The sequence below is a fragment of the Deltaproteobacteria bacterium genome (genome assembly GCA_020845895.1).
Lineage (GTDB): Bacteria > Lernaellota > Lernaellaia > JACKCT01 > JACKCT01 > JADLEX01.
The window spans coordinates 1-57,671 of the sequence record JADLEX010000086.1; the positions used below are offsets into that span (position 1 = coordinate 1).

The 57,671-nt window shown below is 64.6% G+C and carries 45 protein-coding genes and 1 tRNA gene (1 of these 46 running past the window's edge); 25 read left to right on the forward strand and 21 right to left on the reverse strand.

Annotation, left to right across the window (positions count from 1 at the left end; translation table 11 throughout):
• Positions 1–136: 136 nt before the first annotated feature.
• From IT350_11400 to acs, 4 genes are all read right to left on the reverse strand, one after another.
• Entirely contained in the window at positions 137–1,891 is a 1,755-nt protein-coding gene (locus IT350_11400) for a diguanylate cyclase (protein MCC6158647.1), read from the reverse strand.
• 126 nt (positions 1,892–2,017) lie between these two features.
• The gene (locus IT350_11405; GenBank protein ID MCC6158648.1) at positions 2,018–4,687 is read right to left on the reverse strand and encodes an alpha-galactosidase; all 2,670 of its coding nucleotides are present in this window, start codon (positions 4,685–4,687) and stop codon (positions 2,018–2,020) included.
• Between the two features lie 28 nt (positions 4,688–4,715).
• Positions 4,716–7,058, reverse strand: coding sequence for a hypothetical protein (locus IT350_11410; GenBank protein ID MCC6158649.1), 2,343 nt, complete (start codon positions 7,056–7,058; stop codon positions 4,716–4,718).
• A gap of 173 nt (positions 7,059–7,231) precedes the next feature.
• Complete coding sequence (gene acs / locus IT350_11415; protein MCC6158650.1) at positions 7,232–9,175, reverse strand: acetate--CoA ligase; 1,944 nt, start codon at positions 9,173–9,175, stop codon at positions 7,232–7,234.
• A gap of 510 nt (positions 9,176–9,685) precedes the next feature.
• On the opposite strand from acs, the gene IT350_11420 reads away from it, so the two are divergent.
• On the forward strand, positions 9,686–10,003 hold the full coding sequence (locus tag IT350_11420; GenBank protein MCC6158651.1) for an AbrB/MazE/SpoVT family DNA-binding domain-containing protein: 318 nt from the start codon (positions 9,686–9,688) through the stop codon (positions 10,001–10,003).
• On the forward strand, positions 10,000–10,260 hold the full coding sequence (locus IT350_11425) for a hypothetical protein (protein MCC6158652.1): 261 nt from the start codon (positions 10,000–10,002) through the stop codon (positions 10,258–10,260). Before IT350_11420 ends, IT350_11425 begins: the two co-directional genes overlap by 4 nt.
• 43 nt (positions 10,261–10,303) lie before the next feature.
• On the opposite strand, the gene glpK is transcribed toward IT350_11425, so the two are convergent.
• Entirely contained in the window at positions 10,304–11,779 is a 1,476-nt protein-coding gene (gene glpK, locus IT350_11430) for a glycerol kinase GlpK (GenBank protein ID MCC6158653.1), read from the reverse strand.
• Between the two features lie 390 nt (positions 11,780–12,169).
• Between glpK and IT350_11435 the strand changes: the two genes are divergently transcribed.
• A complete protein-coding gene (locus tag IT350_11435) occupies positions 12,170–13,315 on the forward strand; it encodes a hypothetical protein (protein ID MCC6158654.1) in 1,146 nt (381 codons plus the stop codon).
• A 159-nt stretch (positions 13,316–13,474) separates the two neighbouring features.
• Positions 13,475–14,686, forward strand: coding sequence for an endonuclease/exonuclease/phosphatase family protein (locus IT350_11440; GenBank protein MCC6158655.1), 1,212 nt, complete (start codon positions 13,475–13,477; stop codon positions 14,684–14,686).
• A gap of 49 nt (positions 14,687–14,735) precedes the next feature.
• Here IT350_11440 and IT350_11445 read toward each other — a convergent pair whose 3' ends face one another.
• The 4 genes from IT350_11445 to IT350_11460 form a co-directional block, all read right to left on the reverse strand.
• Positions 14,736–15,164 (reverse strand): MarR family transcriptional regulator, encoded by a 429-nt coding sequence (locus tag IT350_11445; protein MCC6158656.1) that lies wholly within the window; start codon positions 15,162–15,164, stop codon positions 14,736–14,738.
• A 150-nt stretch (positions 15,165–15,314) separates the two neighbouring features.
• On the reverse strand, positions 15,315–17,078 hold the full coding sequence (locus IT350_11450; protein MCC6158657.1) for a protease complex subunit PrcB family protein: 1,764 nt from the start codon (positions 17,076–17,078) through the stop codon (positions 15,315–15,317).
• A gap of 12 nt (positions 17,079–17,090) precedes the next feature.
• Positions 17,091–17,711 carry a sigma-70 family RNA polymerase sigma factor gene (locus IT350_11455; GenBank protein ID MCC6158658.1) on the reverse strand — a complete coding sequence of 207 codons (621 nt, stop codon included), beginning with the start codon at positions 17,709–17,711 and terminating at the stop codon, positions 17,091–17,093.
• 144 nt (positions 17,712–17,855) lie between these two features.
• Positions 17,856–18,803 (reverse strand): hypothetical protein, encoded by a 948-nt coding sequence (locus IT350_11460; GenBank protein ID MCC6158659.1) that lies wholly within the window; start codon positions 18,801–18,803, stop codon positions 17,856–17,858.
• A 336-nt stretch (positions 18,804–19,139) separates the two neighbouring features.
• Here IT350_11460 and IT350_11465 point away from each other — a divergent pair, with 336 nt between their 5' ends.
• The 4 genes from IT350_11465 to IT350_11480 all read left to right on the forward strand — a co-directional run bounded on the left by IT350_11465 (position 19,140) and on the right by IT350_11480 (position 23,002).
• Positions 19,140–20,600 (forward strand): putative DNA binding domain-containing protein, encoded by a 1,461-nt coding sequence (locus IT350_11465; protein MCC6158660.1) that lies wholly within the window; start codon positions 19,140–19,142, stop codon positions 20,598–20,600.
• Positions 20,601–20,757: 157 nt separating this feature from the next.
• The gene (locus IT350_11470) at positions 20,758–21,285 is read left to right on the forward strand and encodes a hypothetical protein (protein ID MCC6158661.1); all 528 of its coding nucleotides are present in this window, start codon (positions 20,758–20,760) and stop codon (positions 21,283–21,285) included.
• On the forward strand, positions 21,282–22,193 hold the full coding sequence (locus IT350_11475; GenBank protein ID MCC6158662.1) for a polyprenyl synthetase family protein: 912 nt from the start codon (positions 21,282–21,284) through the stop codon (positions 22,191–22,193). The genes IT350_11470 and IT350_11475 overlap by 4 nt, the downstream gene beginning before the upstream one ends.
• A 191-nt stretch (positions 22,194–22,384) precedes the next feature.
• Positions 22,385–23,002 (forward strand): superoxide dismutase, encoded by a 618-nt coding sequence (locus tag IT350_11480; GenBank protein ID MCC6158663.1) that lies wholly within the window; start codon positions 22,385–22,387, stop codon positions 23,000–23,002.
• Positions 23,003–23,157: 155 nt separating this feature from the next.
• On the opposite strand, the gene IT350_11485 is transcribed toward IT350_11480, so the two are convergent.
• Positions 23,158–25,137 carry a PAS domain-containing protein gene (locus tag IT350_11485; protein ID MCC6158664.1) on the reverse strand — a complete coding sequence of 660 codons (1,980 nt, stop codon included), beginning with the start codon at positions 25,135–25,137 and terminating at the stop codon, positions 23,158–23,160.
• A gap of 216 nt (positions 25,138–25,353) precedes the next feature.
• Between IT350_11485 and IT350_11490 the strand changes: the two genes are divergently transcribed.
• Positions 25,354–26,691, forward strand: a complete 1,338-nt coding sequence (locus IT350_11490; GenBank protein ID MCC6158665.1) for a glycoside hydrolase family 1 protein — start codon at positions 25,354–25,356, stop codon at positions 26,689–26,691.
• Here the strand turns inward: IT350_11490 and IT350_11495 are convergent.
• A complete protein-coding gene (locus IT350_11495) occupies positions 26,688–27,377 on the reverse strand; it encodes a CDP-alcohol phosphatidyltransferase family protein (protein ID MCC6158666.1) in 690 nt (229 codons plus the stop codon). The genes IT350_11490 and IT350_11495 overlap by 4 nt on opposite strands.
• Positions 27,378–27,555: 178 nt before the next feature.
• Between IT350_11495 and IT350_11500 the strand changes: the two genes are divergently transcribed.
• The 4 genes from IT350_11500 to IT350_11515 all read left to right on the forward strand — a co-directional run bounded on the left by IT350_11500 (position 27,556) and on the right by IT350_11515 (position 31,418).
• The gene (locus IT350_11500) at positions 27,556–27,795 is read left to right on the forward strand and encodes a hypothetical protein (protein ID MCC6158667.1); all 240 of its coding nucleotides are present in this window, start codon (positions 27,556–27,558) and stop codon (positions 27,793–27,795) included.
• A gap of 135 nt (positions 27,796–27,930) precedes the next feature.
• Positions 27,931–29,013, forward strand: coding sequence for a haloacid dehalogenase-like hydrolase (locus tag IT350_11505; protein MCC6158668.1), 1,083 nt, complete (start codon positions 27,931–27,933; stop codon positions 29,011–29,013).
• A 543-nt stretch (positions 29,014–29,556) separates the two neighbouring features.
• A complete protein-coding gene (locus tag IT350_11510; GenBank protein ID MCC6158669.1) occupies positions 29,557–30,036 on the forward strand; it encodes a hypothetical protein in 480 nt (159 codons plus the stop codon).
• Positions 30,037–30,101: 65 nt separating this feature from the next.
• Complete coding sequence (locus IT350_11515; protein MCC6158670.1) at positions 30,102–31,418, forward strand: PQQ-dependent sugar dehydrogenase; 1,317 nt, start codon at positions 30,102–30,104, stop codon at positions 31,416–31,418.
• An 84-nt stretch (positions 31,419–31,502) separates the two neighbouring features.
• Here the strand turns inward: IT350_11515 and IT350_11520 are convergent, their stop codons facing one another.
• Positions 31,503–31,943 carry a hypothetical protein gene (locus IT350_11520; protein MCC6158671.1) on the reverse strand — a complete coding sequence of 147 codons (441 nt, stop codon included), beginning with the start codon at positions 31,941–31,943 and terminating at the stop codon, positions 31,503–31,505.
• Positions 31,944–32,198: 255 nt separating this feature from the next.
• On the opposite strand from IT350_11520, the gene IT350_11525 reads away from it, so the two are divergent.
• The 3 genes from IT350_11525 to IT350_11535 all read left to right on the forward strand — a co-directional run bounded on the left by IT350_11525 (position 32,199) and on the right by IT350_11535 (position 36,082).
• Positions 32,199–33,488 (forward strand): adenylosuccinate synthase, encoded by a 1,290-nt coding sequence (locus tag IT350_11525; GenBank protein MCC6158672.1) that lies wholly within the window; start codon positions 32,199–32,201, stop codon positions 33,486–33,488.
• Positions 33,489–33,608: 120 nt separating this feature from the next.
• A complete protein-coding gene (locus IT350_11530) occupies positions 33,609–35,387 on the forward strand; it encodes a sodium:proton antiporter (protein ID MCC6158673.1) in 1,779 nt (592 codons plus the stop codon).
• 107 nt (positions 35,388–35,494) lie between these two features.
• Positions 35,495–36,082, forward strand: a complete 588-nt coding sequence (locus IT350_11535) for a nitroreductase family protein (protein ID MCC6158674.1) — start codon at positions 35,495–35,497, stop codon at positions 36,080–36,082.
• Between the two features lie 27 nt (positions 36,083–36,109).
• Here IT350_11535 and IT350_11540 read toward each other — a convergent pair whose 3' ends face one another.
• Positions 36,110–37,585, reverse strand: coding sequence for a cellulase family glycosylhydrolase (locus IT350_11540; protein ID MCC6158675.1), 1,476 nt, complete (start codon positions 37,583–37,585; stop codon positions 36,110–36,112).
• Between the two features lie 204 nt (positions 37,586–37,789).
• Between IT350_11540 and IT350_11545 the strand changes: the two genes are divergently transcribed.
• The gene (locus tag IT350_11545) at positions 37,790–38,275 is read left to right on the forward strand and encodes a hypothetical protein (protein MCC6158676.1); all 486 of its coding nucleotides are present in this window, start codon (positions 37,790–37,792) and stop codon (positions 38,273–38,275) included.
• Between the two features lie 56 nt (positions 38,276–38,331).
• On the opposite strand, the gene vsr is transcribed toward IT350_11545, so the two are convergent.
• The 5 genes from vsr to IT350_11570 form a co-directional block, all read right to left on the reverse strand.
• Complete coding sequence (gene vsr, locus IT350_11550; GenBank protein ID MCC6158677.1) at positions 38,332–38,757, reverse strand: DNA mismatch endonuclease Vsr; 426 nt, start codon at positions 38,755–38,757, stop codon at positions 38,332–38,334.
• The gene (locus IT350_11555; GenBank protein ID MCC6158678.1) at positions 38,757–39,326 is read right to left on the reverse strand and encodes an HNH endonuclease; all 570 of its coding nucleotides are present in this window, start codon (positions 39,324–39,326) and stop codon (positions 38,757–38,759) included. Before IT350_11555 ends, vsr begins: the two co-directional genes overlap by 1 nt.
• Complete coding sequence (locus IT350_11560) at positions 39,260–40,000, reverse strand: DNA cytosine methyltransferase (protein ID MCC6158679.1); 741 nt, start codon at positions 39,998–40,000, stop codon at positions 39,260–39,262. Before IT350_11560 ends, IT350_11555 begins: the two co-directional genes overlap by 67 nt.
• Before the next feature lie 451 nt (positions 40,001–40,451).
• Complete coding sequence (locus IT350_11565) at positions 40,452–42,428, reverse strand: ATP-dependent DNA helicase (protein MCC6158680.1); 1,977 nt, start codon at positions 42,426–42,428, stop codon at positions 40,452–40,454.
• A 158-nt stretch (positions 42,429–42,586) separates the two neighbouring features.
• Complete coding sequence (locus IT350_11570; protein MCC6158681.1) at positions 42,587–43,222, reverse strand: hypothetical protein; 636 nt, start codon at positions 43,220–43,222, stop codon at positions 42,587–42,589.
• Between the two features lie 288 nt (positions 43,223–43,510).
• Here IT350_11570 and IT350_11575 point away from each other — a divergent pair, with 288 nt between their 5' ends.
• Positions 43,511–44,911, forward strand: a complete 1,401-nt coding sequence (locus tag IT350_11575) for a sigma-54-dependent Fis family transcriptional regulator (GenBank protein MCC6158682.1) — start codon at positions 43,511–43,513, stop codon at positions 44,909–44,911.
• A gap of 26 nt (positions 44,912–44,937) precedes the next feature.
• On the opposite strand, the gene IT350_11580 is transcribed toward IT350_11575, so the two are convergent.
• Both IT350_11580 and IT350_11585 read right to left on the reverse strand, forming a co-directional pair.
• Complete coding sequence (locus tag IT350_11580) at positions 44,938–47,691, reverse strand: hypothetical protein (GenBank protein ID MCC6158683.1); 2,754 nt, start codon at positions 47,689–47,691, stop codon at positions 44,938–44,940.
• Between the two features lie 188 nt (positions 47,692–47,879).
• Positions 47,880–48,707, reverse strand: coding sequence for an undecaprenyl-diphosphate phosphatase (locus IT350_11585; GenBank protein MCC6158684.1), 828 nt, complete (start codon positions 48,705–48,707; stop codon positions 47,880–47,882).
• Between the two features lie 175 nt (positions 48,708–48,882).
• On the opposite strand from IT350_11585, the gene IT350_11590 reads away from it, so the two are divergent.
• The 6 genes from IT350_11590 (at position 48,883) to IT350_11615 (ending at position 54,964) form a co-directional block, all read left to right on the forward strand.
• Positions 48,883–50,250: a hypothetical protein gene (locus IT350_11590; GenBank protein MCC6158685.1), complete on the forward strand. Its 1,368-nt coding sequence runs from the start codon at positions 48,883–48,885 to the stop codon at positions 50,248–50,250.
• 71 nt (positions 50,251–50,321) lie between these two features.
• Positions 50,322–50,395 (forward strand) — tRNA-Pro (locus IT350_11595).
• Positions 50,396–50,421: 26 nt separating this feature from the next.
• Positions 50,422–51,258, forward strand: a complete 837-nt coding sequence (locus tag IT350_11600; GenBank protein ID MCC6158686.1) for a sugar phosphate isomerase/epimerase — start codon at positions 50,422–50,424, stop codon at positions 51,256–51,258.
• 162 nt (positions 51,259–51,420) lie between these two features.
• A complete protein-coding gene (locus IT350_11605) occupies positions 51,421–52,359 on the forward strand; it encodes a glycosyltransferase (protein ID MCC6158687.1) in 939 nt (312 codons plus the stop codon).
• Entirely contained in the window at positions 52,356–53,108 is a 753-nt protein-coding gene (locus tag IT350_11610) for a class I SAM-dependent methyltransferase (protein MCC6158688.1), read from the forward strand. The genes IT350_11605 and IT350_11610 overlap by 4 nt, the downstream gene beginning before the upstream one ends.
• Positions 53,105–54,964, forward strand: coding sequence for a hypothetical protein (locus tag IT350_11615; GenBank protein MCC6158689.1), 1,860 nt, complete (start codon positions 53,105–53,107; stop codon positions 54,962–54,964). Before IT350_11610 ends, IT350_11615 begins: the two co-directional genes overlap by 4 nt.
• Before the next feature lie 16 nt (positions 54,965–54,980).
• On the opposite strand, the gene mtnA is transcribed toward IT350_11615, so the two are convergent.
• Positions 54,981–56,033 carry an S-methyl-5-thioribose-1-phosphate isomerase gene (mtnA, locus tag IT350_11620; GenBank protein ID MCC6158690.1) on the reverse strand — a complete coding sequence of 351 codons (1,053 nt, stop codon included), beginning with the start codon at positions 56,031–56,033 and terminating at the stop codon, positions 54,981–54,983.
• Between the two features lie 253 nt (positions 56,034–56,286).
• Between mtnA and IT350_11625 the strand changes: the two genes are divergently transcribed.
• On the forward strand, positions 56,287–57,671 hold the 5' portion of the coding sequence (locus tag IT350_11625) for a hypothetical protein (GenBank protein ID MCC6158691.1). The gene runs 349 nt beyond the window's last position; the window shows 1,385 of its 1,734 coding nt (coding positions 1–1,385); its start codon is at positions 56,287–56,289; its stop codon lies beyond the right edge, outside the window.

The window sequence follows — 57,671 nt, forward strand, 5'->3', positions numbered from 1 at the left end:
ATCCGCGCCGCCTGCGCGATGGATCGTTGTCATTCGCGTTGCCTTCCTGTGATTCGCCCGAATCGAGCCGGTATTTTAGGCGCATTCGCCCCCGGTGCGAAAGCCACCGCCCAATGGTCCGGACCGCGTGCCCGGCTCACGCGTGGTGAACGTCCCCGGCGAGGATCCGCGCGGCCACGTCCTCATCGTTGAACAGGTCCAGAAAAATGACCGCGAGGGCCGGATCGAACTGCGCCCCCGACTGCGTGCGGATCTCGGCCATCGCCTCTGCGAAAGAGAGCGGGGACCGATAGGGGCGTACGCTCGTCATGGCGTCGAATGCGTCGGCGATGCGGAGGATGCGGCACTCCAGCGGGATCGCCTCTCCGCGCAGTCCGAGCGGATACCCGCTACCGTCCCAATTTTCGTGGTGATGGAGAATGAGCCGGGCGACCCGGGCCAGGTCGTGTGATCTGGCCGCGATTCGGTGCCCGATCTCGGCGTGGGCGCGAATCGCCGACAACTCCTGTTCGGAGAGCGGCCCCCGTTTGTGCAGGATCTTGCCGTGCACGCCGACCTTGCCCAGATCGTGCAGCCGGGCGAGCAGGACGAGGTTCTTTCGCTGCGCGTCGGGAAGGTGCAGGCGTTCCGACATGGCTTCGGAGATTCGCGCAACCCGTTCGAGATGCCCCTGGCTGCCGAAATCGTGGGCGTCCAGCGCGGCAACCAGCGTTTCGATGTGGCTCATCGAACTGCCGTTGCGGATCAGCTTGTCGTGATACATGTCGTCGTCGGCGCACTGAAAAATCTCGAAGACGTTCATGCCGGGATTTTGATCCGAGCACGCGAGACCGATCGAAAACCCGAGCCCCAACATGGCCGGCCCGTGTTCCGCGACCGATGCCGACTCGGTGATGCGATCCCGCAGCGCCTCGGCGTCTTCGAGCTTCGTGTGCAACGCGACCACGCAGAACTCGTCGCCGCCGGTGCGAAACAGACTGGTGTTCGGGGGCAGGATGCGTCCGATCGCGTCCGCCGCCGTGACCAGCAGATTGTCGCCCATGGCGTGGCCCATGGTGTCGTTGATGAGCTTGAGGCGATTCACGTCGAGGACGAGGATGCTGACGGGCGCGTAACGGTCAAAATCGCGTTCCACGACGATCAGGTGTTCGGTGAACGCCGCCCGGTTGAACAGCCCCGTCAGACTGTCGTGAAGCGAAAGGTGGCGATAGCGCTCCTCGCTGGCGCGCAGCTCGCTTTCGGCCTTTTTGCGTTCGGTGACGTCGATCTCGAGTCCGTCCCAACACGTGGCCCCGTCGCTCATCCACCGGGGCTTCGAAGCGAACAACGACCAGCCGATCTCGCCCGACGGTCGGCGAATCCGCACCTCGGTCTGAAAAATGCTGAACGCTTCGAGGGCGAGTTCCTCCTCGGCGATCACGCGGTCGCGGTCGTCCTCCACCACGGTCCCGTAAATCCGGGCCGCATCCGACATCGCCTCCTCGGCCGTGCATCCGTGCAGCCGTTCGACCGCACCGCTGAGAAACGTGAAACGTCGCGTGCCGTCCGATTCGCGGATGATTTGATAGATCATCCCGACCGGCAGGTTGTTCGCGATCAGAAGCAGACGCTTTTCGCTCTCGCGCAGCGAAGCCTCGACGCGGCGCCGCTCCCGGATCTCGTAGCGCAACTTCCGCGTAAGTTCCCGCGGATCGGCGCTGTTGCGGCGGCCGCCCTTCGCCCTAGCGGATTCGATGAACGCGCGCAGATCCTCGCGGCGAAACCGCCAGTCCTTCCCGACCTTGAACGAGGGAATCGCGCCCCGCCTGGCCAATCGGCGGACGGTTTCGACGTGCGCGCGCAGATAAGCCGCGGCCTCGACGGCGTTCAGAATTTGGGAGGAACGGGGCAATCCCGCCTCGTCACACGCTCGGCATAAAAGGAATAACCCACATGACGCAATGTTGAGTTTAGTGGAGTTTGCACACGGGAGCAATCCGCGCGCCGGCTTCCCGCTTCGCCGGAACCGATGGCCGACTCAGAACCCCAGCGTCCATGAAATTTCGCGGAACGGATCTCCCGGCGCGGGTGGCGCGTCTTCCTCGATCGCGAAAAACACGTCGAGCACCTGCCCGCCGGTCGCGGGCGTGAGCGCCGTGGATTCGTCCACGACCGAGATCCCCGCGGGCGCGTCGAAGTCGATGTCGTCGAACGCAAATCCGTCGGGCACGAAAAACGCCAGATGAAACGCGAACGGCGCGAAGGCCGTGCCCACCGACGCTTCCTGCGTGCCGGTGAGGGTTTGCGCGCCGTCGTCCCACTCCACGTCGCGCACGACCTTGACGCCGCCGAGCACGTGGCGGTTCGTGCCCAGAAACTGCGGATGATCCGCGACGGGGCGCAGCGCCACCACGCGCGGCGTGTGCGCGGGCACCTCCAGCGCGAGTTCGCCGCTCACCGTTCCGAGGTATTGCTCGGTCCAGAATTCGTAGGCGTGATATTCGGCATCCTCGTCGAGCCCGGCGCGCGCGAAATCGATGCCGATCACGTGATCGTCGTCGGGCGTCTCGGGAAACATCGGCGAGGTCAGGTCGCGATTCGAGCCCCAGTTGAGCAACCCGATCACGTGATAGGGCTCGGAGAAATCGGGCACGGGCAGCGAGAGGACTTCGGGAAAATCGCGTTCGAACATATCGAGGGGTCGGCATGCCTGACCGTAGACGGGCATGATGCGCCGGTAGCCGTCCACCCATTCGGGCAAAAGATCCACCAGCCGGTCGCCGATCTTCACCAGCCCGCCCTGCAGCGCCACCGCCGACGCGAAGGTGAGCGACTCGCTCTTCGTGAGCGGCTGGATATTCGTGTCCTCGTGCGCGCGGAAAAAGATGAGGTCCGGGTGATTCACCCACACGCGATTGTGGAACCAGTACTTGCGCACCGAGTCGCGGTACATGGGCTTGAGGCCCTGATTGTCGACAGGGCTCTCGGGATGCTCGCCGTCCCACGAGGGCATGGTGTCGAGGGTGAGACGGATCGAATCGACGAGCCCCACGTTCCAGCCCGTGATCGCGACGTTGAGCAGGAACACGTCCGGCCCCAGCGTGTCGCGCATGATCTTTACGCCCTCGCGGTAGAATTCGCCGCGCGTGGTGTTGGGCTCGTACCACCCCGCGCTCATCGGCGCGCGGTAGGCGAAATCGAGCTTGACCCACTGCACGCCCCAGTCGAGGAATTTTTCCATCAACTGGGCCAGATGCGCCTGCACCTCGGGATTCGTCATGTCGAGGCTCGGCGGATCGACACCGAGCAGTCCGAACAGCCACGGCCCCACGAACCAGTCCGGGTGATCGGCGTAAATCTGCGCGTCGGTGCGCGCGTTGAACGCCTCGACCCAAAGACCCGTCTGAAACCCGAGGCTGTTCGCGCGCGCCAGCAGCCACTCGATGCCGTTCTGATCGCCGTGATCGGGGAAGCGGTCTTCGTACGGCGTCCAGTCGCCGACGAGCGCGTAACCGTCGTCGATCTGGAAATAGTTCATGCCCCAGCGGCGCAGTTCGCGGTCGGCGAAATCCATGTTGTCGACGATGATCGTCTCGTTGATGTTGGTGCCGTAGCCGCCCGACGATCCGCTGCCGCTCCACGAGTTCCAGCCCGCGGGCACGCCAATCTCCGGATGCCGCTCGGTCCAGAGCGTGATGTGGTTCCACGCCTTGAGCCGATCGGCGTAAAGCTCCAGCGCGTCGAAGGGCGTCGCCTGCCCGAAGTCGATGATGAGCGTCTCGGCGGCCAGGTCATCGCCCGGCGCGAGCGTCTTGGCGAAATCGTATTCGCTCGTCGCGTGGAAAACCTGCCCCGGTCCGCCCGCCGAGCGCGGCCCCATGAAAACGACCGGGTAGCCGACCTCGAACGAGAGATACCCCGCGAGCATATTGTCGCCGGTCACCGGGTTGTGGATGAGCGCGCTCCAGTTCGCGAGCGCGGGGGTCGTGCCGGGAAAGATCGGCGTGATGAACTCGAGAAACGTCAGCGTACCGTTGCCCAAGAAACGCAGGTCGCGATCCTCGCCGAACATCAACCTCCCCGCCGGCGGACCCGCGAGCACCACGTACATCGAGCCGACCTTCAGATCGTCACCGGTGGTGTTGGCGACGCGCATATCGGCGAGCACGGCGCTCTGGTTGTCGAGCAGGGCGAACGAGACGACGAGTTCCGGCTCGCCCGCGCGCGGCGCCGCAAAGGTGAGGGCGATTTGCATGCCGTCGCCGAGCGCGCAGGTGTAGTCGCCGGAAGTCCAGTTCGCGAGCGTCATCGCGCCGGTCCGCCATTTGTGCGCGGGGGCCATGACGTTCGACTGCGCGAGCGACTCGGCGCGGTCGATCACCACCACGCCGTCGCCGTCAAGCACGGAATAACGGCCCACCGAACGGTGATAACGCACCGACACGAGGTTGTTCGCGATCACGAGATCGTCGCCGCTCTCGTAAACGATCACGTCGCCGGTCTGCGCGTCGTCGTCAGCATCGTCGTCGGGTAGCGGCGGGAACGTGTCGTCATCGCCCGCCGAATCGTCGTCGTCGGAGTCGTCGTCCGCCGTGTCGTCGTCGACCGGACTGGTGTCGTCGTTGTCATCATCGTCGCCGCATCCGCACGCCGCAAACGCGAGAGCCATCGCCGCCGCGAAAATCCACACGCCGATCCGTGCTTTCATCGCACCGCTCCCCCGCTTCAAGAAAATTTCAGATCACGCACCCCTGCGCCGCGTCCATGTAGCCCTGATCGTCGGCATCGAGCGTGCCGCCTTGATCGAGATCCGCGCCGTCGCACCAGGCGTTGCCCGCGGAGCACGACGCGCCCTCGCCGAAGTCGGTCCACGCCTGCGTGAAGAGGACCGAGTCCGTCGCGTCCACGCCGCCGCTGTCGTCGAGATCCGGCGGCGCGCAGCCGAGCCGCGCCCACGCGCAGTCGAGTGTTATGGGATTATCCACGCACAGCGTCGCCTCGAACCACACGCTCGTCGGCGCGAGCCCGAACGCCACGTGGCGAGCGTTTTCCGTCGGCATCCAGTTGTCGTCGGGACCGATGCACTCGTAGCCGTCGCCCGCGCGGCGAACGGGATAGGTGTATCCGAACCGATCGCGGTAGCGTTGCACACGCCACGGTGCGCGGTCGGTAATCGCCACCAGCCGCGCCTCGATCTGCGCGGCGATTTCGTCGTCGGTGAGCAGCGCCCACGCGGCCGTGTCCGCGAGATTCAGAAGCCCCTCGACGCCGCCGAGAGCCGCGTTGCCCCGCGAGAATCCCTCGAAATATTCCAGCGGGGAATCGATGCCGAACATCCGCGCGTAAAGCGCGCCGTTGTAGAGCAAGTCGTTCGTGGCGGTGATGAGTTCCCGCACGCGCTCGTCGTCGGGGCCGGCGGACGATTTCGCCACAACACCGTACACGAGGCGCGCGAGGATCTTTTCGATCTCCACGAAGTTGCCGAGCGTTTGACGCGCGTGGTCGTAGAGTTCGTCGTCGCCCACGGCGCGGGCGTAGGCGCACAGGTTGACCGCGCCGAGCATGAGCTCGGAAAAGTCGTCCATCATGCCGCCGAGCAGTTCGGGGAACAGGTCGGGCGCGAGCGTCGCGATCAGATCCGCCGCGTCCCACAGCGGAATGCCGAAAATCTCGGCGTCCACCAGATCGCCCCATGTCAGCCCGACAAACGCGTCGTCGATGCCGTTGCACTGATGCAGGGGCAGCGGCGGGCTGATGCCGAGCAGGTCGAAAAGCTGTCGCAGCAGCGAGGTTTCGATCGCGCCGGGCAGCGGCGTTGTCGGCACCGGCCACGACAGGCCGTCGGTCGAAATCGCGTGCGCCACGTAAGCCATCTGGCACGACGCGAGGCTGCCCAGATCCTGCCACTCCACCTCGCCGTCCGGGTTCATCGCGCCCGCGGGCGTGAGCGTGTCGTAGTCGTGCCATTCGTCCACGGTCACGAGCACGTTGTCGTGGGCCACGACGTTGTCGCCGACGCGCCGCGCCGCTTCCGCCGCGCGATGCGCCGCCGCCGCCAGATCCGGTGTGACGCCGTCCAGCGATTCGACCTCGAACGCCGCGATGAAACCCATCGCGTAGTCGGTGAAGTTGTCGCGCGAGTTGTGGTTGCCCCAGATCGCGCCGGTCCACGGCCCGGTCTGCGTGATCATGAACGACGAGCAGCAATCGGACTGCCGCAGAAACGGCGGATCGTGATCGAGCTCATCGAATACGTAGGTGGTCGCGTAGCTCGTCAGCGCGTTGATCGGCTTGTGGTTGAACATCCACTCTTCGGGGTTCTCGCGATAGACGAACGAAACCCCGTCGTAAAACGTGTCGAGAATTTCCTGCTCAAGATCGCCGTCGTACGTCACCGGACCGCTGACGGGCGCGCCGTCGCGCGTGCGCGAGATCGCGTCGCCGATGCCGTCCATCGTGCGCGTCCAGGCGGGGAACGCCTCGCGCGTCGTGAGCCCCGGGTGGCCCGACACGGCCTCGTTGAACACGACGCCCTCGAACATGCGGATGAGCGCGAGTTCCAGATCGCGCCCGCCAACGGCCTGATAGAGCTTCCACGTCGAGTAGAGCGTTTTACCGAAGGGGTTGTTGTCCGAGGGACCCGCCACCACCTCCCAGTCGTCGCCCGACTTCGCGATGGCCGCGCCGGAAAACGCGTTCGCCGCCACCGCGTCGCCCGAAAGCGCGAAACGGTTGAGCGAGAGATTCACGCGCGCGGAGCGCTCCTTGTAGAACAGCCGAAACGCATCGGCCCGCGCGTCGGGATTGGGCGTGGGCGGATCGAAATCGTCGTCGGAATCGTCGTCCGCATCGTCATCGAAGTCGTCATCCGACGTGTCGTCGTCCGGCAGCGGCGGCCACGTGTCGTCGTCGGCCACATCGTCATCCAATGCATCATCGTCGGACGTGTCGTCATCCATGTCGTCGTCGAGAGGAGTCGTGTCGTCGTCCGCGGCATCGCCGGAATTGTCCGATCCCCCACCGCACGCTCCGAACACGCACAACGCCAGAACCGCCAAGATGATTCGGAAAGATGTCATGCGGCGAACATAGCATAACCGGCGAAAGCCCTCACCCCTGCCCATGCGGTCGTATCGGTTTCGGCGCGCCGGAGTCCGCTCCCCGGTTCGACCGGCGACCACCGACCCCGCCCTAAAAAAGAGAGGGGCGGGCACGAAGCCCGCCCCAACGCCAAGCACTTGCAGGAGCACGATTACCGGGTCGACACCAGCGTATCGACGACCGAGGGGTCGGCGAGCGTGGAGGTGTCACCCATGTTGGTCAGGTCGTTGGCCGCGATCTTCTTGAGGATGCGGCGCATGATCTTGCCGGAGCGCGTCTTGGGCAGCGAATCGGCCCAGTGGATGATGTCGGGCGTCGCGATCGGGCCGATTTCCTTGCGCACGTGCGCGACGAGTTCCTTTTTCAGGGCTTCGGATTTCTCGACGCCCTTGTTCAGCGTGACGTAGGCGTAGATGCCCTGGCCCTTGATCTCGTGCGGATAACCGACGACCGCCGCCTCGGCGACCGACGCGTGGGACACGAGGGCGGATTCGACCTCGGCCGTTCCCATGCGGTGGCCCGACACGTTGATGACGTCGTCGATGCGTCCCATGAGCCAGAAATCGCCGTCCTTGTCGACGCGCGCGCCGTCGCCCGTGAAATAGCGGCCGGCCATCTGGACGAAGTACGTGTTTTTGAAGCGCTCGTGATCGCCGTACACAGTGCGCATGAGTGCCGGCCAGGCCTGGTCGATCACCAGATAGCCGCCCTCGTTCGTGTCGGCCGGGCTGCCGTCTTCACGCACGACCACCGGCTTGACGCCGAAGAAGGGGAGCTGCGCCGAGCCGGGCTTGATGCCGCGCACGCCGGGCATCGGGGAGATCAGAATGCCGCCGGTTTCGGTCTGCCACCAGGTGTCCACGATCGGGCAGCGTCCGCCGCCGACGGTGTTGTAGTACCAGATCCACGCCTCGGGGTTGATCGGCTCGCCGACCGTGCCCAGCAGCTTGAGGCTCGACAGGTCGTGCTTCTTCACGTGCTCCTCGCCCTGGCTGGCGATGGCGCGGATGGCCGTGGGCGCGGTGTAGAAGATGTTGACCTTGTACTTGGCGCAGATCGCCCAGAAGCGGTCGGGGCCCGGATAGGTCGGGATGCCCTCGAACATGACCTGCGTGGCGCCGTTGGCCAGCGGGGCGTACACGATGTAGCTGTGCCCGGTGACCCAGCCGATGTCGGCGGTGCACCAGAAGATGTCGCCCTCGTGATAGTCGAAGATGTATTTGAATGTCGTGGCGGTGTAGACCATGTACCCGCCGATGGAGTGCAGCACGCCCTTGGGCTTGCCGGTCGATCCCGAGGTGTACAGGACGAACAGCGGGTCCTCGGCGTCCATGATCTCGGGCTCGCAGACCGGGGCGACCTTCGCCAACTCGTCGTGATACCAGTGGTCGCGACCGTCGAACCAGGTCACCGGCTCGTTGTTGCGCTTCACGACGAACATCGTGTCGACCTTGTGGCCGGCCTCGGCGCACAGGCGGATCGCTTCGTCGGCGGCGTCCTTCAGGGGGACGGGCTTCTTGCCGCGGAAGGTGCCGTCGGAGGTCACGACGACATTGCAGCCGGAGTCGAGGATGCGGTCGCGCAGCGCCTCGGCCGAAAATCCGCCGAACACGACACTGTGGATCGCCCCGATGCGCGCGCAGGCGAGCAGCGCCACGGGCAGCTCGGGAATCATCGGCAGGTAGATGGAAACGCGGTCGCCTTTTTTCACGCCGTGCGCCTTGAGCACGTTCGCGAACTTGCAGACGTCCTCATAGAGCATGCGGTAGGTGATCCGCCGCTCTTCGCTCGGGTCGTTGCCTTCCCAGAAGTACGCGACCTGATCGCCGCGCGTTTCGAGGTGGCGGTCCAGGCAGTTGACCGTGATGTTGGTCTTCGCGCCGGTGAACCACTTGATGTCGACCTTGTTGAAGTCGGACCCGTAGACCTTGTCCCACTTCTTCGCCCACCAGTAGCCCTCGGCGATCTCGCCCCAGAAGCCGTCCGGATCGGAGATCGACCGGTCGTACATCTTCTTGTACTCGTCGTACGACTTGATGTACGCCTTCTCGCGGTAGAGCGGCGGAACCTCGAAGACGCGGTCTTCCAGGCTCATCGACGTGATAGTCTTCTTCTCCTCTGCCATGATCAGTTCCTCCCCAGGTGCTTGAGCGTCCTTGGGACGCATCCTATGGGTCCCGGTTTCGAAATTCCGTGATCCCAAGGGGCGTCATCGCCAATTGTGAAAAACCCAATGACAAGACACGCTGAATGATGCCTCATTCAGAGGCCACGGCATTGTGCGCGAATCGCCGGGGCGTGTCAACACGCGAATCGACTCGTAAGACGGGAATTTCCGGGGGTTTCGACCGGCGACGCGGCGAGGAGAACCGTTGCCGGGTTCGTTGTGGAAGGAATCGAATTTCCGACGAATCGATCCGATCCGGCTCCCTCCGAACGCCTCGCACCAAGAGTGTTTGTACGGTTATTGTTCGCATAAAGGAGCGCGCATCGACGAAGCTCGTCCGAAACGCGGTTGCCTTCGACGATTCCTCGAACCTTGACGCGATCAGCGAATTCCGTATATTGGGAATTAGCGAATTTCGCTGCATCGGAGACGATGATCATGGGTTCGGTTCTCAAAATCACTCGCAACGGCGTCATTACCCTGCCCGCGAAGTTTCGCCGGTCGCTCGGGCTGCGCGAAGGCGACCTCGTGAATGCGGAGCTTCGGGACAATGCCATCGTCGTGCGTAAGGCCGCCGTCGTGGATGCCGAGGACGCGTGGTTCCACACGAAGGAATGGCAGGCGATGGAAGCGGAGGCCGACGCCGACATCGCAGCCGGACGCGTGGCGGGTCCATTCTATTCCGTCGAGGAATTTCGGGCCGATCTGGATGACGCGGCCCGCCGGTCCAAGTCGAAATCCCGCAAATCCGAATGAAGGGGTTTCGCCGAACCGCGGCATTCGAGAAGGATTACGCGCGGCTGCCGCAATCGGTGAAGGATGCGTTCTGGGAGCAGGTGGCGCTTCTGTTCACCAACCCCCGACATCCGTCCCTCGACATCAAGAAAATGCAGGGGCATCGCGACATCTGGCGCGGTAAGATTTCACGCGGCTATCGCTTCACATTCGAGATCGACGGCGAATTCTATCGGTTTCGCCGGATCGGCCCGCACGACATTCTGAACAAGCCCTGAGCCTCGGCGACACGCGCCGAAATCGCTCCGCGCGCCGAAATTCTTACACCCGCCGTACGCCCTCGTGCCACAGGTCGAGATGCCGCGCGACGTCGGCGTCGGCCATGCTCGGCGCGAAGCGCCGGTCCTCGCGCCAGACCGCGGTCACCTCGTCCTTGTCGCGCCAGACCCCCGCCGCGAGACCCGCGAGGAACGCCGCGCCGAACGCTGTCGTCTCCACGTTCGTCGGTCTCGAGATCGGGCAACGCAGGATGTCCGATTGGAACTGCATGAGCAGGTCGTTCGCGCTCGCGCCGCCGTCGACGCGCAGAACGGTCATTTTTTGGCCGAAGTCGCGCTCCATCGCCTCGAAGACCTCGTAGTTTTGCCACGCGATTCCTTCGAGCGTCGCGCGGGCGATGTGCGCCGTGGTGGTGCCCCGGTTGAGGCCCCAAATCACGCCGCGCGCGTCGGGGTTCCAGTGCGGCGCGCCGAGGCCCGTGAGCGCCGGAACGAAGACCACCCCGCCCGAGTCGGGCACCGACGCGGCGAGGGATTCGACATCGCGGCTCGCGGGGATGGCCTTCAAACCGTCGCGCAGCCACTGCACCGCCGCGCCCGCGATGAAGCACGAGCCTTCGAGCGCGTACGCCGTCTCGCCGCGCACGCGCCACGCCACGGTGGTGAGCAGACGGTGCTTCGAGTGGACGATCTGTGCGCCGGTGTTCATGAGCGTGAAGCTGCCCGTGCCGTAGGTGCATTTCGCCATGCCCGGCTCGAAGCACGCCTGACCGAAGAGCGCCGCCTGCTGATCGCCCGCGATGCCCGACACGGGGATGCCGTCGGGCAGCGTCGCAAGACCCTTCGTATGCCCGTAGATGTGACTCGAATCGAGCACCTCGGGCAGGATGTTGCCGGGCACGTGCAATAGTTCCTGCAGCTCGCCGTCCCAGTTCAGCGTTTCGAGATTCAGCATCAGCGTGCGGCTCGCATTGGACACATCGGTGACGTGCGCGCCGCCGGTGAGCCGCCAGACGAGAAACGTGTCCACCGTGCCGAACGCGACGCGCCCTTCGCGCGCTTCGGCCTCGAGGCCATCCACGTTTTCGAAGAGCCAACGCACCTTGGTGCCCGAGAAATACGGATCGAGCAGCAGACCGGTCTTTCGCGCGAACAAGTCTTCGAGACCCTGCTCCTTCATCTCGCGGCAGATGTCCGCCGTGCGTCGGCACTGCCACACGATCGCGTTGTGGTACGGCGCGCCGGTGCGCCGGTTCCACACGATCGACGTTTCGCGCTGGTTGGTGATGCCGATCGCCGCGATGCGCTCCGCGCTCATGCCCGGTGCCGCGAGCGCCATGCGAAGCGCCGCCTCGACCGAGCCCCAGATGTCCGCGGGGTCGTGCTCCACCCAGCCGGGTTTCGGATAGATCTGGCGGTACTCCTGATACCCGCGCGCGACGACATTCAGCTTCGTGTCGATGATCAGAACCGTGCTGCCCGTGGTGCCCTGGTCGATGGCGAGAACGAGATCCGGCATGGCCTCTCCTCAAGTGCGTCGATGTCAAACGGGAAGGGCGCGAACGCGCGTGGCGCAGTATGCCGCGAAAGGCCCACATTTGGGAAGAAAAAAACGAAGCGCCGCGGGCGGATGAAGGGTTCAACCTCCCGGATCGCCGAGGAACAACGACGATGACTGAATAGCGATTCAGGTCATCAAGGCCGGTTTCCGCCGACCGAGCCCGGAATACCCTTGGTTATCGGCAAATTTTTAGAAGAGATAAAATTTTTCTTGACATTTCGGCCCGACATAAGAAAACTGGCCGGTATAGAGCAAGCTGCGTGACGGAGCTGGTGACCTGGCGAGAATTTCGGTCACCGGGTTTCTTCGTCGATTTTGCGAGGGGCATGTCAAGGCCGGGGGGTGGAGATGAAGTTCTTGCACGTTGAGCATCGGCGGATCGGGATGCGGATATGGATCGCGGTTGCGGGAGCGGCGATCGCCTGCGCGGCGCTCGCGACGGGGGTCGCCTCCGCACAGAGCGAGGTGGTCTGTCCGCCGGACGATCCCGGCTTCCTGATCGACGACGGCACCTTTGAGGGCGAATTCCAGATCAACAACGGCACCTCACCGATCGTGACGTGCTTCGTGCCGGATGCGTATCCCTCGTACCTCAACGAGGCGTCGGTCTACCTGACCGATTCCAGCGGCGGCGGCGCGATGGCGTGGGTGGTGTACGTGGACCCCGACGGCGACGGCCCGCCCGAAGGCGACGCCATTTTCACGTCGCCCGCGTTCACGCCGGTGATCGGCGACTGGAACGACGTGGACTTCAGCGCGGTCACCGAGCTCGACGCGGGAATTCATTCGGGTTCTTGGTGCGTCGGACTCAAGAAAGCGGGGAACGGCGGGACGAACTACGTCGGCCTCGACACCGACCTGCTCGACTTCAATAGTTGGGTGCGCATTCCCACGGGATGGTCGCCGACCGACGACTACGGCTTCGAGGGAACCTTTGCGATTCGCGGCGTGCGCCAGTACTGCACGACGACGACCACGACGACCACGACGACCACAACCACAACAACGACGACACCCTCGACGACCACAACGACGCCGACGACGACCACCACGGTTGAACCGACGACAACGACGACGACCGAACCCACCACGACCACGACGATCCCGGACGGCGACGACGACAGCGATGACGACACCGGCGACGACGACAGCGATGACGACACCGGCGACGACGACGACGACACCGCCGACGACGATTCCGATGACGACGCCGGCGACGACGATGCGACGGACGATGACACAGCCGATGACGACGCAAGTGACGACGACACGGCGGATGACGATGCCGGGGATGATGACACCGCCGACGACGACACCGCCGACGACGATTCGGATGACGACGCCGATGACGATGTCGACGACGATGCCGACGACGACATCCATCCGGGCGACGACGACGTGACCGACGACGACGCGTCCGACGACTCCGGCGACGCGCCGAGCGATGTCGACGGCGAGCGACCGGGCTCCGGTAGCGGTGGGTGCGGCTGCTGAGCGGAAACTGACTCCCTCCTGAGACGGGGCGCGAACGATCGGGTTTCGCGCCCCGATTTTTTTCCTTTCGAGCCCGCATAGCCCGCAACGCACGAAATCTTCCTTCCCTTCCCGTCCGGCGTCGCCTACAATTGACGGACACGTGACAAGGAGACGGCGATGTGGTGGCGGCTTTTCGCGTTGGTGGTGACGGCTGCGCTGGCGATTTCCGGCTGCGGCGGCGACGATGACGACGACTCCGGCGGCGCATCGGACGACGATGCCGATGACGACGCGGATGACGATATGGCCGACGATGACATGGACGACGATGCGGCGGGGCCGACGATCAGCGCCGCGACCTTCAACGCCGGGCTCGCGCACGGCTACGTGCCGTATGCCGACGAACGCGTGAGCCTGATCGGCGACGCGCTGGCCGCGTACGACGACGCCGACGTGCTGTGCCTGCAGGAGGTGTGGACCGACGAGGACGTGGCGGCGATCGGCGCGGCGGCCGAGGCGAATTTCCCGTATCAGTACCGCCACGATTCGGGCGACGACTGGCTCGCCATGCCCGACGAACCCGCCCCCTGCGACGACCTGACCGACGTGCAGGACTGCGCGAGCACGAACTGCGACGGCTTGTCGGGCGCCGAGTTCACCGACTGCATGGTTTTCAGTTGCATTGCCGAATTGGCCGCCCTGCCCAATGAGTGGTGCTTCGCGTGCCTCGCGGCGAATATCGACAAGCCGCTCGACGACATCGTGGACGTGTGCACGAATCCCGGCCCGCCGCCGCGCCAGTACAGCGGCGAGAACGGCGTGATGCTGCTGTCGAAGTACGAACTCGAGGACGCGCAGAAGATCGACCTGTCGTTCTTTCTCATCACGCGCGTCGTGCTCTACGCGAAGGTGACTGTTGACGCCGCGCCCGTTCACCTGTTCTGCACGCACCTGTCCGTCGAGGTCGAGCCGCTGCCCTACCTCGGCGAATACGACAGCTTCGCCGACGAGAATCTGCAGCAGGCGCTCGCGATCGTGGACGAGGTGGACGCTCGCGCCGGCGCCGAGACGGCGGTGGTGATGGGCGATTTCAACGCGGGACCGTCTGGCGACGGATACACGGCGACCTACCTCGACACGTACAACGCGCTCGTCGGCGCGGGTCTTCGCGCGCCGTTTGTTGAACTCGTGCCCGAGTGCACCTTCTGCAACGAGAATCCGCTGACGGGCGACGCGACCTCGGTGTTGATCGACCACGTGCTCTTCGGCGGCGCGGCGTCGGCCGCGTTCACCGCCGAGCGCATCTTCGACGAGGTCGTGGACATCGCCGGCGAGACGGCGGACGGACGCCTGTCCGATCACTACGGGGTCATGGCGACGATGAATTGACGACCGGACGGCGACTTCGCGGGCACGCGGTCCGCGTCGCGCACGCCGCTCACGCCGTCGCCTCCAACCGCTCTCGAACGCGCCGCAAAGTTTTCGCGGCGCGTTCGATTTTCGCTGAGTTCACGTTCAAACCGCGGCTCGCGAGAAATTCCGCTTCCCGCCGACGCATCTTCGTCAGCGCGGCGGTTCCCGCGTCGGTGGACCGAACGAGGCCGGAACGCCGATGGACCGGGTTGTCCTCGATCCGGGCCAGACCCGATGCGACGAGGTCGTTCACCAGTCCCTGAATGTGCTGTCGGGTGACGCGCCGCGCACGGGCGATGTGCGGCACCGAGGCCGGTCCGTGCCGTTCCACGTGCTCGAGCACCGCGCGTATGCCGGGGGAAATCGTGCCGTCGGCATGGATCTCCTCGCCCGATTTCACGAGCGCGTGCCACAGCAGGCGGACTTCATCGAAGAGTTTCTCGGCGGACGTCATGACAATCAATTTGTCATTATGACAACCACATTGTCAATTGGTTCGATCTCGCGGCGAAAGAAGAATTCCGGAAAACCGTCACTCGCGTTCGCGTTTGCGCTGGAGTTGCGTGGAGACTCGTCCGGTTTTGGGCGGGTTGAGGGTTTTGTGTCAGCGCGCGAATTCGACGCGCAGGCCCGCGGGCACGGGGCCTTCGAGGTCCACGACCACGAGGGCGTAGGGCTGCGTGAACGCCTCGGTGACCATCGATCCGGGCGCGGGCTGCGTCTCGCGCAGTCGGACAATCAGCCGGTCGCCGACGCGCTTGACGCCGACGATGTCCACGGAGAATCCCCCGGTGGGCCGACTGCCGAGCGCAACGCCGACGACGACCTGCCGCGCAAAATCGACCGGCGGCAGCGGCGGGGGCGACGCGAGCGGCGTGTGGACGCGGGCCCAGAGCTGCTCCCAAGACGCCTCGTCGCGCACGAGCAGTCGCTGGGCGCGCGTCCAGCCGGAATACTGACCTTCGTACTCGGCGATCACCGCCGCTTCGACGAGCCGGCCTTCGTCGGGCTTCGCCTCGACTCGCTCGACCCTCCGCGACGCGGTTCCCGCACCCGCGCCCCGGCCCGCGCCCCGGCCCGCGCCTTGGCCCTCGCCGCCGGTGCGAACCGCGCCGAGCACGCGCGCGCCCGTACCATAGCCCGTCGGCTGCATCCGCGAGGCGAGGCCCGTCGCGGCCTCCTCTTCCTCGGTGAGCGCTTCGTTTTCGAGGTCGGCCTCGTCGCGGTCGTCGGTGGTGTCGTCGATGATGTAGGGCGGAATGCTCATTTCGTCGTCGGCATAGGTGACGAATCCCGACGAAACGGGCTGCACCGCCATACCGCGATCCATGCCGCCGAAGAATGCGCCGGGCGAGTCTTCGTAAGGCGCGGAGGCCATGACCGGCGGCGGCGCGGACGGAGCGGGGCGCGCGGGAGCCGGGAGCGCGTCGTCCTTGGCGGCTTCCTTCTTCTTCGCCTCGCTCTTTGCCGTTTCGCTTTTGGCGGCGACGCGGTTGTCGTCACGCGGCGGCGAGGCCGGACGCGGCGCGGTTTCGGCGACTTTCGCCTCTTTCTCGGCGATCGGTTGGGCAACGGCTCCGTGCGACACGGTGCCGATCGCGCCCACGGTAATTCCGCCACCGCCCCCACCGGCCACTTCGCCCGTTCGGGGTCCCATCGTTCCACCCACCAGCCCGGGCTGCTCCGGAGCCGCGGCGGGCGCCGCCGTGAGTTTCCCGGCGACGGCCGTTTCGCCCGTCCCCTTCGTCGCGGTCGCGGCGTCGCTCTTCTTGCCGAGCATGTTGACGGGGGCGAACAGCTTGTCCGCGGATTCGTGCGTCGCGGGCGAGGGCGCCTCGGGCGCGGGATCGGCGACTTCGCTCGTCGCCGCCTCGGCCTTGGGGCGCTCCGGGACGACGAGGGTGACGCGCGTTTCCTCATTCTTCTTCGCGGACTCGGCCGGTTTGTCGGCGAGCATCGCGTCGTGAACGGTGACGGTTTCGATTTCGAGGGGCAGCGCGCCCTTTTCGGCGACCTGTCCCGAGAACTGCGTGTAGACGACGATCCCCGCGACAATGGCGATCATCGCGGAGGCGTAGACGGGCGAGGGCACGGCGGCGAACCATTCCGCGATGCGCGCGGCGAGGCTCGGGCGGCGCGACGTGGCGCGCAGGATGCGCTCGTGCAGCTCGATCGGCGGGGACGGCGACGGCAGATCGCGCACCGCCTCGTGGGCGAAACGCGCGGCCTCGACATCCGCGACCAGATGTGGGTTTGCGGCGAGCCACTGCTCGACGCGGCGGGCGTGCGTCTCGGGGAGCGACCCCTCGACGTACTCCGCGAGCCAGATTTCCAAATCCTCGTCCAACATCATGTCTTCGTTCGACATCATCCCGGGTCCCTAATTCAGTGCCTTTGCGAACGGGTCGTCGCCCAGAGCCTTCTTCAACCGCTTGGCGAGTTCCGCGCGGCCCCGAAAAATCCGGCTCTTGACGGTGCCCAGCGGCAGCCCCGTCGCGGAGGAAATGTCCTCGTAATCCATGTCGTCCACGTCCCGCATGAACAGGACGAGACGGTATTCCTCGGTCAGCTCGGCCATCAGTCGACGCACCAGCACCTGCATGCGCCGCGAATCGTATTCCTCGTCGGCCCCCCGCGCGGGATCGGCGAACTGCCGGACGGGCCGCTCTTCGTCCTCGTCGGGCAACGCATCCATGGAGTCGTGCTGGTAGTATCGGCGGCGCGAGAGGTATTTCAGCCGGTTCTTGCAGTGGTTTCCGGCAAGTTGGAACAGCCAGGTCGAGAACTTCGACTCCCCGCGAAACGAGGCCAATTTTTCCCAGACACGCACAAAGATCTCCTGCGTCAGGTCCGCCGCCTCGGCGGTATTGGGCACGTAGCGGTACGCGAGGGCGTAAATGGGCCGTTGATAACGCCCCACCAGCGCCTCGAACGCCTCGTGCTCCCCCGCGCGGACGCGTTCCACCGCCTCCGCATCGGGGTCTCGGACCCCTGCGCTCAAGATCAGCTCCATGCCCGGAGATAGACACCGCCGCCCTGGACCGGTTCCACGGCGTCTTTCCGGTCGGTTCGGCGCAAGATACCCCACCGCCCCGGCGGCGTAAACCGAGAATGGGGCAGGGCGAGAGGCCGCCCCCGCGTCGCGTTACTTCTTCTTCAGCTTCTTGGCCTTGGGTGAAGATTTCGCCCGGACGCGATCAGCCTTGCGTTCCCGGTCATCGTTCGCGGCGACGAGGCCCGGCACCGGCCGCGCGGCGGTTTCCCGGGCGCGCGTGATCGATCGACCGCTCTCGCGGGTGACGCGCGGCCGACTTGGACGAACGTCCTTCACCGCGTCGCGTTGAATCCGGTCCACGCGCTCACGGTCACCCTCGACACGTCCGCCGTTGCCGTTCCCGCCGCCATCGTGTCGATCAACGCGGTCGTCGCGCCCGTCTCGATGGTCGCGATCCCGATCGGAATCTGGGTGGTGTCTTCCGCCATGATCGCGGTGACCGCGGCCGTCGTGATGGCGGTGGCGAGGACTGTGATGCACCGCGTGATGACGGCACCCACGCACCCAGCCGTGACCGTGCCACCAATATCCGTGGCAAACATGGTGCGTGTGGTGGAACCACCAGCCGCCGTACACGAAGGTGATCGGCGTCGATGTGCTTTCGACCACCACGCGCGGTTCCGGCGGCGCGGGTTCGCTCAGGCAAGGGCCGATGGCGTGCGTGCGCAGGTAATCGCGTTGCGCGGGCGTGAGTTCGGCCTCGATCTCGGCGTACGTCGCCGAGCCGAGTTCGTCCTGTCGCGCGAGTTCGGCCTCGCGCTCGGTTTCCAGCGCCGCCGCTTCGGTCGATCCCGCGTCGAGACGGTCGTCGATGTCGTCGATGCGCGCGCCGATGACGTCGGCCTCGCGGGCGTTTCGGTCGATGATCCGCCCGATGCGCGCCTGCTGCGTCGGGGACAGGGCGACGGAAGGCGGCGCGTCCACGAAGAAGCCCGTGCCGTCGATGCGCGTCCAGCACATCGGCTCGGCCGCGGCGCTCGCGGCGAAAAGACAAAACAGGATCAGGGGAAGGAGAACGCGGAAGGATACTCGTTTCATGGCGCCACGCTCCCGTCCGGCGCGCGGCAATTCCGCGGCGAATCCGGACCGGTGACGCTCATCCACGCATCGTGCATACGGCTTTTTTTCGCGCGACGCGACAAATCGCCCGCGACGCAAGGGGGATTATAGACGAAAATCGCCGCGAGTACACAAGAATCGGAAAGAGTCCGTATTCGAACCGTCGGGGCTGGGTGGACTTGGCGACCAAGGCCGCATTCCCGGCGCGTTCCCGAGAGTCGGCCGAGTTGCCGCGATCGGTGATGTGATCGCGGGTTCCCAACCTCCATCGACGACAAAGTTGACCCCTCATGACCGAGGTGTTAGCACCTCCCCATGAACGACGTGGAACTTCAAAATCTCATCGCCGGCGGTGAATCGGAGAGCGCGGAATTCAAGAAGTCCACCGGTCAGCGGACGGAGGCGGCCAAGACCGTCTGCGCCATGCTCAACGGCAACGGAGGCCATGTTCTTTTTGGGGTCACGAACCGGGGCGTAGTCGTCGGGCAGCAGGTTTCCGCAACGACGCTCGAGGATCTGGCCAATGAGTTCCGCAAGATCGAGCCGCAAGTGACGCCCACGCTGGAAACTGTCGACCTGGCGAACGGGCACGCGGTGATCGTGGTGACCACCCCCGGAGGCGACGGTCCGTACACGTTTGACGGTCGGGCGTACACGCGGTCGGGAGCGACGACCCAGCGGATGGCGAAAAACACCTACGAGAACCTGCTCTCGTTCCAGTTGCACCCGTCGAAGCGTTGGGAGAACCAGCCCGCGGTGGGAGCCGGGTTGGACGACCTGGATCATGAAGAGATCCTTCGCGTCCGCGACGAAGCCATCCGTCAGCGAAGCATTTCCGCCGGAACCAGCATGGACATCGGCGACATCCTGGATCGCCTCGAACTGAGGAAGGATGGCGTTATAACGCAGGCCGCGCTCGTGCTTTTCGGAACGGGAAGGTTTTCCGCCAACTACCCGCAACTGCTGTTGAAGACGGGCCGCTTCCGGGGAACCAAGATTACGGGCGATATCCTGCACAACCGGCAGGAGCAAATGAACGCCTTCACCATGATGCGGGAGGGCATGGCGTTTTTCGACCGGATTCTTCCGCTGGCCTCCCATTTCCCGAAAGGAAAAATTCTGCGCGAGGATCGGCTGCCGGTACCGCCCGAGGCGCTGCGTGAGATCCTGCTTAATGCGATTATCCACCGCGATTACGCGCCGTCCTGGGGCTACGTCGCCATCGCGGTTTTCGACGACCGGATCGAGATCGTCAGTTCGGGTCTGCTGCCGCCGGGCATCACCGTGGACATGCTGTCCGGGCCGCACCTGTCCAAGCTGCGTAATGCCCGGATCGCCCAGACTTTCCATCGGATCGGGGCGATTGAAGCTTGGGGGCGCGGCACGAATCGGGTCATCGCCGAATGTAAAAAGTATGGGCTTGGCCCGCCGACGTTCCGCGAGGAATCCGGATTCCTGATCGTCACGTTCAAAGCGCCGATCGGGCCCGGGGCCGATGCTCAAAAGCGAGTTGGGGCAGAGTCGGTGGCAGAGTCAGTGGCAGAGTCAGTGGCAGAGTCACTTCTCGACCGGATCCAATTGGTTCTGAATGCTGGCCCCCTCTCCAAAGCGGAAATCGCTGGTGGTCTCGGTAAAAAAGCGGTCACTGGCACACTGAACCGGGCGATCCGAAAGCTCCTCGATGACGGAGCAATCGATTTCACGATCCCCGACAAGCCGAATAGCCGTCTGCAGAAGTACCGGTTGGTCGCGAAAAACAAACGGACCGTGAAATGACCCCAATTCAACCCGGACTGGACATTCCAACTCCGGCCGGCGACCCTCTCCCCGAGAGCCGTTTCCTGAATACGAGTGCGACAGCCGAGGTCCGCCGCCGCTTGACGCTCCGGGGGGGCGTTGGCAGACTTGCGCCGAATTTTCCCGGAGAGTCGCGTTGAAACACGCCATCGTCGCTTGTGCGCTCGTCATCGTCGCGTCGGTCGCCGCCGCGGGGTGCGGCAGCGAATCGAAAACGCCCGAGGAGTGCCCGAGCTTTCAGGACTGGCAGATCTATCCGCCGAACGGCGGACCGGACACGCAGTTCGAACTGTTCGTGATGCTCAAGGACAAATCGGCCAACACGCGCGTCGAGGGCATCCGCGCCGATCTGTTCACGTCGGACGGGCGCGGCACCGGCGTGGCGTACGACCTCGTGCAGTCCGATTCCGACGGCAAGCGCTATCTGCGCTCCTTCGCCGGGTCGGAGATTTGCGAGGAAGGCGTGTGCAACGTCTACTTTCAGGTCGTGGCCACGCACGAAAAAGGCTGCATCAAGGGCTTCGACACCGACATGTTCCAGGTCGCGTATCCCGGCGCGGGATCGGATGATGACGCCGACGACGACACGGACGACGACGCGTCGGACGATGACAGCGACGACGACGCGACCGATGACGATGCCGACGACGATACCGCGGGATGACGCGCCCGCCCTCCGAGTTTGACGCGCGCGCCTACCTCGCCTCGCGCCGCGACCGGGTGGACGCCCACCTCGAACAGGTCATGGACCTGCGTTCGGATTTATTCGGGGGAATCGTCGAATCGATGCGTTACAGCCTGTTCGCCGGGGGTAAGCGCGTGCGCCCGATCCTCGCCCTCGCCGCGTGCGAGGCGGTGGGTGGCGACATCGAGCTGGCTTTGCCCGCGGCGTCGGCGCTCGAACTCATGCACACCTACACGTTGATCCACGACGACCTGCCCGCGATGGACAACGACGACTTTCGCCGCGGCCGCCCCACCAACCACAAGGTGTATGGCGAGGCGATGGCGTTGCTCGCCGGGTGCGGGCTGCTGTCGATCGCGTTCGAGATTGTCGCGCGGCAGGCGACCGAGGGCCGCATCGCGCACGAACGAGCGACGCGGGCGATTGCGATGCTGGCCGATGCGATCGGCTGGCGCGGGGTGATCGGCGGGCAGGCCATCGACATCGATGCGACCGGCAAGGAGATCGATCTCGCGCGCGTGCGCGACATCTGCTTTCACAAGACCGCGACGCTGATCGCGGCGTCGGTGACCGTCGGCGCGGTCGCGGGCGGCGGCGACGAGGCGCAGATCGCGGCGCTCGGGCGTTACGGCCGGGCGATCGGCCTTGCGTTTCAGGTCGCCGACGACATCCTCAACGTCGAGGGCGATGCCGAAAAGCTCGGAAAGGGCACCGGCACCGACGCCGGCGCGGGCAAAACGACCTTTCCGTCGGTCATGGGTCTGGACGGCGCGAAGACCTACGCCCGGGAGCTGCTCGACGAGGCGAATGCGGCGCTCGCGCCCTTCGGTCCGCGCGCCGACGCCCTGCGCGCCATCGCGGACTACATCGTCACACGCGACCGGTAGCGAAGCCGCGACCCCTGGCGCCAACAACCAACAACCAAAAACCCTCTCGTACGCGAACCCACCGTTCCTGAGTTAAATCATCGACTTTGTCGCTTGACTTGGTCTAGATGCGCCTTACCTTGTGGATACGCGCAGTGGCGCGCATCGACGCGTTTTCGATTCCTCGGGAATCTCAACACATTGGAGACGACATGCACCAGCTTCCGGATCTGCCTTACGCGTTTGACGCCCTGGAGCCGTACATCGACGCGCGCACCATGGAAATCCACCACGACAAGCACCACGCGGCGTACGTCGCGAACGTGAACAAAGCCCTCGAAAACGTGACCGAGGACGCCCTGAAGACGATGGACATCGTCTCGCTGATGAAGCACCTCGAAGCGGTACCCGAGTCGGTTCGCACCGCGGTGCGCAACAACGGCGGCGGCCACTGCAACCACTCGTTGTTCTGGGAACTCATGAGCGCGGGCAAGGGCGGCACGCCCAAGGGCGACGTCGCGGCGGCGATCCAGAAGGAATTCGGCGCGTTCGAGGCGTTTCAGGAGAAGTTCGAGACCGCGGCGACCACGCGCTTCGGCTCGGGCTGGGCGTGGCTGTCGGTGAAGGACGGCCGGCTCGTCGTCTCCAGCACGCCGAACCAGGACAACCCGTTCATGGACGGATCGGGCACGCCGATCCTCGCGCTCGACGTGTGGGAGCACGCGTACTACCTGAAGTACCAAAACCGTCGCCCCGAGTACGTCAAGGCGTTCTGGAACGTCGTAAACTGGAACAAGGTCGCCGACCTCTACGCGGCGGCGCTGAAGTAGATCGAAGTCGATCATCGCGCGACGACGGCCTCCTTCGGGAGGCCGTTTTCGTTGAAGCCGGGAGGTGGTTTGCGTCGAAACGCCCGGTGTGTGCGCTGTCGTGTTCGGAACCGCCATGTCGATGGGGTTTCGATGACAGCAGACGGATCGGGCGATCACCGCGTGCCGAGGACGTCCTGAATCCTGCCGAGCAGGCTCTCGATGGAAAACGGTTTGTGAACGAGCGGTGTGTCGTCGCCGATCACACCGTGCTGCGCCATGATGTCGTCGGTGTAACCCGACATGTACACCACGGGCAGTTCCGGACGCACGCGGCGGAGCCGCTCGGCGAGCTCTCGCCCGTTCATGCGCGGCATCACCACGTCGGTCAGCAGCAGCGCGATCGCCGGCCCGTGCTCGGCGAACGCTTCCAGAGCCTCGTCGCCGCTCGCGGCGGTCACCACGCGATAGCCGTAACTTTCCAGCACGCGCTTCGTCAGGTCGCGCACGATGTCCTCGTCCTCGACGACCAGAATCGTGCCGGTGCCGCGCATGAGGGGCACCGGTGCGGCGGCTGCGGCGATCTCGGGTTCGTCGAGCCCGGCGCGCGGAAACGCGATGCGAAACACCGTCCCCTGCCCCGGACTCGACGAGGCTTCGATGTAGCCGTGATTTTGCCGCACGATGCCGTAGACGGTGGCGAGGCCCAGCCCCGCGCCGAGGCTCAGTTCGCGCGACGTGAAGAACGGCTCGAACACATGCGCGAGCTCGCTCGCATCCATGCCCGGGCCGTTGTCCGAAAACGACATCATCACGTAGTCGCCGATTTCGATCTCGCCGCGGAACAGTCCCATCGCCTCGCGGTGCGTCAGGTTCCGCGTCGCGATCTCGATGCGCCCGCCGGCGGGCATGACGTCCCGCGCGCCCGCCGCGAGGTTGAGCAGGACCTGGTCGATCTGGCCCGTGTCGAGCATCACCTTCCACAGCTCATCGCCGGGTTCGAAACGCAGATCCATGTCCTCGCCCAGAAGCCGCGAGAGCACCTGCGTCGAAGACGCCAGAACGTCGTTGAGATCGACGACGCGCGGGGCGATCGCCTGACGGCGCGAGAACGCGAGCAGTTGCTGCGTGAGCGCCCCCGCACGCCCGGCGGCCTTTTTCACCTCGAGCAGGTCGGCGCGCAGGGGATTTCCCTCGGGTAGCGACGCGATGCCCATCTCCACGTAGCCGGTGATTCCCGTGAGGATGTTGTTGAAGTCGTGCGCGACACCGCCGGCCAGACGCCCGATCGCTTCCAGCTTGCGCGCTTCGTCGAGCTTGTCGCGCAGCGTCGTCGCGTCGGCCAGCGCCTCCTTCTGCTCGGTGATGTCGGTGTGCGTGCCGGCGATGCGCAGCGGCGCGCCGTCGGCGTCGCGCTCCACCACGCGCCCACGCGAGAGGATCCAGCGCCACGAACCATCGGCGTGACGCATGCGAAATCTCGTGTCGAAAAACCCGTCGGGGCCGGAGGTCTGCGAGTCGACGCTCGCGACCACCCAGCCCTGATCGTCGGGATGCACGAGGTCGACGAAGGAGTAGATGGTCGGAGGAATGTCGCCGGGCTCGCGGCCGAGCATGCGCACGAAGCGATCGTTGAATTTCAGGCGGCCCGAGCGCACGTCGTTATCCCAAACGCCGAGATTCGCCGCCTCGACCGCGAGATGATATCGTTCCTCGGCGTCGCGAATCGCCTTCTCGGCGGCCTTCATCGCTGTCACGTCCTGAATCATCCCGACGAGAAACTTCGGCGATCCGTCCCCTGCGCGAATGAGGGTGACGCTCATCAGCCCATGAATAATGCCGCCGTCCTTGCGTACATAGCGCTTCTCGCGCGTCACGTGGTCGCGACGCCCGTCGAGCAATTCGCGATACGCGTCAAGGTCCAGGTCTCGGTCGTCCGGGTGCACGATGTTCGTCGAGGGCGTGCCGACGAGCTCCTCGCGGGAGTAGCCGGTCAGGCGACACATCGCGTCGTTGACGCACACCACGGAACGATCGGGTTTGCCGACGGCCATCGCGATGGCGGAGGTCTCGTAAATCACCCGGAAGATGCGGTCTTCGGCGTCGGGCGGGGTGCAAGCGTCCGCGCTCGACGTGTTGTTGATCCGGTGGCTCATCCGCGCGCTCTTCTCCCCTTCGCGAAGGATAACACTACGACACGGTCCGCTGTCCAGTGGTATGCCAATATCCATCATCGACCGTGGGTTGTTTACCTAAAATAACTTCCCGCTTATCCGTCGGTTTCACGAAAAAGTAAAGATCCCGTCACACCTTGCAACGAGCTTTTCGGCGCTCGTCTTCAGCGACAGTTGACGCTCGTACGCGCAGGCGCGATGAACGATCCGGAGAAGGGGCGCAACGTGACGACGACCATCGAGATCCCACCCGGGTTCCTGTGGGGCACCGCCGTTTCGGCGCATCAGGTCGAGGGCGACAACATCCACTCCGACTGGTGGGCCTACGAGCAGGTTCCCGGCCACATCCAGCGAAACGAGCAATCCGGACGCGCGTGCGATCACTGGAATCGGTTCGCCGAAGACCTCGACCTGTGCGCGCGCATGAACACCAACGCCTTTCGCTTTTCGATCGAGTGGTCGCGCATCGTGCCGCGCGAGGGCGTCGTCGACGAGGCCGCCGTCGACCACTACCGCCGCGTGCTCGACGCATGCGATGCGCGCGGCATCGAGGCATTCGTCACCGCGCACCACTTCACCGTTCCGCGCTGGTTCATCCTGCGCGGCGGTTTCGCCGAGCGTGCCAACCTGCGCGCCTGGGAGCGATGGTGCGAGCTGCTCGCCGATCGGTTTGGCGCGCGCGTGCGCTGGTGGTGCACCCTCAACGAACCCGCCATCTACGCCATGATGAGCTACCTGTTCGGATGCTTCTCACCCGGCGAGAAAAGCCCGCGCGTGTTCGCCCGCGTCATGAACATTCTGCTCGACGCGCACGCCATCGCGTACCGCACGTTGAAATCCGCGAATCCGAGCGCGCGGGTCGGTCTCGTGAAAAATATGCCGTACTACACACCTTATCATCCATCGAACCCGTTCGACCGTCTCTCGGCGTGGCAGCACGACCGCCTCTACAACGAGTTCTGGCTCGGCGGCCTTCGCGATGGCCGCGCCGCGCGTCCGTTGGGCGACGGCCGCATCGTCCCGGGCCTCGCGGCGTCGACGGACGTCTGGGGGCTCAACTCCTACAACCAGTCGCGCTGCCGCTGGTGCTGGCCGATTCGCACGCACAACGCGGGCGATGGTCACCGCATGACGCAGACCGCGTGGGCGCCGTTTCCGCCGGGGCTGCGCGCGAATCTCGCTCGGCTCGCGAAGTTCGGCCTGCCCATCTACATCACCGAAAACGGTATTGCGACCGACGACGACGCGCGTCGTCGCGCGTACATCATCGAGCATCTGCGCCAAGTGCGTCTTGCCATCGACGACGGCGCGGACGTGCGCGGATATTTCTATTGGTCGCTGCTCGACAACTTCGAGTGGGAAGACGGCTGGGGGCCGAAATTCGGTCTCGTCGCCGTGGACGGCGAGACATTCGTGCGCATGCCGAAATCATCGGCAGAACTCTACAGTCGCATCGCCAAGCGCAACGGCATCGAGGCCGAATGGATGAGCGCCGATCCGTGGGACATGTGCACGATGGACCGGGCCGGAGCTTAGCGCAGCGCGCGCGTGACCCGGACGAACCCGAAGAACGCGGAGACGCCCATATACACCGTTGCGAGCGCCGTCACGGGCGAGACGAGGTCCACGCCCGTCAGCCACCACACGACCAGCAGAACGTACACGGTGTATTTGGTTTTCACGACATACGCATAACGAAGGTCCAACAGGTTCTGCGCGACGGCGAAGATCGTGAGATACAGGTACGTGACCGCGTAGACCGTGCCCAGAAACCACGGCACGGGACCGAAAAACGACACGGTAAAGACGACGATCACGATCCCGGTGACGTCGTTGCTCATGTCCATGAGCGCGCCCTGGGCCGTGTTTTTCTTTCCGACGATCTTGGCGAGTGGGCCGTCGAGCCCGTCGAGCAGGATGTGCACGGCCAGCGCCGCAAACGCCGCGCCGTATCGCCCAGCGCCGTAGAACAGCGGGAAACCCACCAGCACCGTCAGAAAACTCGCCGCGGTGATGTGATTGGGACGCACGCCGCGCCGGGCCAACGGGCGCAGAAAGAACCCGAACAGCTCGTAGCGAAACTCGCTCATCCGGCGGAAATAGGGCCGCTCGGCCCAGCCGAAATAGCTCCATCGCTCGCCGGACTCGGCCAGGGAAGGCCGGCGCGCGCCGGGCGCGGCACCCGTCGTCGGGACGGGATCGTGATCGGGTGAATGTGTCACAGCCCAAGGGGTAGTCCGATTCATGTCGGACTGTCAACGAACGCCCATGTCTCGGGACGGGAATAGACCGGATCTTCAAGTCGCGGTCCGGGCCGACCGATGCCTTTTCGTGGGGCCGCGATCCCGTGCTACGATGTTCGCTCGATCGCGCGCGGAGCACCGCGACCGGGGAGGAACCATGAAACTCGGACCGATCACGCTCGTGAAAACGAAAACGGTGGAGCAGTTCTATCAGCTTGCCGCGCAGTTTCAGAACGCGGCGAACGTATTGAAGGAACAGAACGAAAAAGCCATCGCCGTCATGATGGACCTCAAGCGCCAAAACGAGGCGCTGCTCAAGGAAAACCGCGAACTGCGTATCGAGATGGAACTCATGAAGAAGTCCATCTGGGAGGTCCGCGGCGGCGCGGTGATGTGATCGCGCCCGACTTGCCCGCCCGACTTGCCCGCCCGACTTGCCCGCCCGACGCCGCTCACCGAAGTCGCTCTCCGATTGACACCGCGTCCGCGCGCGTCTACCTCTGACGCGCCAACATCGCCCCGGGAACGACGCATGCCCTGGAATCCCCGCGTGAAAAGCGCGCTCGACGAACTTCTGCACACGCGCGGGCGCGAATCCGCCGCGTACGACGCCGCGAATCCCCCCGCCGCGGTCTTCGATTTCGACGACACGTGCATCTTCGGCGACATCGGCGAGCAGGCGCTGCGCCGACAGATCGACGATCTCGTCTTCGGGCTCGAACCGGATCACTTCGACCGCCTGCTGCCGCGCGAGCCCGGCGGCCAAACGCACATGCCCGCGAATCACGGCGGCGCGCGCATAGCCGATCTCGCCGCGGACCTCGCCGATCACTACGCGCGACTACGCGCCGACTTCCCCGCGATGGGCGACGCGAAACCGCCCGTAACCATTCGCGAGCGTCCCGAATACGCCGACTTCGTCGTGAAGATGAACCTGCTCTTCGACGGCCTGATCGACACCCCGGGCGTCGGCAAGGCGTGGGTCTATCCGTGGACCGCGCGGTTTTTTGCCGGGCTCGATCGCGCGGTCGTGCGCGCGATGGGGCTGGAGGCGTGGGACGAGGCGAGCGTCGCGCCGATCGGCGTCCGCACGCTCGCGAGTCCCGACGATTTCGCATCCCGCGCGGGCGCGCAGGCGTTCGCGATCCGCACGGGCATTCGCCGTCTGCCCGAGATGGCGTGGCTGATGGACGCATTGCACGGCGCGGGGTTCGACGTGTTCGTCGTGACCGCGAGCCTGCAGGATGTCGTCGCGCCCACCGCCGCGCGCGTGTACGGCATCGGCGAGACGCACGTCTTCGGCATGCGGACCGTGATGCAAGGCGACCACCACACCGACACGGTGGACGAACGCGACGGCTACGCGATTACGTTCGGCGCGGGCAAGACGCGCGTCATCGAAAACTTCGTGGGCCGCGCGCCGCTGCTCGTGGCGGGCGACTCCGATACCGACCACCACATGCTCACCGCGTTCCCCGAGACGCGGGTGCGTCTGGTGATCGACCGCGGTCAGGGCGGCGCGATGGCCGAGCTGCGCGCGCGCGGTGAATGCGGCGAGGACGGCGTCGTGGTGCAGCGGCGGGACGAAAAACTGGGAGTGTTCACCGGCGACTAGGCGCAGTCGATTTACCGCGAGGCGACGCGATCACGTCCGGGGGAACTCGTGATACGTTAGCCTCACGAAGTGCCGGAGTGTGGGACGGACGGACGGAAGATTTCCATGTTTCGAATTCATCGACGAAGGGCCCTGTTTCGCTTCATCGCCAGCGCGGCGCTCGCAATCACGACGCTTGGCATCGTTCTTAATCTCGTGATCGCAATGAACTTTCCGAACATCTGGGGGCTGGTCGAGCGGAACACCGCATTGGGATATCAACTGAGATCAAACTCCCATTCGATTGACTGGTCGCCTCTCGTCTCTGATCGGCGGATTGTTCGTTATGCGATCGGGAAGGACGGCCAACGCGCGAGTGAACCCGGCGAAAGGGTGGAAGCGGTCCGCCCGTGGGTCGCGTGCGTGGGCGACTCGAATACTTTTGGAATCGGGGTGGACTTTTCGGAGACATTTCCGGCCCGACTTTCGAGTCGACACCACGGAATCCGAGTCGCGAATTTTGGCGTTCCCGGATTCAACCTGAATCAGATTTCTTTTCGAGCCATGGACGTCGTCGCAAGATGGAGACCCGATCTGCTCATCGTCCAGATCTGCGGAAACGACGACGATCCCGAAATCCCGCTGGCCGCCGACCCGCCCTGGAAATGGACTCGGCACTCGGCGCTGACGGCATTCATGTATACGTTGCTTCGTCACCATGTTTTCCGCGACTCCGAGAATCCGTCGCCACCCGCTTCGGGTGCCTTCGAACGGCTCGTTTCCGATCTCGCCGGTTCAAGGCAACATTGCCTGTTCATCGTGTTTTTACATCCCCCGCCGAGCCTGAATTCAGAACACATGCGGGAGCTGATTGGCCACCGTTCAGATTTGGTCGCCATGATCGATCTCCCGTGGCGCGAGGAGTCGTCTCTGCATTCCTCGAAGCACCTCAATCCGGATGGATACGCAGAGCTCGTTTCAGATATCGTTCGCAATACCCTCGTCATCGCCGTCACGCGGACGGACAAGACGCCGGATTCCTGATCCCAACCATCTTGCTCCTTGGCGAACTTCGGCGCGATGATGACGGCTCGCGCAAGGAGCCCGTCATGAGCACGACGCAACGCACGCTGGTCTTGGTTCTGTTGTTCGCCGCGGCGGCGCTCACGGCCGCGCCGTCATGCGGCTCCGGATCGGATTCGTCCGGCACGATCGCGGACGACGATCAGCCCACGCCGACGCCGGGCAACGCGGACGATGATGCGACACCGACGCCCACGCCCGGGGCTGACGACGACACCACGCCCCCGGACGACGACACGACTCCGGGCGACGACACGACTCCGGGCGATGACGACACCACGCCGACCGCGCCCTGCGACACCGCCGATCTGCCCCTGCACCTGATCCAGCTTCCGACCGGGTTCAAGATCTGCGTGTGGGCGAAGGACGTGCCCGCCGCGCGGCAGCTCGCGCTCGGAGAGGCGGGGACGGTTTTTCTCGGCACGACGCAAAACCGCGTCTATGCCCTTCGCGACGAGGACGGCGATCACCGCGCCGAAAAGAAATTCACGATCGCCGAGGGCCTCAACGCGCCCAACGGCGTGGCGTTTCGCGACGGCGATCTGTACGTCGGCGAGGTTTCGCGCATCACGCGTTATCTCGACATCGAGTCACAGCTCGCGTCGCCGCCCGTGCCGCAGGTGGTGACGACCGAGTACCCGACCGACACGCACCACGGCACGAAATTCATCAAGTTCGGTCCCGACGGCAAGCTCTACGTGCCGGTCGGCGCGCCGTGCAACGTGTGCGAAAAGGAAGACGCCCGCTTCGCGTCGATCACGCGCATCAACGCCGACGGCTCGGGGCAGGAGATCTTCGCGCGCGGAATCCGCAACACGGTGGGCTTCGACTGGCAGCCGGGCACGGGCGATCTGTGGTTCACCGACAACGGTCGCGACTGGCTCGGCGACGACCTGCCGTCGGACGAGCTCAACCGCGCGCAGACGGCGGGACTGCACTTCGGGTTTCCATTCTGCCATCAGGGCGACACGCTCGACCCCGAGCTCGGCCTCGGTCGCAACTGCGCCGACTACGTTGCCCCGGCGCTCAAGACCGGCGCGCACGTGGCGGGGCTGGGCATGCGTTTCTACACGGGCTCGATGTTCCCGGCGAAATACCAGGGCGGCATCATCACGGCGCAGCACGGCTCGTGGAATCGCGCATCGAAGGTGGGCTACCGCGTGATGTTCGTCGGCGTTTCAGGTTCGGCCACCACGGACTACGAACCGCTCGCGACGGGCTGGCTGCAAGGCGAGCAATATTTCGGCCGCCCCGTGGACGTGCTGGTCATGACCGACGGATCGGTGCTCGTCTCCGACGACTTCGCGGGGCTCGTTTATCGCATCAGCTACGGGGCGAAGTGACGGGCGCGTGCTCGTCCCATTTCGATTCGGCGAATATGAACCGGGGATGGGACCGGTCCCACCCCCGGCGGTGTCGGAAAAGCCCTACTCGGCGTCGATCGCGACGCCGTTTTCGGCGAGGGCTTTCTGAATCGGCGGGAGGCCGATTTCGATGCGCTTGAAGAAGCTCTGAACCTTTTTCATCTTGTCCAGCGGGATGCCGATCTTGCCCATCATCATCGACATCTGCGCGCAGCCGGGCGTGCCGTCCGACAGGCCGTGCACGAACATGCCGACCAGCGTCTCGTAGCCCTTGCCCTGCTTGATGATGAACGGGATCGCGTCGCCTTCGAGGTGCCCCTCGCCGGCGGCGATCTCGCCGTTTTCGTCGAACTTCATGAACCAGTCGGGACGCGGAACGCGCTCCTTCTCGGTTTCCCACTGCTCGATCGTCAGGTTGAACGTCACCGGGTCGCCCGCGAGATGCGTCGAGAGCTTCGGCAGGGCCTTGAGAACATTGTCGATCGGGATTTCGGTCAGATGCATGGCTTTCCTCCACTGCGGCACGGACAGGAAACTTCGTGAATCGTCATGGCGAAACCGCCCATGAAAAGCACACTATGCCCGCGCGCGGTCGAACGCAAGAAAAATCGTGCACGCGGGAGCGGCGTGAGGGTTCACGCCGAGACCGAAAACGCTGGACCTGCCCGCGACCTTGTGACATCATCGCGCCGTTTGTTCGGTCGCCTCGATCGGCGGCGTCAAGCGGCGATTTTTTCCTTACACGACGGACGGTTTTTCATGTCGACGGTGGTCATCGTCGGGACGCAGTGGGGTGACGAGGGCAAGGGCATGGTGGTGGACCTTTTCTCGGAAAAGGCCGATCTGCTCGTGCGTTTCCAGGGCGGCAACAACGCGGGGCACACCGTGGTCGTCGGCGACGACACCACGATCCTGCACCACATTCCCTCGGGAATTCTGCACGACGACGTGCTGTGCGTGATCGGCAACGGCGTGGTGATCGACCCCGAGGTGCTGATCGGCGAGATCGGGCAGGTCAAGTCGAAGGGCAAATTCCAATCCGACCGCCAGCTCGCGATCTCGAATCGCGCGCACATCATCATGCCCTGGCACAAGGCGATCGATCAGGCCGCCGAAAACGCCAAGGGCGAAAAGAAGATCGGTACGACAGGCCGCGGCATCGGGCCCGCGTACCGCAGCAAGATGTCGCGCACGGGGCTGCGTTTCGGCGATTTTCTCGACGAGAAAAATTTTCCCGACTACGTGCAGGACAACATCGGTGAGTTCAACTGCCTGCTGAAAAACTTTTACGACGCGCCCGAGCTCGAACCCGACGAGATCATCGAGACCTATCGCGGTTACGCGCGCAAACTCAAACCCTACGCGGCGGACACCTTCCGCCTCGTGAACGACGCGGTGCGCGCGCGCAAGAACGTGCTGTTCGAGGGCGCGCAGGGCACGATGCTCGACATCGATCACGGCACGTATCCCTACGTCACGAGCAGCAACACGGTGGCCGGCGCGGTCTGCACCGGGGCGGGCGTCGGTCCGCGTTCGGTGGACAAGGTGTACGGCGTGCTCAAGGCGTACACGACGCGCGTGGGCGCGGGGCCGTTCCCCACGGAGCTGCACGACGAGATCGGCGACCGCATCGGCGAGCGCGGTCACGAGTTCGGCGCCACCACGGGACGCAAGCGGCGCTGCGGCTGGCTCGATCTCGCGGCGGTCAAATACGCGGCGCGGCTCAACGATCTGACACACCTGATCGTCACCAAGGTCGACGTGCTCGACGGGCTCGACAAGATCAAGATGGCCGTGGCCTACGAGATCGACGGGCGCGTCACCGACATCGTGCCCGCCGACATCGAGGAATACGCCCGCGCAAAACCGATCTACGAGACGCTGGCGGGATGGACCGAGTCGACGTCCGGCATGACGAGCTGGGACGAGCTGCCGCCGGAGCTGCGCGCCTACCTCGCGCGCATTGCGGAAGTGCTGGGGTTGCCGGTCGCCGTGGCCTCGGTCGGCCCCGGGCGCGCGCAGACGATCGTCCTGCATCCGCCGTTCTGAGGTGGAGTGGTTTTGGAGGATTCGGTGGCGGTTGGATCGCGAAACTTTCCCGGTGGAGAGTTCCGCCATTGATCGTGTTGATGTGTCCCCCAATCGTTCGACCGACTGGCGGAGTTCTTCGTGGCAGGCGTGATTTTCACCACTCTTGCCCTCAGCATGATTTTTGGAACGATTGGCATCGTTCTCGGGCGAAGGCTTCGCGTTCCGCCGATCCTGTTCTATCTCGGGGCGGGAATGATCGCGGGACCGATAGGACTGAACTGGATTCAGCCATCGAGTCTGGGCGAGACGCTCATGCCGGCGGTGGAACTGGCGGTCGGCATCATTCTCTTCGAGGCGGGTCTGGGACTTCCGTTGTCCGCTTGGAAGACCGCGCCGAAAGCCATCCGACGCACCCTCACGTTGATCCTTGTTCTTACGGCCGCATGCGCCTCTCTCTTGGGAAATTTCATCGTGGGACTTCCTTGGGAGTTGGCAGTGCTGTTTGGCGCGACAATCGTGGTGACCGGTCCCACGGTCATCAACCCGGTGCTGCGAAACCTTCCGTTGTCACGAAAGCTCGATGTCCTGCTCCGCTGGGAATCGGTTTGGGCGGATTGTTTCGGTGTGGTGCTTTCCGGCGTCGTACTCGAGTGGGTTCTTTCGCCTGACGTCGCCGGATTGAAGCTTCCTCTGTATTTCTTGGTTCGTGTCGGAACCGGGTTCCTGTTTGGGCTCATCTCGGGATGGTTCCTTGGCAAACTCGTTTTGCCCTGGACGTCGCAATTCGGCGACGCGTCCCTTCCGGGAATCGTAGCCATCGGCTCCGCCGTGATGGTTTTTTACGTTTCCAATTCCCTCGTGCATGGATCCGGCGTCATCGCCGTGGCGGTCGCCGGAATCTTCGTCGCACGCTTTCCGCTCGTTCATCTCGAGGAAATCCGGCACTTCAAGGACCAGATTTCCACGCTGATTATCGCATTCATCTTCGTGTTGTTGTCCGCGCAGGTCGACTTTTCGAAAAGCCAAGTCCCGTTGGGTTCGCTGTTTTTGGGCGCATTGTTGCTGGTGTTTATCGTCAGACCTGTCACTGGTTTTTTAGGGCTTTGGAAGACGTCACTCCGCAGAAACGAAAAATTGTTCTTTGGGTTCGTCGGTCCCAGGGGCATCGTTTCCGCCGCAACCGCTTCCTACTATGCGTTTCTTCTCGAAGACCGGTTTCCGCAGGCCGCGGACATGCGTCTGCTCGTTTTCACCACGATCTTGATCGGCGGCGGATTTGTTTCGATTTTCGGCCGCCCGCTCTCAAGCTCGCTCGGGGTCAAACTCAACGAATACGGCACCGGCATATCCATCATTGGAATCAGCCCATTCTCCCGAGAGTTCGCGTCTCGCCTCCAGTCGTACGTCGACGTCGTCTTGATCGACAGCGATCCCGCAAAATGCAGCAAGGCTGCTCAAGACGGCTTGGAGGTCGTCCAAGCGAATGCTCTTGACGATCAGCTCTACGAGTCTCTAGTCGAGTCCGGTCGCAGAAGAGCTCTCGTCTGCACGCCGAACGCGGCTCTCAATGACCTGATCGCCCGTCGGGCCGCCGCCCATTTGGGTTTTGATCGCGTGTTTGTCTTGGCCCCTGAGTCGAAAGAAACCCGGCCGACGCTCATGGCCGTGGCCGAGAAGATGATCGCGTTCACCGCGGATGGAGATCTCATGGCCGCGATCGGCGACGCCTTTGCCCAAGGCCGCGCGTCGATCGAGTTGCTCGATGGTGCGAACGTTCGCGAGTCGGATCTGGCACTGGCGATCGAAGAACCCGACTCCGGAATTCGAATCGTTCGCGCCATCGGCTCCTCCGAAGGTCGAGGGCTCTACCTTCGTGTGAGCAGTTCGTCTTTCGCAAGTCCGGCACCCGTTCAGTAAACGTCGCACGCAGACGATCGTCCTGCATCCAAGGGACCATCGCGACTATTTGACATCGGGCCGCGTCGTGCGCACCTTGGGTGCGAACCGACGACTCGGAGCCGACGATGACCGATGATGCCACGCACCCCCGCAAGCCCGAGGCCGACGCGGACCCCCAATTCCGCGACCGATGGTCGCCGCGGTCCTTCGCGGATGAACCGATCCCCGACGAGCACGTCCGCGCCCTCTTCGAAGCCGCGCGCTGGGCGCCGTCCGCGGGGAACTCCCAGCCGTGGCTCTTCGTCTTCGCGCGAAACCCCGAGGACCGCGCGCGATTCACCGCCGCGCTGAATCCCGGAAATCAGAAGTGGGCCGACCGTGCACCGCTGCTGATGTTCGTGCTCGCGCGAAAAGTCAGCGAACGCAGCGGCAAGCCGCTCACGCACGGGTGGTTCGACGCCGGCGCGGCGTGGATGTCGCTCGCGCTGCAGGCGCGAACGCTCGGCTTGTACGCGCACGCGATGGCGGGATTCGATCGCGACCGCGCATTCGAGGCGACCGGCGCGTCGCCGGACGACTATGAGGTGATCGTCGCCGTGGCGGTGGGCCGCTGCGGCGATCCAGCGAAACTGCCCGACGAGGATCTGCGCGAGCGCGAGAAACCGAGCGAGCGCAAGGCGCTTGCCGAGATCATGCGCGAGGGACGCGTCTGAGCCGAAGGTCCGCGGATCTCGCCGCCGTCAATCGGCGGCGCGAACCGTCACGACGTGCCAGCTCTCGCCCGGATTCGCCGTGATCGTCAGTTCGCGCGTCGCCGAGTCGAACTCCCATAACCACGCGCTGTCCGCGTCGGAGCACCAGACCTCGAAGTCGTCGCCGAAGACCTCCGGCAGCCAGATGCGCGTGTCGGGCGGTTCGGTCTCGACGTTGTCGAACGCCATCGTGAACTCGACGGCGACCTGATCGTAGGCGAGAGAACGCACCCGGCCCATCGTCGCGCGCGGATAGGGCCGCGACAGCGACGGAAAGATCACGGCCTTGTTCTCGCCCGCGTTGTCGACGAGGCCGAACTGGTTGTCGTCGTGATGCCAACACCACACGGTCCAGCTCGCGAGATACTCATCGAAAAGGTCCGTCACGTCGCGCATGTAGTCGGCCACCCCGCCCGCGCCCGAGACCATGCCGAATTCGCCGACCACGAGCGGCGTGCCGAAGCGGTTCGCCTCGTCGCGGCCCTGCTTCACGTCGCGGCGGATCAACGGCTTGCCGAAGGTGTAGCCCCCGCCACTCGCCGCCTCGACCGGATACACGTGCGGGCTGAAGATCAGGCGCTCGTACGGCAGTGGATCCATGACGAAGGGAAATCCCGCGACGTGGATGATCGCGGGCTCGATGAAGATCCACGGCTCCGGGTGGTTTTCGCGGATCGTCTCGATGAGCCGCGCGTAGAACGGGCGCAGTTTCTGATTCTCGAAGAGCGAGGGGAGCGTACCCACCCCGTTCATCGGCTCGTTGAACAGGTCATACGCGAAGATGCGTTCATCGCCCGCGAAGTGCGCCGACACGAGATCCCACGCGGCCTCGAATCCGTCCGGAAATTCCGGATGCCGCCACCAATCGCCGCTCGCGAAGAGAATATTCAGCGGCCAGGGCAGATCCGCGTACCACGCGCCCTCGCAGATCCAGTCGGGCATGCCGTTGCCGCCCAGCGGCCGGCACCAGTTCCACTGATGGAAGTCGAGAATGACCTTGAGCCCGGCGTCCGCAGCCCAGCCCACCGCGGGCTCGACGATGTCGGTCAGATACGCCATGTCGTACACGCCCGGCTCGGGCTCGATGAAGTCCCACGCGATGGGAATGCGCACGACGTTGAATCCCCACTCGGCGATGTGCGCGTAGTCCTCGGGCGTATGAATGTCGAAGCCGCCGTATTCGAGGCCCATGTAGTTCGTGCCGCGCAGAAAGATCTCGCGTCCGTCCGCGTCCAGGATCGGCACGTTCTCCGGCTCGGCGTCATCGTCCGCGTCGTCATCGGCCGCATCATCGTCGGGATCGAAGTCGTCGTCCGGCAGCGGTGGAAATGTGTCGTCGTCCGCGGGCACATCGTCGTCGGCATCGTCGTCCACCGAATCGTCGTCGGTCGCGTCGTCGTCGGACCCAGAGCCCGGCGAAGAATCGTCGCCGCCACCCGCGCACCCGACAACGAGCAAACTCAACGCCAGAAACCCGCAAAGACCCCATCGAACGCGGATGGACAACGCAGTCCCCTCTCATCCCACTTCCGGAAGATCCGGAGGTATTCATTGACATCCGTCATCTTCGTGGGATCGTCAACCCACAAGGCCCGAGCCACGATTGACACCCGCGAATCGCCGACATATCAATTGCGCACATTCCCCCGGGCGGGAGAGGAGATCGACATGAAGTACGGAAAATGGATCGTGCTCACGCTGGCGGTGTTCGCGCTGGTCGCGGGCGCTGCGATTGCCGGCAACACCGAGGATATGGCGAAGAAGGCCGGCCACCCCTGCGCCGCCGATGGCAAACCCTGCGGCGCGAAGGCCGAGGGCCAGCCATGCCCGATGAAAGCCGACGGCGCGCCGTGCGACCCGGCGACCTGCGCGCACGCGAAGGACGGAAAGCCCTGCGACAATCCCGCCTGCCCCATGCACAAAGCGGGCGCGGAAGCCGCCGCTTGGCTCGCCAACGGCTACGACAAGGCGCTCAAAGTCGGCGACCAGGCCAAGTGCGCCACGTGCGGCGACGGGTCGGAGTCCGCGATCACCGCCAAGACCAAGCACGTCGAATTGAACGGCAAGCACTACTACTTCTGCTGCATGGGCTGCGCCCAGAAGTTCCAGAAGGCGCACGGCGGCGAGATCACCGCGGTCGGCGCGGGCTCGTAACCCAAACCATCCGAATCGAACGAGGGCCGGTTCGCCGGCCCTTCGTCCGAGAATTGCTAATCAGACCCCGGTAATTCCAGAAACTTCCGCAACCGCCTTTCGAGCCAGCCCGTGTCTCCAATTTGACATTCCCAAAGTACAAGTACATCCCAACCACCTGTTCGCAATAGTTTGATGTTTTCAGAATCCCTCTTTACGTTGCGCGCAAGCTTCGAGTGCCAGAACTCTTCATTCGAGCGCGGTGTCTTCGCCTTTCGACAGGATTTCGCTGCGTGCTGGTGCCAGAAACATCCGTGAACGAAAACAACCTTGCGTCGTCCGGCAAACACAAGATCCGGCTTGCCGGGAAGTCCCGCTCCATGCAAGCGGAAACGAAAACCAAGCCGATGCGCCATGCGTCGAACGATCAATTCTGGTTGAGTGTTTTTGCCGCGAACAGCGCGCATATTCGAGCTGCGTTGTTCCTTGGAAATTCGATCCATCACTCGACATTAAATTTCGTTCGAAGCCACTCATAGACGGCGAATTGCTCATCTTGCCCGGCCCGACGAATCTGCTGAAGTAGCCAGATTTTGCTTGGCTTTTCGGTCGTCAAATTCTTCGCTCCTTGGTTGCACGATGAACAAAGCGCGCGGAGATTTGTCAACTCGTCTTTACCGCCTATGCTTTTATCTATTATGTGGCCGATATGTAGTCTAATTGTTCGTCCGGTTTCCTCATCCTTATCGCCAGCTCCACGCCCGCACATTTGACACGTGAATCCGTTTCGATCGAGAACTTGAGCACGAAGTCGCGCTGAAATGCCTCGCCGAAATGCGGGTCTAGGCTTCGTGGGCGGTTTTTCGGTTAGTAGATATTGGCCTGGCTTCAGGCTATTGGTATCGTTATGCGTCTTGATGGGCCAACCTTCGTCCTCGCGCAATTCACGGACACGACGTGCCCATTCACTCGCACCTCCGGAAGCATCGCGTATTTCGTCCGAAGTTAAAATTCTGCCGATGTTGGCGAGAAAGAAACGACGGATTTTCTCTTTCGAGCCGAAATCGCGCATTGAACCGCCCCGTTAAGATGTTTGAGCAGTTGTTCCCCAATAAAACGCGTGTACGCCGGCGGGATCGCTTCATTGATCTCACCCTTTGTCATCCAGTCAATTCCCATCGCATCTCGGGCGGCTGCCAAAGAACAGTTGCCGCCGCCTGTGACTTGGACGAAATCTTTCCATTCGTCTGTCTTGCCGAAGTGCGATTTGCGACGATCGAATGTGTGAACTTTCGGGTGTTTGGGGTGTGGTGGCGTCATGATCAGAAAGTTGGATTCAAAAAGCCGATGACGCAGCACGCGAAGACTAGGAAACATCGTCCCGCACAGAACAACCGGATTTTCCAGCGGAGCTCCCTCTACGTTTTCAATTACATACGGTAAACTGGTATCAATAAGCATTTTTCTAACGGGATCAATCAGTCGCGGCCACGAATCACCGTTCCCATTTCGCTTCGCCAAATCAGAATAAGCCTGACATGGCGGCGAGGCGTGTATTGCATCGAAAAGCGTTAGAAAGTCAGGATCGAGTGATAGAACATCGGCTTGGATAAACGGCAACGGATAATTTGGTTGAGGAGCGATGTCAACGCCGACCACGTCAAAACCGGCTTGCCCGTAACCGATTCCAGCACCGCCGGCACAACAGAATAAATCGAGCAGTCGGGGCTTTCTGCCTGTTGACAGGGGCGTTTTAGCCTCTAAGCAGAAGACGCGTAAGCGACGAGCCGGTTCAGCCGCCCGAGGAATTTTTCCGGCACCCTTTTTAGTCTTCTCTGAACGCGCCACGCGCTGATCGGTCACGTCTGTCCTCTTCTCTCGCAGTCGATCCGGCAAGTCGAGGTTGCTGACCCGATTAGGAGCCTCTTCCGTCCAAAAACTGTCGAGTCCTCGAATGCGAGCCTTCGGCCCACTCCGTCCGTTCGGCCTTTGCTTCGGCAGAGAGTATGCCTGAGAACGCCCCCGTGGTTCAAGCCGATCACGAACTTCGCTTCTTGCGATTCCACTTCACGGGGTCGGTTGTCCCTTCGGTGCTACGACGATGCTGGAGGTTTTCAGCACAGCATATTTTCGAGGTGTCGTCAAAACGAAACGATTCCATCTCTTGATTGGCACGGCCGGTTCGCCGGCCCTTTTTCTATTCGGCTTCGGCGACCTCGTCCGTCTCCGACGCCGCCGGCAACCGCGACGCGTAGCCCAGCACCTGCTCGAAATCGCCCGTCACCGGAAAATCGGGCAGGCTCTTCAGGATGCGTCCGCCGTAGTTCTTGCTGCGCACGCGTACGTCGGTCAGGGCGAGCAGGCCCTTGTCGGTGCGCCGCCGGATCAATCGCCCGAGCCCCTGCTTGAGGCTGATGATCGCCTGCGGCACCTGATAGTCGCGAAACGCGTTGCCGCCCTTCGACTTGATGCGCTCGATGCGCGCCTCGAGCAGCGGCTCGCCCGGCGACGCGAAGGGCAGCTTGTCGATCACCACGCATGAAAGGGCTTCGCCCGCCACGTCCACGCCTTCCCAGAAGGACTGCGTGGCGAAGAGAACGGAGTGCGTGTCGTCGCGAAAGCGCTCCAGCAGCGCGGCCTTCGACCCCTGGCCCTGCATCATCGTCACGTAGGGCAGTTTGTCCGCCATGGCCTCGTACGCACGCTCCATGTTGCGATACGACGTGAACAGCAACAGCGCCCGTCCGCGCGTCGCCGCCACCAGCTCGCCGATCTGGGCGATGTACGAATCCATGAACGCGCTCGACGCCGGTTCGGGGAACTCGCGCGGAATATAAAGGGCGGTCTGCGTCTGATAGTCGAAGCACGTGGGCAACACCAGCTCGGCCGCTTCGAAGTCGATGCCCATGCGCGAGCGGAAGAAGCGGAAATCGCGGTCGGTGGCGAGCGTCGCCGAGGTGAAGATCACCGCGCACGCCTCCTTGAACAGCGCCTCGCGCACGCGGTTCGCCGGCTCGATCGGCTCCGCGACGACGTGCACGCCGCGCCCGCGCACCTCGACGTAGTGCACGAACTCCTCATCCTCGAGATTCGCGACGACCGCGCCCTCGGCGAGCGTTTCGTTCGCACGGTCGGCGAGCGCGGCCAGCTCGGGCGATTCGAGATCGCGCCCCAGCCGCGCGAGCAACCCCGCGAGCCGGCGCAGGTTTTCCTCAACCTGCGGCCAGTGCGCGAAGAGGGCGTCGCTCGCGCCGGGGCGCAGGCGGAGCTTTTCGTCCTGCCCGCGCGGGAACGCGCCGAAGAACTGATCGGCGCCGGTGCGCAACGCGCGCAGCGCGGCGACGTGGCGCGACTCGGTGGGCGCGATGCGCGAGACCGCGGCGACGACGTCGCGGTCGAGCTCGTCCACCATGAACGACGACAGACGGCTCGCGAAAAAGCCGGTGGCCACGTCCTCGAGCCCGTGCGCCTCGTCAAAGATCACCGCGTGGTAATCGGGGATCACCTCGCCGTGGCCGTCCTCCTTGAGCGCGAGATCGGCGAAGAAGAGGTGATGGTTGGCGATGACGACGTCGGCCGAGGCCGCGCGGCGGCGCATCTTCTGCACGAAGCAGTCGGTCTCCTTGGTGCAGACTCCGCCCGGGCAGTTGTGGCGCGTCGAGGTCACGTCCAGCCAGAAGGGATCGTCCTCCGAAATCCAGTCCACCTCGGCGCGGTCGCCGGTGTCGGAGGTCGCGACCCACTCGGCGAAGCGACGAAACTGTGTGGCCTCCTCGCGCGTGCGAAACCGCGGCGCGTCGCAAAACAGCCGCCAGCGGTGCTTGCACAGGTAGTTCGCGCGGCCCTTCATCAACACCACGCGGGCGTCGAAGCCGAGCCGGTCGCGCAGAAACGGCCAGTCCTTGCGGATGATCTGTTCCTGCAAATTCTTGGTGCCGGTGGCGACCACGACGCGGCGGTCGTAAAGCAGGGCGGGGATCAGATACGCGAGCGTCTTGCCCGTACCGGTGGGCGCTTCGGCGAGCAGCGTGCCGTCGCCCGCGAGCGCCGTCGCCACCGCCTCGGCCATCTGCATCTGGCCGGGCCGGTCTTCGTAACCGGGCACGGTCTTCGACAAAAGGCCGTTCGGTCCGAAGAATCGGCGGATCTCGTTGAGCGGAGCATCACCCGGCAAACTCGCGTCTCCGTGCGGCGCAAATGCGCTCACGCCACTTAGCACAGCCGGGGGCGGCTGTGCCACAGGCGCGGAACCCTCACCCCGCCTCGCTTTGCTCGTCACCCCTCTCCCGTCATGACGGGCGAGGGGTCGCGTCAGCGGGGGTGAGGGTCGCTCTACCCGTTCAGCTTGGCGGCGGTTTTGGAGGCGGCGAGTTCGCGCAGGCGCGCGCCGTAAAGATGCTCCACGCACTCGGGGCAGAAGCCGTGCGAGAAGGACGCATCCGAGTGCGCCGCGACGTAGGCTTCGACGTTTTCCCAGTAGTCCTCGTCGTTGCGCACCTTTTTGCACGACGCGCAGATGGGGATGATGCCCCGCAGCTTGACGAGCTCGGTGACGTCTTCGAGCGTGATGAGCGCCAGCGTTTCGCCCGCGTATTCGATCGGCACGGCGGAGATCAACACGTTTTTGCGGACCTTTTCGCCGTTGCGGACGACGGAAAGATCGGCGGACTGTCGTTTCGTCGATGTTCCGCCCACGGCCCGGCGAACGGCGGCACGAAGGGCGCACTCCGTCCTGCAGAACTCGCCGAAGCCGCACCCCTGCGGATGGTCGCGCTCGTGTTCGCAGCCCATCCACGGACCCGTTCGGCGAATTGCTTCGTCCGATTCCCCCGGAATGCGGAACTCGCGTTCGGCGGACGCGTTGGCATATCGCACCACGCCTTCCGCGTCGGTGACGATGAGATTGGCACTGACGGAATCGAGGATGTGCTCAAGGAAATCGAATGAGATCACACGTTCGGCCAACACGACGCCCTCCCGCGTTTTTCACTCCCGGTGACTTATTCCTGTCTTCGTCATACCTATCGGGATGGGACCGGACATTCTCAAGGGAAATTTGAACGAAAGCAGTCCGTTTTTCGGCGGGATGTCCGACGCCCGGCGAGCGTCATTCGAGTTCGCGCCAAAGCATTTCAGGAATGAATCCCGCATCATGCGGTCGGGATTCCCTCTACACCGCGTCCGATCAACCCACGCCATGTGAGCATCGGGGCCAACCACGTTGACATCGTTGCCTGCTCGGGGAAGAACGAATCCGTGACCGCCGCCTTTCACATCGTGGTGATCGACGACGACGAGGCCGCGCGCGTCTCGCTTGAGCAGATGTTGCGTCTGCGCGGCTTCGCCGTGCGGACCTTCGCCGCCGCAGAAGCCGCCCTCGCGTGGTCCGATCTGCCCGGCGCGGACTGCGTGCTGTGCGACGTGAAGATGCCCGGCCTCGGCGGCGAGGGCTTTTTGGCCCGCGCGCGCGAAGGTGGCCTCGCCGTGCCGGTCGTGATGATCACCGGCCATGGCGACGTGGCGCTGGCCGTGCGTTGCCTCAAGGCCGGGGCCTACGACTTCATCGAAAAACCTTTCGAGGACGAGGTGCTGCTCGCGGCGGTGTCGCGCGCCGTGCAGATGCGGGCGCTTCGCCGCGAAAGTGACGAGCTGCGCCGCCGGCTCGCGGGCGCGGGCGAATCGGGCGACGGACGATATGGACTGCTCGGACGCAGTCGCGCGATGCTCGATCTCTACGAACGTATAGAATCGGTGGCCCGCGCCGACGCGCCGGTGCTGATTTGCGGCGAGACGGGCTCGGGCAAGGAGCTCGTCGCCCGCGCGATCCACGACCTGAGCACGCGCGCGAACGGCCCCTTCGTGCCGGTCAACGCGGGCGCGCTGCCCGACACCGTGCTCGAAAGCGAGCTGTTCGGCCACGCGCGGGGCGCGTTCACCGGCGCGGTGGCCGCGCGCGACGGCAAGCTCGTCAGCGCCTCGGGCGGCACGCTGCTGCTCGACGAGGTCGAGAGCATCCCCGTGCGCGCGCAGGTGCAGCTATTGCGCGTGCTCGAAGACGGCCTCGTGTTTGCGCTGGGCAGCGACGCGTCGCGCCGCGTGAACATCCGCCTGCTCGCGGCGACCAAGGCCGATTTGCAGGACGAGGTGCGCGCCGGGCGGATGCGCGAGGACTTCTACCACCGCATCGCCGTGCTCACGCTCGACGTGCCGCCGCTGCGCGACCGCCGCGACGACATCCCGATGCTGCTCGCGCATTTTCTCGCGCGGGCCGCGTCGCGCAACGCGCTCGCGGTGCCGGCGATCCCCGACGCCACGCTCGCGGCGGCGCTCGACTACGATTGGCCGGGCAACGTGCGCGAGCTGCGCAACGCGGCGGAACGGCTCGTCATCACCGCATCGGGCGGCACGGCGGGTCCGCTGCCGATGGGCGACGCCGAAGCGGACGACCCAAAGCGGCTGCTCTCGGTGCCGCCCGGACCGGGGTGGCTGCGCGAAGAACTGGAACGCACCGAACAGGCCGCGATCGAACAGGCGCTCGCCGAAACGGGCGGCGAGGTCACGTCGGCGTGCCGCGCGCTCGGTATCTCGCGCCGCGCGCTCTACGAACGCATGAAAAAATACGGCCTGCGCCGCGAGGACTACCGCGACGAGGGGTGAGGGGTGCGAAGGCTCATCACTCCCAACTATTGAGACTGCGAGTCCGGCCTCGGTCCTTCCATTGTGCCGTAAAGCACTTTCCATTGCCCCCATGAGCAGTCCGCCGGTCGCCCGCGCTCATCCCAGCACGTCCATGTCTTTTTCTCGCCGTCTTCGTATAGGACATCGCCGATTTTCGTTCCGTTTTTTCTCCAGAACGAACATCGAAAAGCGCCTTTCATTTCGTCGCCGAAATCGCACTCGAAAGCCCGTTTGCCGCCATCGTACCAGTAGGTCCAGCGCCCGACCGATGCGGAGCGTTGAAAATTCGCCTGCAACCAGATGTGCCCGCTCGCCCACCAGAAAGTCCATTCGCCTTGGCGAGCACTATCCAGAAATTCGCCTTCCCTCGATTTCCGCCCATTGGGCCAGTATTGAACGGCATGGCCGGTCGGAAGTTGTATGTCGGCCTTCGGGCGACCGTTTTCGTACCAGGATCGGAACGGACCCAAATCCATATAACCGAAACGGTCCGCCGGGAGTTCCCAGTAGACGGCGTCTTCGAGCAGTTGGTGCGCGGGGTCTGTCCAGGTTCGGCAGTGGGCAGTCCCGGGCTGTTCCGGCGGCGGCGGAGAATCGGGATACGCCCCACGCATGTACGGTTCCGCTTCCGGGTGCGAACCGTCCCAAGGCGGCCCGTGGTTGCATTCGCGAACGTAGCGACCGTTTTTCATTCGGAACTTCTGAATGCCCACCGGGTTCCCCTCGATCCGATACGCCTCCACGTCGATCGGCAAAGGATCTTCGACGACGTATTCGATGCCGATGAGCGACGGGAAGTATCGGTCTGTCTGGACAGAAACCGAGAGGTGGCCCGTCAAGTTCCCGGGGATGTCTTCGATCTTTTCAAAATTCGTCCGTGGGACAACCGTTTCGATCGAAAGACCGTTGCGATAGTCCTCTTCCTTCACGACCACGCACTCGCCCGTCGTCGGGTTCGTCTCTCGGAAGATCCATCGCCCCTCGCGTTTGTCTCCACGATGGAACTCACCCTCCACGAGCACGCAGCTGTTTTCATCGAACTCGAAATGTCGCCCGATCCGATCCCACTCAGGATGGATATCGAGTTCGCGGACGTAGCACTCCGTGCCGCCGCCGTCACGGTCAGACACATATTTTCGCGCGAGGCTTTGCAACGTGACGCCCAATTCCTTGCCCTCCACATAGCTCTCAAAAACGGGGCAGGGATGTTTTGGACCGTATCGAAGTAGACCGTCGACCAGTCCCCGAGAGAATGGGACTTCCATGCTATCGAAGCACTTTTCCGAGTCGCGATCATAGCCTTCAAAGCGCCAAATCCCATCTTGCTGCCCGTCCCGAAATCGTCCGTCCCTCGCGATGCATCCGTGCCGGTCCACCTCGGTCCAGCGACCGACGGGTTGTCCGTCGCGGTACCGGCCTCTTGTGAGACGCGAGAAATCACGCGACTCGTAGGCGACCGTCCCGTGTGGTTTCCCGTTTTTCAGGGGAATTTCCCACTTGTTTTTGTCGAACGTGGTCGCTTTCACCGCGCCGTCCGGTAGCGTCGCCGTCAACCAACGGTCGTTCTCGACAAACTCACCGCCCCGGTGGAAGTAGCTTCCGGTCAGCTCTCCGCCGTCGTAGGACGCGGTCTCCTTCGTGACGCCGTTTTCCCAAAACTCCACCCAGGGACCTTGCTTTCGACCATCGCGATATTCGCCGACCGACTTCGTCACACCGTTGGTGTGGAAGGTGGTCCATAGGCCCGTTTTTTCCCCCGCGTCGTAAGCCCCGGCGTCCTTCAACACGCCGTTCGTGTGACGCGTCGTCCACAGCCCGTGCTTCGCGGGTCCGCAATACCCTCCCTCCGCCTCGATCGACGCGTACAGGTACGTGGACAGGTAGGGGACGAAAACGTCTTCACGATCCTCGAAACGACAACGTTCACCACGTTCACGTGAATCCAGCCACCACGCGAAATCTTCCACCTGCATTTCGAGCAGGCGGCGCATACCCGCGCGTTCCTTTTCCAAACGAGGTTGGGTCAGTGCCAGGTGAGTGAAGTTATATCTCAAGTATTCCCCTTTGACCTCCCGGTCCGTCATGCTCGGTCGTTTCGCGAGTTCCGGGATGTGTTCCTCCAGCCGGAACAACGGGTCGTAGAAGACAACGACCACTTGCGGTCCAGCGAGTTGACGGGCAGCGTCTTGTACGATGAGCGCGGCGTGAAGAGTCCGAATCGGTCCGGCTCGTTTGAGCGGCGGCTGCCCGTACGCAGCGATCGCATCAGCGTCGGCCACGGAGACGTACTCGACCCCGATTCCATTCCTCGCATCGTAGAGGTCGAATGATAAGGGACGCCGAAACTGCGTCGGAGAGGGCTTGCGTCGGATTAATTCATGGTAGTCTGACATCGATCCGGGCAACCCGAGGAGGTGTCCGAACGCTCCGTAAGGCGGAGGCGTGAAAGCCAGGGAGTAATCGATTTTTTCGTGGCGCGTCATGTAGGTGAAATTTGGAAACTCCTTCCTTCCGCCGAACTGCGTCAAGCCATAACGCGCCAGAACCTCTCGAATGAGGCTGAGTGCGTCGTCCTCGCCAATGCTGGTGGGCGACTCGCTTCGTTCCGATCCGTCGCCATGCTCAAACACCGGCGCGACCGCCGTGCGTTCCGCGGGGGGATTCGGCAGACGCGACTCGGCGCCCGTTCCCGCGCGGCACGCGACGAAGGTCAGAAAGAATACATAGAGCATGAAGACGCGGACGAACGCTCGCGGCATGGACGTTGGTGCTCGCTGATCGGATGTTTCCCCGGCGCTGAACATTCCCAATGCCTCGCGCGAACGGTCATCCCATCCGCGTGATCTCAACTGTTTTCAACGCAATATCGCCGAGCGCACACGTCCGACGACGCATGCAATTTATCACGGCCCAACAGGGCCGTCCAAGGAAAATTCTTGTCGCCCTCTCACCCCCGCGCGTACACGGCGAAAACCGCCAGCGCGAGGATGATGCGATACCAGCCGAAGGCCTCGAGCGTGCGCGTGCGCAAAAATCGCATGAACCACGCGACCACCACATAGGCGGTGACGAACGACGTGACGCACCCCACGGCGAGGATCGCGGCGTGGCCCGTCCAGTCGATGGCGCCCGCGCGCTTGAGCAGCGTGTAGCCGCTCGCCGCGAACATCGTGGGCAGCGCGAGAAAAAACGAATACTCGGCGGCGGCGGAACGCGACAGCCCGAAGAGCCGCCCGCCGATGATGGTCGCCGCGGACCGCGACGTGCCCGGGATCATCGCGAGGCACTGGAACAGGCCGATCGCGAGCGAGGTGCGCAGCGGGATTTCGTCCACGGGTTTTTCGTCGCCGGGCAGCCCGCGCCGCTCGACCGCGATGATGACGATGCCGCCGACGAGCAGCGCCGCCGCCACGACCATGGGCCGGAACAAATACGCCTCGATGGCGTCGTGCGCGAAAAAGCCGATGACCGCCGCCGGCAGGAAGGCGACGACGAGGCCGAGCCAAAACCGCCGCGCGCGTTCCTCGTGCACCACGCCGACCGCCTCGGCCCACAGGCGTTTCGCGTAGAGCGCCACGATGGCGAGGATCGCCGGGAGCTGGATCACGACGTCGAAGGTGTCCTCGAAGACCTTGCGTTTCGCGGGATCGGCATCGAGCCCGACGGGCAGCCACTCGCGAAACAGGATCAGGTGGCCCGTGGACGAAACGGGGAGAAACTCCGTGACGCCTTCGAGCACGCCGTTCGCGATCGCGCCGAGCCAGGGCATGTCCATCCGGGCGCTCCCTCGGTGAAAACGGCGCGAACGCTAACACGCGCGCGACGCGGCGAACAAGTCCGGCGACCGCGTCATTGACGGGCGCGGCCCGATTCCGCTAAGACCGGCGGATTCACCGTTCGGTTCCCTCGCGGATTTTGGGGGCCGTGCGCATTTCGATGGATGGCCGGCCATGCCCAAGTCGCTGCGTCGTTTTCTCGTTTTCGTATCGCTCGGTCTCGCGTTGCTCTCGCTCGCCGCGCCGGCCTCCGCCCGCATGATTTTGTGGGAGGATTTCCTGAGCGGCGTTCCCGATACGTGGTCGGTCGTGGACAACCAGGGCGACGGCGTGCTGTGGCGCGTGCGCGGCGACGACTGTTTCGGCGACCTGCTCGGCGACGAGTGGACCACGGCCTACGGCAGCTACCTGAGCGTGGACAATTACTATTGCGGCGGCGGCTCGTATCACGACGACACCAATACCGCGTTTATCTCCGACGCGATCGACCTGACCGCGTACGAAAATCTCGAACTCACCTTTACGCACGACTTCGTGAACGACGCGAGTTCCTACGGCGAGGTGGACATCTTCGTCGACGGCGGTTCGTTCATGAATCTCGGAACCTTTTCGGATTCCACGATCGGCGACGACGTTCTCACCCTCGACGCCTCCGCGCTCGACGGCGAGGACGACGTGCAGGTGCGTTTCCGCTTCGACTCGATCGGCGCGAGCGACGCGGGCTTCTGGATGCTCGACGACATCCAGCTCGAAGGCGACTGCGTGGAGGACCGCACGCACGACGTGATCGAAGACGACGGCACGGCGGAGGCGCAGCTCGGCGGAACGACGGGGCAAATCCTCGTCACGTGCCTCACGCCCGAGCACTATCCCAGCTACCTGAGCGAGTTCCAGGTCTACTTCGCCGACCACGCGATCGGCAGCGACATCGTGACTCCCGTCGTCTATGTCGATCCCGACGGCAACGGTCCGCCCGAGGAGCAGTGGGCGGGCGGCTCGGCGATCACGGTGACCCCCGGCGCGTGGAAGACGGTGAACACGAACTTGCCGCAAAAGGCGATCACGACCGGGTCGTGGTGCGTGGGCGTCGTGTATGCGTTCGGCGCGGACGGCGTGCGTGTGGGGGCGGACACCGGCAATACCGACCATCACAGTTGGAAGGGCCAGGGATCGAGCTGGAGCAACGTGGACACGGTGCATCAGCCGGAGAACCTGATGATCCGCATCGGTGCGGACTACTGCGCGACGACCACGACGACGACCACCACCACAACCTCGACGACGACGAGCACCACCACGACGACCATCCCCGGCGATGACGACACGGATGACGACTCCGACGACGACACCGACGACGATTCGGATGACGATTCGGACGATGACGCGAGCGACGACGACGTCGATGACGACATCTCGGATGACGACACGGACACCGGCCCGACGGACGACGACGATCCCACCGATGACGACGGGGACGATCCCGATCCGGATGCCGTTTCGACCGGCGGCGGCGACGGCAAGTCCAACAGCGGCGGTTGCTGAACGCGCACGCGCCCGGCTTGCCGCCGTGCGGTGCTTCGTGGCAAGGTGCGCGCGGTCAAGTAAACACGTATCGGGGCGTAGCGCAGTCTGGTAGCGCACCGGCTTTGGGAGCCGGTCGTCGGGGGTTCAAATCCCTCCGCCCCGACGTTTCCTTTCGACGCGGATTGACGAATGGCGCTCGGCATTTCCACGCATTCGTTCGCGCTGTGGCCGCTTTGCGGTCGCCACTTCGAACTTGTCCGCGACGCGGGGTTCACGGGTGTCGAGGTGTGGGCGATGGCGCCCCACGTCGAGATCGAGATCGCGGGTGCCGTCGCTTACTGGATGGATGCCGCGCGGCGCGCGGGGCTCGACATCCTCTCGGTGCACCTGCCGTTCTACCGGCGCTACGGCGCGCCGGATTTTCGCTACCTCAACCTCGGCGACACCGACCGCGACGCCGCGAAAGAGGCGTCGAACCTCGCGATGCGCTGCCTCGCGCAGGCGGGACACTGCGGCGCGAAGATCGCGGTGCTGCACGGGATCGGCAACTGCGCGGGCGACGAGGACGAGAAGATCCGCCTGTTCATCGAGGATCTCGAACCCATCGTCGACATGGCGGCGCGCTGCGGCGTGACGATCGCGCTCGAAAACATCATGACGCCGATGTCCACGGCCATCGACCTCGCGCGCATCGTCGATCGCTTCGCGACGCCGCACCTGAAGGCGTGCCTCGACGTCGGCCACGCCAACGTGAACGAGCATGTCTTCGGCGCGGTCACGCGTCTCGGCGAGCGCATCGTGTCCGTCCACGTGCACGACAACCACGGCGAATCGGACGAGCACCTGCTGCCGGGCGACGGCACGATCGACTGGGAAACCACCGTGGACGCGCTGCGCCGTTACGGCGATCCCAACCTTATCCTCGAAACGCGCTGGCCGATGGCCGGCGACGAGATCGACGAGGGTGTCTTTCGCACGCACCTCGCCGCCGCCCGCGAACGCATGCGGGTCGTTTTCGGGGGGTGAAAGTCCCCTCACCCCGGCTCGCAGTGCTCGCCTCGCCTCTCCCGTCATGACGGGATAGGGGCCGGGGGTGAGGGTCGCCGGCTCGGGCGTGAGGGCGGGGCGTAGTGGCCGTTGAAGGGGCGGCACCCATTTGCTAACGTGCCGCCGTCTTCCCTGGGCAACGTGATGCGCATCTCCATCGTCATTCCCGTCTACGGCGGGGCCGGCACCGTGGGCGGCTTGTGCGAAGCGCTCCTGCGCGAATTCGCCGGACGCGAGACGCAGATCGTGCTCGTCAACGACGACAGCCCCGACAACGCCGACGAGGTCTGCCGCGCGCTCGTGACCGCGCATCCCGACGCGATCGTCTATGCGCGCCTGTCGCGCAACTTCGGGGAGCACAACGCGGTGATGGCCGGGCTTCGTCTCGCGGACGGCGACTTCGTGCTCATCATGGACGACGACTTCCAGAACCCGCCGTCGCAGGCCGCCGCGCTCGCGGACTTCGCCGCCGCGAGTGAATTCGATGTCGTGTACACGCGCTACGAACGCAAGGCCCACAGCGCGTGGCGCAATCTGGGGAGCCGCTTCAACGACCTCACGGCGTCGTGGCTGCTGCAAAAGCCGCGCGGGCTCTACCTCTCCAGTTTCAAGTGCCTCAATCGATTTCTTGTGGACGAGATCACGCGCTACGACGGCCCGTATCCCTACATCGATGGCCTCGTCCTGCGCACCACGCGGCGCATCGGCGTGCTCACGGTGCGCCACGATCCGCGCGACGCGGGCGAATCGACGTACAGCCTGCGCAAGCTCGTGCGCTTGTGGCTCAACATGTTCGTGAATTTTTCGGTGATGCCGCTGCGCCTGAGCACGCTCGCGGGATTCGTCGCCATCGTCGTCGGCACCCTGCTCGGCGCGAGTGTCGTGATCGAAAAGCTGCTGCGCCCCGACACGCCGATGGGCTACGCGTCGATCATGACGACGCTGCTCGTCTTCTCGGGCATGAGCCTGTTCATGCTCGGCGTCACCGGCGAGTACGTGGGGCGGCTCTTCCTCACGTCGAACCGCACGCCGCAGTACGTGATCCGCGACGTGATGCGCAGGGACCGGGACGGCCCGTGAACCCGCGCGAATACGCCGTCATGTACGAGGCCGAGGAGCGGTTCTGGTGGTACGTCGGCATGCGCCGCGTCTGGCTCGGCCTCTTCGAGCGTCTGCCGCGCCCGCCGCGCGATCTCGACATCCTCGACGCGGGATGCGGCACCGGCATCAACCTGACGTGGCTCGATCGCTTCGGCCGCGTCACCGGCCTCGACATCTCGGAAGACGCGCTGCGCTTTTGCGCCATGCGGCGCGGATCGGATGAACGGCTCATCGCCGGATCGATCACTGCGCTGCCCTTCGCCGACGCGTCGTTTGATCGGGTCACGGCGTTCGACAGCGTATGCCAGGTGGACGACGACCGCGCCGCGCTCGCCGAAATCCATCGCGTGCTGCACCCCGGCGGCTTCGTCTTTCTGAACCTGCCCGCGTTCGAAGGACTTCGCAGCGAGCACGACGCCGCGGTGCACCTGCGTCGGCGCTACACGCGAACGGAGCTTCGCGCGAAGCTGATCGAGGCGGGCTTTGCGCGGCCCGTCGTCACCTACGCCAACACGGTGCTCTTCCCCGCCGCCGCCGCCGTGCGTTTCGCGCGACGCGGCCACGCGCACGATCCCGCGAGCGCGCGGTCGGACCTGCGCCCTCTCCCTGCGATGCTCAACGCGGCACTCACGGCGGTTCTGTCCGTCGAGGCTCTGCTGCTGCGGTCGATGTCGTTTCCCTTCGGCCTGTCGCTCGTGGCGTACGCGGCGAAGGCGGACGCGGCGTGACGGCGACGGTCGGCGACGCACGGCACTGGCGCCGCCTCGCCGCGTGGGCGCTCGCGCAAATCGCCCTCTCGGGCTTGCGTCGCGGGGCGGTGAACCACGTCTTCGTGCGCGACAGCATGGCGCAACTGCCGCGCGTGCCGATCCCCGAGTCGTGGTCGCCCGTGCTGCTCGCTGTGAGCGCCGCGTGGTGGATCGTGCTCGTCGCCCTCGTGTGGATCGACCGCGCGCGCTGGCGCGATCAACTGCGCGCCGCACTCACACGCGACGCGCGTGGCGGCGTCGGCGCGGCCTCGCCCACGGATCGCATCGCGCTTTTCGCGTCGCTCGCGTCGTTCGTCGCGCTGGCGGCGCATTTCGGCGCTCATCGTTTTCGCATCAATTGGGACTGCGCATACCTGCTTGAAGCCGGGCGCGTGCTCGCGGAGGGCGGCGTGCTCTATCGCGACTTCGTCGATCCCAATCCGCCGCTCATTATGCTGCTCATGTCGATCCCGGCGCGCATCGCGGCTGCGTCCGGCATCCACCTGTTCACGGCGTTCCATTTCCTCGTGCTCGCGTGCGCGCTCGCGTCGTTCTTGACGATACGACACCTGCTCGCGCGTGCACCGGAGCCGCTGGCCTCACGCCGCGATTGGGTGCTGCTGCCCTTCGCGCTCTTCCAGCTCGGCCTCGCGTACTGGAACGAGTTCGGCCAGCGCGAGCACCTGTTCGTCATCGCGGCCATGCCGTTTTTCGTCGCGCGGGCGCTGCGTTGGGAGGGCGAAGCATTTCGCGCGCGTTACGTCGCCCTCGCCCTCGTCGCGGGCCTCGGCGCGTGCATCAAGCCGCATTTCTTCCTCGTGCCGCTTGTCATGGAGGCCGCGCTCGCCCTGGTGCACCGCCGATTCCGCACACTTTTTTCGCCGGAAATGTGGACCTTCGCCGCCGTGCCGCTCGCCTACCTCGCGTGGATGTGGCTGGGGTCCGAGCCCGTGCGAACGGAGTATTTCGGGCGCTGGCTGCCGTTTTTCGCGTCCACGTATTACGGCATGAACACCGACCTGCCGCGCGCGTGGAAGATCGCACCCAATCTCGTCGTGCCGGCCGCGTTCGCGCTGATGGTCGCGCGGCGCGCGCCGGGCGCCTCGGCCCGATTCGCGATCGGCTGGTTCGGCGCGGCGACGGGAGCGCTAGCCGTGTTCGTCGCGCAGGAAAACGGATTTTGCTACCACATCATCCCTTTCGCCGCGACGTGGATGATGTTGCTGGGCGCCCTGCTCGCGACGGTCCGGTTCCGCTGGTCCGGCGTGCGTGCCGTGTCGCCCGCGATGGTCGGCCTGCTCGCCGCGACGGGCATCATTCTCTGGCCGTTATGGCCCGGCGCGTGGCCCGACCGTGGCACGTTCGCCTACGCCCGCGAGCGCGCCGAGGTGATCGAGAAATGGTCGCGTCCCGGCGAGTCCGTGCTCATTCTCTCGCCGTCGCTGCTCTACGCGTTCCCGATGGCGCGGGCGATGGACCGCCGCCCCGCGACGCGCTTCGGGTGCCTGTTCATGCTCGGCGGGCTCTACGGCGACGTGCGCGGCGAGCCCGGCGCGCCGTTTCCCTATCGGACATTCGATGCCGCGACGGATTTCGAGCGTGCGTTCCTGCGCGACCTCGCGTCCGACATCCGCCGCGACCGGCCCCGAGTGGTGATGATCGAGCACGGCTCCTGGTGCCACGGCTGCCCGAAGGGGTTCGACGTGTTCGACTACCTCAGCGCGAATGGCTTCGTCGCGGGCGCGATGGCGGAGTATCGCTTCCTGGGGCGCATCCCCGAGTTCGCCGTGCTGGTGCGCGCGGACGTGCTGACGCGCGGGGCGAACGCGCCATGATGTCCGCGCACGGCGATCAGCGCCCTTCGCGTTTCGCAAACAGCGCCCCGATCGTCTCTTCATTCGGCGGCGATGCCACGCCCACCTCGGTGAAGATCGCGGTGATGAGGCGCGCCGGGGTGACGTCGAACGCGGGATTGCGCACGGCGATGCCCTCGGGCGCGATCGACACCTTGCCGCCGAGCGTCGTCACCTCGCTCGCCGGGCGCTCCTCGATGCGGATGTGCGTTCCGTCGGGAATCGCCCGATCGATCGTGGACAGCGGTGCGGCGACGTAGAAGGGGATTCCGTGCTCGCGCGCGAGCACGGCGACGGTGTAGGTGCCGATCTTGTTGGCCGTGTCGCCGTTTCGCGCGATGCGATCCGCGCCCACGACCACGAGGTCGATCTCGCCGCGCGACATGAGCGCGCCGGCCATGTTGTCGCAGATGAGCGTCACGTCGATGCCGTCCGCCGCGAGTTCGTACGCGGTGAGCCGAGCGCCCTGCAACCACGGGCGCGTTTCGTCGGCGAGCACGCTCACGCGCTTGCCGGCGTCCACCGCCGCGCGGATCACGCCGAGCGCCGTGCCGTAGCCGCCGGTGGCGAGCGCCCCGGCGTTGCAGTGCGTGAGAATGCGCGCGCCGTCGGGCACATACACCGCGCCATGGCGGCCCATCGCGCGGCACGAAGCCACGTCGTCGTCGTGAATGCGTTTCGCGAGAGTGAGCAATTCGGCGCGCACGGCGGCGATGCCGCGCGGCGCGGCGGCGTCGAAGCCGCGTTTCATCTCGCCGATCGCCCAGAAGAGGTTGACGGCGGTGGGCCTTGTCGCACCGAGGAACTTCGCCTTTTCGTCGAAGAATGCGCGGGCGGCAGTGAGGTCGTCCGGCCCCTGGATCGCCGCGAGGGCGAGGCCGTAGGCCGCGGCGATGCCGATGGCGGGCGCGCCGCGGATCGCCATGTCGCGGATCGCCTCGGCGACGTCTTCCGGCGTCTCGCAACGCACGTCGCGCACCACGTGCGGCAGCACGCGCTGGTCGATCATCAGCACGGCGCCGTCCTTCCACTCGATCGTCCGCACGGTCATGTCGCCTCCAGGAAGTGCGCGATTTTTATCAGCAAACGCGCTCACCCGGCCAGTGCCGTCCGATTGTTACGAAATTTTCCTCAAGTTCAACGTCGAATGCGGCGATACGTGGCGCAACGACGCGATGTGAAGTGCGACAGGTTAAACGGGAGTTCACTGTTTTATCCGATCGATCGTTACGCTAATATACCACGCGACGATTCGCCGCGTGGCGGATTCGTTTGTCTAACCAAAAAACCCAAGGAGAGAGACGATGCACAAATGGCCCGGATGGATGTTGATTTCGCTTTCCCTCATGGTGTTCGCGACCGGCTGCGGCTGCGGCGACGACGATGACGACGACGACAGCGCGCCGTCGGACGACGACACGACCGACGACGACACGACCGACGATGATTCGACCGACGACGACACCACGGACGATGACACGACCGATGACGACACGACGGATGACGACACGACCGACGACGATACCGACGTCGAGTACGATTCGCTCGAATGCGATCTGCCCGACCCCGCGTCGCTCGGCAGCGGCAACCTGATCGGCGGCGGATCGCCCACCGGCACGATCGACGTGTACGTCTTCGACGGCGAAACCTGCGATCCGATCGAGAACGCCGAGGTTGCCCACGGCGGCGCAACCTACACCACCGACGTCGACGGCTACGCCGAAGTTCTGCTGACCGACGCGGCCGAGCTCGTGACCGCTTGGGAAGACAACCACTGGGCGTGGAGCTATACCGCCGACGCGTCGGTGATGTACTTCCGCCTGCGTCCGGACGAGTACGCGGGAACGTATTCCGACTCCGACCTCGCGGACTTCACGCAGGACGGCACGCCGCTCAGCCTGGCCGCGACCACGCTCGGCAACCTCTTCTCGTCGCCGATCTATCTGGGCGCGGCGCTGCCCGGCATCTCGCTCGAGACGCTCTTCGGCGCCGACTACGACAACTTCTTCACGCAGGGCGCTTTCGACCTGACGCTCAACACCGGCTCCCCCGAGGTGACCGAAGTTCCGCTGAACGTCTACCTGCCCGGCATCGACATCACCGTGCTCACGTACGGCGTCGAAGGCGAAAATCCCCAATACGCCGTCCCGGTGAACAGCGCCGCCGCCACCAGCCCCGTCGAGGGCTTCGTGGCCGCGGTCGATGTCGCCGCGGCGATTCCCAACCTGGCGACGCTCACCTCCGTGATCACGTGCGTCGTCGCGAATCCCGACGACATCCTGGGGTGCGTCTCCAGCCTGATCGAGCCGATCCTGAACGAGGGCCTGACGATCCAGTACGCGGGCGCGGACCCGGGCTGGGACGGCGCCGGCGCGCCGGATATCGAGGTCGCCGACGGGTCGGCCAAGGGTTCCTTCGACGTGGCGATCGCGAATCCCGACGCGTCGTACGACTACCTCGCCATCGCGGGCGCGCTCATTCCCAACCGCGCGATCCTGCCGACGGCGCTCGGTCTCGCCGACGGAAACGGTGACCTCACCCTCGACACGATCGCGATCCCAGACGCCGACTACGGCGTGCTGGTCGGACAGACCGACCTGCTCGTCTCCGGCCTGACCTCGATGAACTTCTCGTTCGCGATTCGCTGGGCCGAGAGCCTGTCCGACTGGTCGACCGGAGTCGATCTCGA

What these genes read in the sequence shown, in the direction of transcription:
- IT350_11405 (MCC6158648.1), bottom strand. Translation starts at nt 4,687, where the DNA reads ATGAAAGCACGGATCGGCGTGTGGATTTTCGCGGCGGCGATGGCTCTC.
- IT350_11410 (MCC6158649.1), bottom strand. Translation starts at nt 7,058, where the DNA reads ATGACATCTTTCCGAATCATCTTGGCGGTTCTGGCGTTGTGCGTGTTC.
- acs (MCC6158650.1), bottom strand. Translation starts at nt 9,175, where the DNA reads ATGAGCCTGGAAGACCGCGTCTTCGAGGTTCCGCCGCTCTACCGCGAG.
- IT350_11420 (MCC6158651.1), top strand. Translation starts at nt 9,686, where the DNA reads ATGGGTTCGGTTCTCAAAATCACTCGCAACGGCGTCATTACCCTGCCC.
- IT350_11425 (MCC6158652.1), top strand. Translation starts at nt 10,000, where the DNA reads ATGAAGGGGTTTCGCCGAACCGCGGCATTCGAGAAGGATTACGCGCGG.
- glpK (MCC6158653.1), bottom strand. Translation starts at nt 11,779, where the DNA reads ATGCCGGATCTCGTTCTCGCCATCGACCAGGGCACCACGGGCAGCACG.
- IT350_11435 (MCC6158654.1), top strand. Translation starts at nt 12,170, where the DNA reads ATGAAGTTCTTGCACGTTGAGCATCGGCGGATCGGGATGCGGATATGG.
- IT350_11440 (MCC6158655.1), top strand. Translation starts at nt 13,475, where the DNA reads ATGTGGTGGCGGCTTTTCGCGTTGGTGGTGACGGCTGCGCTGGCGATT.
- IT350_11445 (MCC6158656.1), bottom strand. Translation starts at nt 15,164, where the DNA reads ATGACGTCCGCCGAGAAACTCTTCGATGAAGTCCGCCTGCTGTGGCAC.
- IT350_11450 (MCC6158657.1), bottom strand. Translation starts at nt 17,078, where the DNA reads ATGTCGAACGAAGACATGATGTTGGACGAGGATTTGGAAATCTGGCTC.
- IT350_11460 (MCC6158659.1), bottom strand. Translation starts at nt 18,803, where the DNA reads ATGAAACGAGTATCCTTCCGCGTTCTCCTTCCCCTGATCCTGTTTTGT.
- IT350_11465 (MCC6158660.1), top strand. Translation starts at nt 19,140, where the DNA reads ATGAACGACGTGGAACTTCAAAATCTCATCGCCGGCGGTGAATCGGAG.
- IT350_11475 (MCC6158662.1), top strand. Translation starts at nt 21,282, where the DNA reads ATGACGCGCCCGCCCTCCGAGTTTGACGCGCGCGCCTACCTCGCCTCG.
- IT350_11480 (MCC6158663.1), top strand. Translation starts at nt 22,385, where the DNA reads ATGCACCAGCTTCCGGATCTGCCTTACGCGTTTGACGCCCTGGAGCCG.
- IT350_11485 (MCC6158664.1), bottom strand. Translation starts at nt 25,137, where the DNA reads ATGAGCCACCGGATCAACAACACGTCGAGCGCGGACGCTTGCACCCCG.
- IT350_11490 (MCC6158665.1), top strand. Translation starts at nt 25,354, where the DNA reads ATGAACGATCCGGAGAAGGGGCGCAACGTGACGACGACCATCGAGATC.
- IT350_11500 (MCC6158667.1), top strand. Translation starts at nt 27,556, where the DNA reads ATGAAACTCGGACCGATCACGCTCGTGAAAACGAAAACGGTGGAGCAG.
- IT350_11505 (MCC6158668.1), top strand. Translation starts at nt 27,931, where the DNA reads ATGCCCTGGAATCCCCGCGTGAAAAGCGCGCTCGACGAACTTCTGCAC.
- IT350_11510 (MCC6158669.1), top strand. Translation starts at nt 29,557, where the DNA reads ATGGACGTCGTCGCAAGATGGAGACCCGATCTGCTCATCGTCCAGATC.
- IT350_11515 (MCC6158670.1), top strand. Translation starts at nt 30,102, where the DNA reads ATGAGCACGACGCAACGCACGCTGGTCTTGGTTCTGTTGTTCGCCGCG.
- IT350_11520 (MCC6158671.1), bottom strand. Translation starts at nt 31,943, where the DNA reads ATGCATCTGACCGAAATCCCGATCGACAATGTTCTCAAGGCCCTGCCG.
- IT350_11525 (MCC6158672.1), top strand. Translation starts at nt 32,199, where the DNA reads ATGTCGACGGTGGTCATCGTCGGGACGCAGTGGGGTGACGAGGGCAAG.
- IT350_11535 (MCC6158674.1), top strand. Translation starts at nt 35,495, where the DNA reads ATGACCGATGATGCCACGCACCCCCGCAAGCCCGAGGCCGACGCGGAC.
- IT350_11545 (MCC6158676.1), top strand. Translation starts at nt 37,790, where the DNA reads ATGAAGTACGGAAAATGGATCGTGCTCACGCTGGCGGTGTTCGCGCTG.
- vsr (MCC6158677.1), bottom strand. Translation starts at nt 38,757, where the DNA reads ATGGATCGAATTTCCAAGGAACAACGCAGCTCGAATATGCGCGCTGTT.
- IT350_11555 (MCC6158678.1), bottom strand. Translation starts at nt 39,326, where the DNA reads ATGCGCGATTTCGGCTCGAAAGAGAAAATCCGTCGTTTCTTTCTCGCC.
- IT350_11580 (MCC6158683.1), bottom strand. Translation starts at nt 47,691, where the DNA reads ATGCCGCGAGCGTTCGTCCGCGTCTTCATGCTCTATGTATTCTTTCTG.
- IT350_11585 (MCC6158684.1), bottom strand. Translation starts at nt 48,707, where the DNA reads ATGGACATGCCCTGGCTCGGCGCGATCGCGAACGGCGTGCTCGAAGGC.
- IT350_11590 (MCC6158685.1), top strand. Translation starts at nt 48,883, where the DNA reads ATGCCCAAGTCGCTGCGTCGTTTTCTCGTTTTCGTATCGCTCGGTCTC.
- IT350_11600 (MCC6158686.1), top strand. Translation starts at nt 50,422, where the DNA reads ATGGCGCTCGGCATTTCCACGCATTCGTTCGCGCTGTGGCCGCTTTGC.
- mtnA (MCC6158690.1), bottom strand. Translation starts at nt 56,033, where the DNA reads ATGACCGTGCGGACGATCGAGTGGAAGGACGGCGCCGTGCTGATGATC.